We start from the raw sequence: 55,858 nt of genomic DNA, 5'->3' as shown, positions 1-55,858 counted from the left end.
GTGCACGCTGGCCTGCACCGGGCCTGCGTCTATCTCCAGCGGCTGATTGCGCCCGCTGGCGATCTCGAAAAACGCCTCGCCCTGAAACAAACGGGCCACGCGCTGCTGATCATTGATAGTGCTGGAGAATGCCGAATTGGTGTTGAGCAGAACCTTCGAGCCGTCTTCCAGTTGCAAGCGCTGACGCTCGCCGACCACGGTGAGGTGATCCGCTTGAATGCGCATCGGCAGGTTGCTGAAACTGAACAGCCCGAGGATCAGCACCGCAGCGGTAGCCAGCGGTTTCCAGTGCGGGCGCAAGCGTTTGAGAAAAGTGATTTTTACCGGTTTTGCTGCCAGAGCCTCGGCGCACAGTGCGACTTGCGGGCCGTCCCAGATCGCCTGGGCCTTGGCGAATGCTTCGGCATTTAACGGATCAGCCGCCAGCCAGGCATGAAATTGCCGGGTCTGTTCCTCATCCGGGCTGCCGAGCACGATGAGCCAGTCCAGCGCCTGGTCCATTGCAGCTGCAGCGTCCCGCGCCGAATCGGGCGAAGGCGAGCGGTGGGTGTCCGTCACGGTGGTTCCTCAGGGCTTCTGGCGAAGCAGTTTCTAGCTTCAAGCTGCAAGCTGCAAGCCGGATGCAATACTGCTTTTTGTTTTTGCTTGTAGCTTGCAGCTCAAAACTTGCCGCTGCCGTTATGTCGTTCGGCAACGCCGATGCAGATCGACATGATCAGTTTCAGTTCCTTCTGCACGGTGCTCAGCGAAACATCAAGTTCATCAGCGATTTCCTGATAGCTGTGGCCGTGCAAACGGCTGAGGATGAAGATCTGCTGCTGACGCGGGCTGAGTTGGCTGAGGCTCACGTTCAAACGCTCCAGCAATTGTTCGGCGTGGGCGGCGTCTTCGGCGCTGCTGGCTGGCGCGGCGATGCTCTGCACCACATCTTGCGGCACGTCGTCGACCATGGTCCGCGCATGAATCTTGCGCGCACGCAAATGATCCAGCGCCAGATTGCGCGCGGTCTGGAAGACAAAGGGTTCAAGGTGATCGATGGCCCGTTCGCTCAACGCCCGGGTCACGCGCAGGTAGGTCTCCTGCAACAGGTCTTCAGCGGTGCTGTGATTGTTGACCATCCGTTCCAGCGTGCGCAGCAGGGAAGTGCGCTGGGCGAGGAAGACGTGGTTGAAGCGCGATTGACTCACGGGAGGACCTGATCCATTTCGAGCGAATGATAATGCTTATCATCCAGCTGAATGGTCAAGCGTTGATTTCAATTTGAAATCAGAAACCCCTGTGGGAGCGAGCTTGCTCGCGAAGACGGAGTGTCAGGCGCTTGAATGTCGACTGAGGAACCGCTTTCGCGAGCAAGTTCGCTCCCACAGGGTTTGGGGCCGGCTGGGATTATTCGGCGTTACACAATGCCAGGCAGTTATCCAGCATGCGGTTGGAGAAGCCCCATTCGTTGTCGTACCAGGCCAGCACTTTCAGCAACTTGCCGCTGACCTTGGTGTGGTTGGCGTCGAAGATCGACGACAGCGGGTTGTGGTTGAAGTCGCTGGAAACCAGCGGCAAGGTGTTGTAACCGAGAATCTTCGAATGCTGGCTCGCCGCTTTCAGCAGGGCGTTGACTTCGTCGGCACTGGCTTCTTTCTTCAGTTGCACGGTGAGGTCGACCAGCGACACATTGATCACCGGTACGCGCACAGCCATGCCGGTCAGTTTGCCGGCCAGTTCCGGCAGCACCAGGCCTACCGCTTCGGCTGCGCCGGTCTTGCTCGGGATCATGTTCTGCGTGGCCGAGCGGGCACGGTACGGGTCGCTGTGATAGACGTCGGTGAGGTTCTGGTCGTTGGTGTAGGCGTGGATGGTGGTCATCAGGCCGCTTTCGATGCCCAACTCGCGATGCAGCACCTGCGCCACTGGCGCGAGGCAGTTGGTGGTGCACGAAGCGTTGGAAATGATCTGGTGCGACTGACGCAGAATGTCGTGGTTGACGCCATAAACCACAGTGGCGTCGGCGCCTTTGGCCGGGGCCGAGATGATCACCTTGCGGGCGCCGGCGCTGATGTGCGCGGCGGCTTTGGCGCGGTCGGTGAACAGACCGGTGCATTCGAACACTACGTCGATTTTTTCTGCAGCCCATGGCAGGTCGGCCGGGTTGCGAATGGCGCTGACCGCGATGCGGTCGCCATTGACCGTCAGGCTTTCGTTATCGTGCGCCACTTCGGCGTCGAACGTGCCGTGGACGGTGTCGTATTTGAGCAGATGGGCATTGATCGAACTGTCACCCAGATCGTTGATCGCGACGATCTGCAGGTCTTGACGATAGCCTTGGGTATACAGTGCGCGCAGGACATTACGGCCGATGCGGCCGAAACCATTGATTGCAATTCGAAGAGTCATGGAACAGCGCCGCCGTCGTTTTGTTGTTGGAATTACAAGATTATTCGCATAAAAATAGAAAACAAGCCTTTTTAGTGGCAATATTTTGTTTTATCTACAACGAGTGACCTGAATCAACTGGTCCGAATGGTCAAGAAAGCCGTCTGTCATTCCAACAACAACGGCGTTTGACCAGCATAGACAATCAGGTCGCCACATCCGTTAGCCTGGAGTTCTACACATGCATCCCCGCGTTCTTGAGGTCACCGAACGGCTTATCGCCCGCAGCCGCGCCACGCGTCAGGCTTACCTTGCATTGATTCGCGGCGCCGCCACCGACGGCCCGATGCGCGGCAAGCTGCAATGCGCCAACTTCGCCCACGGCGTGGCCGGTTGCGGCTCTGAAGACAAGCACAGCCTGCGGATGATGAACTCGGCGAACATCGCCATTGTGTCCTCGTATAACGACATGCTTTCGGCGCACCAGCCGTACGAAGTTTTCCCCCAACAGATCAAGAATGCCCTGCGCGAGATCGGCTCGGTCGGCCAGTTCGCCGGCGGCACTCCGGCCATGTGCGACGGCGTGACCCAGGGCGAGCCGGGCATGGAACTGAGCCTGCCGAGCCGCGAAGTGATCGCCATGTCGACCGCCGTGGCGCTGTCGCACAACATGTTCGACGGCGCGCTGATGCTCGGCATCTGCGACAAGATCGTGCCGGGCCTGATGATGGGCTCCTTGCGCTTCGGCCATCTGCCAACGATCTTCGTCCCGGGCGGGCCGATGGTTTCGGGGATTTCCAACAAGGAAAAAGCCGACGTCCGCCAGAAGTACGCCGAAGGCAAGGCGACCCGCGAAGAGCTGCTGGAATCGGAGATGAAGTCCTACCACAGCCCGGGCACCTGCACGTTCTACGGCACCGCCAACACCAACCAGTTGCTGATGGAAGTCATGGGCCTGCACCTGCCGGGCGCGTCTTTCGTCAACCCGAACACGCCGCTGCGCGACGCCCTGACCCGCGAAGCCGCGCATCAGGTCACGCGCCTGACCAAGCAGAACGGCAGCTTCATGCCGATCGGCGAAATCGTCGACGAAAAGGCGCTGGTCAACTCCATCGTTGCCCTGCACGCCACCGGCGGTTCGACCAACCATACCCTGCACATGCCGGCCATCGCCATGGCCGCAGGCATCCAACTGACCTGGCAGGACATGGCCGACCTCTCCGAAGTCGTGCCGACGCTGAGCCACGTCTACCCGAACGGCAAAGCCGACATCAATCACTTCCAGGCCGCTGGCGGCATGTCGTTCCTGATTCGCGAACTGCTCGGCGCCGGCCTGCTCCATGAAGACGTCAACACCGTGCTCGGCCACGGCCTGAGCCAGTACACCAAAGAGCCGTTCCTCGATAACGGCGAACTGGTCTGGCGCGAAGGCCCGACCAACAGCCTCGACGAAAACATTTTGCGTCCGGTGTCCCGTGCGTTCTCGCAAGAAGGCGGACTGCGGGTGATGGAAGGCAACCTCGGTCGCGGCGTGATGAAGGTGTCTGCGGTGGCGCTGGAGAACCAGATTGTCGAAGCACCGGCGATGGTGTTCCAGGATCAACAGGATCTGGCGGATGCATTCAAGGCCGGTCTGCTGGAGAAGGATTTTGTCGCCGTGATGCGCTTCCAGGGTCCGCGTTCCAACGGCATGCCGGAGCTGCACAAGATGACGCCGTTCCTCGGCGTGCTGCAGGATCGCGGCTTCAAGGTGGCGCTGGTGACTGACGGGCGCATGTCCGGCGCGTCGGGGAAAATCCCGGCGGCGATTCACGTCAGCCCGGAAGCTTATGTCGGTGGTGCTTTGGCGCGGGTGCAAGAGGGCGATATCATCCGCGTCGATGGCGTCAAAGGTACCTTGGAACTGAAGGTCGACGCCGCCGAATTTGCAGCGCGCGAACCTGCCAAGGGCCTGTTGGGCAACAACATTGGCAGCGGACGCGAGCTGTTTGGCTTCATGCGCATGGCCTTCAGCTCGGCGGAGCAGGGCGCCAGCGCCTTCACTTCTGCCCTGGAGACGCTTAATTGAAACTGGCTTTGGTCGGTGACATCGGAGGCACCAACGCGCGATTCGCGTTGTGGCAAAACCAGCAACTGCAATCGGTTCAGGTGCTGGCCACGGCCGACTTTGCCAGCCCGGAAAAGGCGATCGGCCTGTACCTGAGCGGGCTCGGCCTGGCACCGGGTTCGATCGGCTCGGTGTGCCTGTCGGTGGCAGGTCCGGTAAGCGGCGATGAATTCAAGTTCACCAACAATCACTGGCGGCTCAGCCGCAGCGCGTTCTGCAAGACCTTGCAGGTCGAGCAGTTGTTGCTGACCAATGATTTCTCGGCGATGGCGCTGGGCATGACCCGTTTGCAGCCGGACGAATTCCGCGTGGTCTGCGAAGGCACGCCGGAGCCGTTGCGCCCGGCGGTGGTGATCGGCCCGGGCACTGGCCTCGGTGTCGGCACTTTGCTCGATCTCGGCGAAGGGCGCTTTGCCGCGTTGCCGGGCGAGGGCGGCCACGTCGACCTGCCGCTGAGCAGCCCGCGGGAAACGCAGCTGTGGCAGCACATCTACAACGAGATCGGCCATGTCAGCGCCGAAACTGCGTTGAGTGGCGGCGGCCTGCCGCGCCTTTACCGGGCAATCTGCGCGGTGGATGGTCATGAGCCGAAGCTTGAGACGCCGGAAGCGATCACCGCCGCCGGCCTTGCCGGTGATCCGATTGCTTTGGAAGTGCTCGAGCAATTCTGCTGCTGGCTCGGTCGCGTCGCCGGCAACAACGTGCTCACCACCGGCGCGCGCGGCGGCGTGTTTATCGTTGGCGGGGTGATTCCTCGGTTCGCCGATTTCTTCCTCGAAAGCGGCTTCGCCCGCTGCTTCGCCGACAAGGGTTGCATGAGCGATTACTTCAAAGGCATCCCGGTCTGGCTGGTCACGGCGCCGTATTCCGGCCTTGTCGGCGCTGGCGTGGCCCTGGATCAAGCACTACCTGCATAGAGATCGTTCCCACGCTCCGCGTGGGAATGCAGCCTGTGACGCTCCGAGTCACTGGACGCGGAGCGTCCCTTGAGGCATTCCCACGCGGAGCGTGGGAACGATCGACAACAAAATTCGAGGCTTCATCAGGCATAATCCGCCCCAACTCCAACAACAAGGATGCCTTCGAAGTGAGCTCAGTCAACAAGTCGATATTGTTGGTCGATGACGACCAGGAAATACGCGAGTTGCTGGAAACCTACCTGACCCGCGCCGGGTTTCAGGTGCGTGCCACCGCCGATGGTGCCGGTTTTCGTCAGGCCCTCAACGAGGCGCCGAGCGATCTGGTGATCCTCGATGTGATGCTGCCCGACGAAGACGGTTTCAGCCTGTGCCGCTGGGTGCGCCAGCATCCGCGTCAGGCGCAGGTGCCGATCATCATGCTGACCGCCAGTTCCGACGAAGCCGACCGGGTGATCGGTCTGGAGCTTGGCGCCGATGACTATCTCGGCAAGCCGTTCAGCCCGCGCGAACTGCAAGCGCGGATCAAGGCCCTGCTGCGCCGGGCACAGTTCGCCCACGAACGCAGCGGCAGTGAAGTGTTGGCTTTCGACGACTGGCGCCTGGACACGGTCAGTCATCGGCTGTTCCACACCGACGGCGAGGAAGTGATTCTTTCCGGCGCCGATTTTGCTTTGCTGAAACTGTTCCTCGACCACCCGCAGCAAATCCTCGACCGCGACACCATCGGCAACGCCACCCGTGGCCGCGATCTGATGCCGCTCGATCGCATCGTCGACATGGCCGTCAGCCGTTTGCGCCAACGCCTGCGCGACACCGAGAAACCGCCACGGCTGATCCGCACCGTGCGCGGCAGCGGTTATCAGTTGGCAGCCAATGTGGTTGCCGGCAATGCTCACTGAAGCGCTGCGCAAGTTCGCCAGCCGCGTGCCGGTGCCGCGCTCACTGCTCGGGCGAATGTTGCTGCTGACCCTGCTGGCGGTGCTGTTCGCGCAGACGCTGTCGAGCGTGATCTGGGTCTCGCAACTGCGCGCCACCCAGCTCGAAGGCCTGGTCACCAGTGCCCGCAGCCTGGCGCATTCGATGACCGCCAGCGTCAGCTATTTCCGTTCCTTGCCGGTGGCCTATCGGCCGCTGGTGCTCGATCAATTGCGCAGCATGGGCGGTACCCGATTTGTCGTGACGCTCAATGACAAGCCGCTGGGCATGGACGTGCTGCCGGTGACGCCGCGCAAGGCTGCGGTGATGCAAGCAGTGGACGAAGTGCTGCGCCAGTCCCTCGGTCATGACACGGACATTTCGGTGACCTTCGTCAGTCCCGAAGACCTGCGGATTTTCAACGCCGGGCTGAAACTTGATGAGCTGCCGCGCTCCTGGGCGCATTACGCGCTGACCCTGGAGCCGGTGAATCCGCCGGTGCTGGTCACGCAAATTCAGATGGCGCCGGGCGAGTGGCTGTACATCGCCTCGTTGCTGCCCGAGCCCTACACCAGTCTCGAAGAGCAAGGCCTGCCAGCGCAGCAGGTGTGGTTTATCGTCCTCACCAGTGGCTTCTTGCTGTTGTTCATCGGCCTGCTGGTGCACTGGCAGAGCCGGCCGCTCAAGCGCCTGGCGCGGGCGGCGCGGGATCTGTCGCTGGGCGCCGACGTCGAGCCGGTGGCGGAGGGCGGCGGCAGTGAAGTGGTGGAGGTAGGCCGAGCGTTCAATACCATGCGCGAACGCATCAGCCGCTACCTGACCGAACGCAGCCAGTTGTTCAGCGCGATTTCCCACGACCTGCGCACGCCGATCACGCGCCTGCGCTTGCGCGTCGAACTGCTCGAAGATGAACAGCTGCAAGCCAAGTTCGGCCGCGATCTGGATGAGCTGGAGCTGCTGGTCAAAGGCGCGCTGCAATGCGTCAAGGACACCGACATCCATGAGAACATCGAGCCGGTGGATCTCAATCATGTGCTCGATTGTCTGGTCGAGCCTTACCTGGCGCCGAACGGCAATGGCCGCGTCACTCAACATGGCCGCGCGCTGTCGGCGTACCCGGGCAAACCGCTGGCGCTCAAGCGCTGCATCGGCAACCTGATCGACAACGCCTTGAAGTACGGGCAGAACGCGCATCTGCACATCGATGACGATGACAGCGCCTTTGTTCTGCACGTCGACGATGAAGGGCCGGGCGTACCGCAGCAGCGGTTGGAGCAAGTGTTCGAACCGCATTTCCGTTTGGCGGGGCAACAGCAGGGCTACGGACTGGGTCTGGGTATCGCGCGCAATATTGCCCACAGCCATGGCGGCGAGGTGACGCTGCAGAATCTGCGTGAGGGTGGGTTGCGGGTGACGTTGCAGTTGCCGCGCAGTGTTGATTAGTCAGACCGCGTTATCGTTCTTCGCGAGCAGGTCGAATCGTCGCACCGTCGCTCCCACAGTGACTGCATTCCACCTGCAGAAACATAGTTGAATGTGGGAGCGAGCCTGCTCGCGAAGCCGCATCAATCCAAATGTCACAGGCCAGTGACAAACCCCGTCCCCTTCGTTACAAGCCCGCCCCGGCCCGTTGTTTAGACTGCCCGCAGTCCTAACAACAAAAAAGGGTCACGCCATGGACACCTTTCACCCAGACTTCAGCACTTGGCTGAATGCCCCTGCCCACCAGCAATGGCTCGCCGCCGAAGGCCTGCGTCTGCTGGATTTCGCCAAGGCGGCGAAGTTGCCCGAAGGTTTCGGCAATCTCGACGAGCGCGGCCGTTTGCCGGCGCACGCGCAAGCCGAAACCATGAACACCGCGCGCATGACCCACAGCTTCGCCATGGCCCACATTCAGGGCCTGCCGGGGTTTGCCGAGCTGGTCGACCACGGTATCGCCGCGTTGCGCGGGCCACTGCGTGATGCGTTGCACGGCGGCTGGTTTGCGGTGGCCGAACACCGCGACGACAACACCGGCAAGAACGCCTACCTGCACGCCTTTGTCGCGCTCGCCGCCAGCTCCGCCGTGGTCGCACAACGGCCCGGCGCTCAAGCCCTGCTCGATGACGCAATCGACATCATCGACACTTATTTCTGGAGCGAAGAAGAGGGCGCCATGCGCGAATTCTTCAATCGCGACTGGAGCGAAGAGGAAGCCTATCGCGGCGCCAACAGCAACATGCACGCGACCGAAGCGTTCCTTGCGCTGGCTGATGTCACTGAAGACCCGCGCTGGCTGGTGCGCGCCCAGCGCATCGTCGAGCGAGTGATTCATGGTCACGCTGCGGCCAACGATTACATGGTCATCGAACACTTCGATCGCGACTGGCAGCCGCTGCGCGAATACAACCACGACAACCCCGCTGACGGTTTCCGTCCTTACGGCACCACGCCGGGCCACGGTTTCGAATGGGCGCGCTTGCTCCTGCACCTTGAGGCCGCACGGGTGCAAGCCGGCATGCTCACGCCCGGCTGGCTGGCCGTGGATGCGCAAAAACTCTTCGAAAACAATTGCCGCCACGGATGGGATGTCGATGGCGCGCCGGGCATCGTCTACACCCTCGACTGGAATAACCAAGCCGTGGTTCGCCATCGCCTGCACTGGACGCATGCCGAAGCCAGCGCCGCCGCCAGCGCTTTGCTCAAGCGCACCGGCGACGCGCAATACGAAACCTGGTACCGACTGTTCTGGGAATTCTGCGAGACGAATTTCATCGACCGCTGCAACGGCAGCTGGCATCACGAACTCAATCCGCAGAATGTGCCGAGTGCCGATATCTGGCCGGGCAAGCCCGATCTGTATCACGCCTGGCAGGCTGTGCTGATTCCACGATTACCGCTGGCGCCAAGCATGGCCACGGCTTTGGCGCAGTTGTCGCGGCCTGTTCCTGTGTAACCATGTCGTGACATTTACGCGTCCCTTCGTTACCTGCGAAGCGAAACGCTCTGTTTAAACTCCGTGCAGCGCAAGCACCAGACTTGCAATGCATAACAACAAGAAAGGTACATTTCGAATGAATGCGATTTCTCGCCTCGCTACTGTCATTTCTGTCGCCTCCCTGTTCCCGCTCGCAATCCTGCCGCTCAGTGTCTCCGCTGCCGACTCCAAAGGTTCGGTCGAAGTCGTGCACTGGTGGACTTCCGGTGGCGAAAAAGCCGCTGTTGATGTGCTCAAGGCCCAAGTCGAAAAAGACGGTTTCACCTGGAAAGACGGCGCTGTCGCCGGGGGTGGCGGTGCGACTGCCATGACCGTACTGAAGAGCCGCGCCGTTGCCGGCAACCCGCCTGGCGTCGCGCAGATCAAAGGCCCGGACATCCAGGAATGGGCATCGACCGGTCTGCTCGACACCGACGTTTTGAAAGATGTCGCCAAGTCGGAAAAATGGGACAGCCTGCTCGACAAGAAAGTCTCCGACACCGTGAAGTACGACGGTGATTACGTGGCCGTGCCGGTGAACATTCACCGTGTGAACTGGCTGTGGATCAACCCGGAAGTCTTCAAGAAAGCCGGCATCACCAAGAATCCAACCACCCTCGAAGAGTTCTACGCCGCCGGCGACAAGCTGAAAGCCGCGGGCTTCATTCCGCTGGCCCACGGCGGTCAGCCTTGGCAGGACAGCACCGTGTTCGAAGCGGTGGTGCTCTCGGTCATGGGCGTGGACGGCTACAAGAAAGCCCTGGTCGACCTCGACAACAAAGCGCTGACCGGCCCGGAAATGGTCAAGGCGCTCACTGAGCTGAAGAAAGTCGCGACCTACATGGACGCTGACGGCAAAGGCCAGGATTGGAACCTCGAAGCGGCCAAGGTCATCAACGGCAAGGCCGGCATGCAAATCATGGGTGACTGGGCCAAGTCCGAATGGACCGCCGCCAAGAAAGTCGCCGGCAAGGACTACGAGTGCGTAGCGTTCCCGGGCACTGACAAGGCGTTCACCTACAACATCGACTCGCTGGCCGTGTTCAAGCAGAAGGACGCCGGCACGGCGGCCGGTCAGCAGGACATCGCCAAAGTCGTGCTGGGTGAGAACTTCCAGAAAGTCTTCAGCATCAACAAAGGCTCGATCCCGGTGCGCAACGACATGTTGAACAACATGGACAAGCTCGGCTTCGACTCCTGCGCACAGACCGCTGCCAAGGACTTCCTCGCGGACGCCAAGTCCGGCGGCCTGCAACCAAGCATGGCGCACAACATGGCGACCACGCTGGCCGTGCAAGGCGCGTTCTTTGACGTAGTCACCAACTACATCAACGACCCGAAAGCCGACCCGGCCGATGCGGCGAAGAAACTCGGCGCGGCGGTTCAGTCGGCCAAATAGGCGCCTTGACGGCGAGCTGCAAGCTTCAAGCTTCAAGCTGCAAGTTAAAGGCTTGCGCGCTGCTGGTCTTGTAGCTTGCAGCTTGCAGCTGTTCTTCTCTTTCTTTTCTGGATTTGCTCATGAGTTCTGTTGCTGTGTTCAGCAAGGCCTCGCCGTTCGATGCATTGCAACGCTGGCTGCCAAAACTGGTGCTGGCGCCGAGCATGTTCATCGTGCTGGTGGGCTTCTATGGCTACATCCTGTGGACGTTCATTCTGTCGTTCACCACCTCGACCTTCCTGCCCAACTACAAGTGGGCCGGCCTGGCGCAATACGCGCGGTTGTTCGACAACGATCGCTGGTGGGTGGCGAGCAAGAACCTCGCCGTGTTCGGCGGCATGTTCATCGGCATCACCCTGGTGATCGGCGTGTTGCTGGCGGTCTTCCTCGACCAGCGCATCCGTCGCGAAGGCTTCATCCGCACCATTTATCTGTACCCGATGGCGCTCTCGATGATCGTCACCGGTACCGCGTGGAAATGGCTGCTCAACCCGGGCATGGGCCTGGACAAATTGTTGCGTGACTGGGGCTGGGAAGGCTTCCGTCTGGACTGGCTGATCGACCCCGATCGCGTGGTCTACTGCCTGGTGATCGCCGCTGTGTGGCAAGCCTCGGGCTTCATCATGGCGATGTTCCTCGCCGGCCTGCGTGGCGTCGATCAATCGATCATCCGCGCGGCGCAGATCGACGGCGCGAGCATGCCGCGCATCTACTGGAAAGTCGTGCTGCCAAGCCTGCGTCCGGTGTTCTTCAGTGCGGTGATGATCCTGGCGCACATCGCGATCAAGAGCTTCGACCTCGTTGCGGCAATGACCGCCGGCGGCCCGGGTTATTCCTCCGACCTGCCAGCGATGTTCATGTATTCCTTCACCTTCAGTCGCGGCCAGATGGGCATGGGCTCGGCCAGTGCGATTCTGATGCTCGGTGCGATCCTCGCGATCATCGTGCCTTACCTGTACTCCGAGCTGAGGACCAAGCGTAATGACTAGTCTCGCTGCCAAACCCGCCATCAGCTTGAGCCGCATCGCGATCTACGCGGTGCTGATCCTCGCGGTGTTCCTCTATCTGGTGCCGCTGGTGGTCATGTTGCTGACCAGCTTCAAGACCCCGGAAGACATCAGCACCGGCAACCTGTTGAGCTGGCCGACCGTGGTCAGCGGCATCGGCTGGGTCAAGGCCTGGGCCACGGTTGACGGCTACTTCTGGAACTCGATCAAGATCACCGTTCCGGCGGTAATCATTTCCACCGCCATCGGTGCGTTGAACGGTTACGTGCTGTCGATGTGGCGCTTCCGTGGTTCGCAGTTGTTCTTCGGTCTGCTGCTGTTCGGCTGCTTCCTGCCGTTCCAGACCGTGCTGCTGCCGGCCTCGTTCACCCTCGGCAAGATGGGCCTGGCGAGCACCACCACCGGCCTGGTGTTCGTGCACGTGGTCTACGGTCTGGCGTTCACCACGCTGTTCTTCCGCAACTACTACGTGAGCATTCCCGATGCGCTGGTCAAGGCTGCGCGTCTGGATGGCGCGGGGTTCTTCACGATTTTCCGCCGCATCATTCTGCCGATGTCGACGCCGATCATCATGGTCTGCCTGATCTGGCAGTTCACCCAGATCTGGAATGACTTTCTCTTCGGGGTGGTGTTCTCCAGCGGTGATTCGCAACCGATCACCGTGGCGCTCAATAACCTGGTCAACACCAGCACCGGCGCCAAGGAATACAACGTGGATATGGCAGCGGCGATGATCGCCGGCCTGCCGACCCTGCTGGTCTATGTGGTCGCAGGCAAGTATTTCGTGCGCGGGCTGACGGCCGGCGCGGTCAAGGGGTAATCATGGCTACGCTTGAACTTCGCAACGTAAACAAGACCTACGGGGCCGGCCTGCCGGACACCCTGAAGAACATCGAACTGTCGATCAAGGACGGTGAATTCCTGATCCTCGTCGGCCCGTCGGGCTGCGGCAAATCGACCTTGATGAACTGCATCGCCGGGCTGGAAACCATCACCGGCGGCGCGATCATGATCGGTGACCAGGACGTCAGCGGCATGAGCCCCAAGGATCGCGACATCGCCATGGTGTTCCAGTCCTACGCGCTGTATCCGACCATGAGCGTGCGCGAGAACATCGAGTTCGGCCTGAAGATCCGCAAGATGCCGCAGGCAGCGATCGACGAAGAAGTCGCCCGCGTGGCCAAGCTGTTGCAGATCGAACACCTGCTCAATCGCAAGCCGGGCCAGCTCTCCGGTGGTCAGCAACAGCGCGTGGCGATGGGCCGTGCTCTGGCGCGGCGGCCGAAGATCTACCTGTTCGACGAACCGCTGTCCAACCTCGACGCCAAGCTGCGCGTCGAGATGCGCACCGAAATGAAACTGATGCACCAGCGCCTGAAAACCACCACGGTCTACGTGACCCACGACCAGATCGAAGCGATGACCCTGGGCGATAAAGTCGCGGTGATGAAGGACGGCATCATTCAGCAGTTCGGTACGCCGAAAGACATCTATAACGATCCGGCGAACCTGTTCGTGGCGAGCTTCATCGGTTCGCCGCCGATGAACTTCATCCCCCTGCGTTTGCAGCGCAAGGACGGTCGTCTGCTGGCGCTGCTCGACAGCGGCCAGGCGCGTTGCGAATTGCCGATGAGCATGCAGGACGCCGGGCTTGAAGATCGCGAAGTGATCCTCGGCCTGCGCCCGGAGCAGATCTGTCTGGCGAACGGCGAGGGCAATGGTCTGCCGAGCATCCGCGCTGAAGTGCAGGTCACTGAGCCGACCGGTCCGGACACGCTGGTCTTCGTCAACCTGAATGACACCAAGGTCTGCTGCCGACTGGCGCCGGACGTGGCACCGCAGGTGGGCGAAAGCCTGACGCTGCAGTTCGATCCGTCGAAAGTGTTGTTGTTTGATGCCAACACCGGTGAGCGTCTGGGCGTTGCGGGCCAGGTGCAGAGCGAAACCCGGTCGGCAAATGTGGCGCAGTTCAAAGGCCGCTGAAGTACAAAATGTGGGAGCGGGCTTGCTCGCGAATGCGGAGTGTCAGGCAACACATGTATTGACTGACACTCCGCATTCGCGAGCAAGCCCGCTCCCACAAGGGCAAACGCGGTGAATGGCCTGTCATTCGTCGCACTTTATGTAAACCGCGTTAGATAAAAACAGTTAATAACAATAAAGACGAGGATGTAGGGATGAAAAAGAAACACGTCAATGCCCGGTTGATCTGCCAGGTTTCTGCGGCAGCTGCACTGGTGCTGGCCGGTAATGCGATGGCGGCGGATGCGTTCAGCTCCGACTCCAAATGGATGACCGGCGACTGGGGCGGCGAGCGCACCAAGCTGATCGAGCAGGGTATCGACATCAAGGCCGACTACGTTGGCGAGATGGGCGCCAACCTGCACGGTGGTTATGACGACGACAAGACCGGCCGCTACAGCGACCAGTTTGGCCTCGGCGTGGCCCTCGATCTGCAGAAACTGTGGGGCTGGGACAACACGCAAGCGAAGATCCAGCTGACCAACCGTAACGGCTACAACATCTCCAACGACCGCGTTGGTGATCCACGTGCCGGCACCCTCAGCTCCTCGCAGGAAGTCTACGGCCGTGGCCATATGGTGCGTTTGACCCAGTTGTGGATCCAGCACCAGTTCTTCGACAACAAGCTCGACGTCAAGGCCGGTTATTTCGGCGAAGGCGAAGACTTCAACACCTTCCCGTGCGATTTCCAGAACCTCGCGTTCTGCGGTTCGCAAGTGGGTAACTGGGCAACCAACATCTGGTACAACTGGCCAGTCAGCCAGGCCGCGATCCGCGTGAAGTACAACATCAACGACGAGCTCTACGCGCAGATCGGTGCGTACAACCAGAACCCGTCGCAGCTGGAACACGGCAACGGCTTCAAGCTCAGCGGCAGTGGCACCAAGGGTACCGTTCTGCCGGTTGAATTGGTCTGGTCGCCGAAGGTCAACAGCCTGCCGGGCGAATACCGCGTCGGTTACTACAAGAGCACGGCCGATGCCGACGACGTTCGCGAAGACGTCAACGGTTTCGACGCGGCGACCACCGGTGACGCCTACAAATCGCACAACAGCAAAAGCGGTTACTGGTTCGTCGCGCAGCAGCAACTCACCAGCCACAACGGTGATGCGACTCGCGGTCTGAACATCGCCGCCAACGCGACCTTCCACGACAAGGACACCAACTTCATCGACAACTACCAGTCGGTGATGTTTGTCTACAAAGGCCCGTTCGATGCGCGTCCGAAGGATGACATCGGGATCGGCGCAGCGCGTATCCACGTCAACAAGGACGTCAAGCGCAACGCTGAACTGCTGAACGCTGCCAACGGTGTGTCCGATTACGACAACGCCGCGTTCTCGCCGATTCGTGAAACCGAATACAACTACGAGCTCAACTACGGCTTCCACGTCACCAACTGGCTGACCGTGCGTCCCAACCTGCAATACATCACCCATCCGGGCGGTGTGGATGAAGTCGATAACGCTTTGGTCGCTGGCCTGAAAATTCAGTCAACGTTCTGACGCGTCTGCGATAAGCTCCTCTCTATGTGCGCATATTTGCGGACAGCCCAGGCTGTCCGCTTTTTTTGGAGGGTCTGCGCAGCCCATGAAAGTTGAATTCGGAATCGTGGCCAATGCATGAGCATCCGCTGCAACGCTTCTTCAAATCCCTGCGCGAGCGACCGGTGTTCGCCTGGGAGCGCTGTCAGATGCGCGACGTGTTGGTGATCGATCATCCGTTGTGTCAGGCGGTGTTCAGTCGGCAGGGGGCGCAATTGCTGCACTTTCAGCCGCGTGGGCAAAAACCGTGGTTGTGGTGCGCGGCGAAGTGGCCGCATGTCGGCGCGATTCGTGGTGGGGTGCCGGTGTGCTGGCCTTGGTATGGCCGTCATCCAAGCGAAAATGCGTGGCCGTCGCACGGTTGGGCGCGATTGCTCGACTGGAAGTTGCTCGACAGCAGCAGCGCCGAAGACGGCGTGCGCCTGCACTGGCAATTGCAGCTGTGCGATTGGCAGGTCGACCTGCACGCGCATTTGGGCGAACGCATGGAATTACGCCTGAGTACCGAGCATCAAGACGACATGCCGTGCCAGTTGAGCCAGGCTTTGCACGCTTACTGGCGTATTGGCGATGTCGGCGAGATAGCGCTGTCTGGCCTCGAAGGTGCGCAGGGTTATGATCAGTTGAATCGTCAGGTTTGCCAGCAGGAAGGCGAGTTGCGCGTCGATGGTGGTTGTCAGCGAGTGTTCCAGCATGACGGCGAATTGCAGCTCAAGGATCACGCTTGGCAACGCGAGTTGTGCATCGATACTGGTGACAGCGGCGACACCGTCGTCTGGCATCCCGGCGCGCGGCCGTTGCTGGGGGTGAGCTGGGACGAGATTTCCGAATTTGTCTGCGTGGAAGCGGCGGCGGGTGGCACCGACAGTCTGCACCTGGCGCCGGGGGAGAAGGCGCATTTGAGTTTGCAGGCGTGGGCGGCGGCTTGATCGTTCCCACGCTCTGCGTGGGAATGCAGCCCGGGACGCTCTGCGTCCCTTTCGGAGCCGGAACGCGGAGCGTCCCTTGAGGCATTCCCACGCAGAGCGTGGGAACGATCAGCCGACAGAGATCAGTTGAACTCATCCCCAACCGGATACCGGCTGGCATTCAGGCTCTCTTTGATCTTGCGCAGATGCGGCTGGAAATCCACGCCACGGCGCAGGGTCATTCCCGTCGCCAACACATCCAGCACCGTCAACTGAATGATCCGCGAGGTCATCGGCATATAAATGTCGGTGTCTTCCGGCAACGGAATATTCAGGCTCAAGGTACTCGCCTTGGCCAGCGGCGAATTCTCCGCCGTCAGGCCCAGCACTGAAGCACCGTTCTCCCGAGCGATCCGTGCCACTTCCACCAGCTCGCGGGTGCGGCCGGTGTAGGAAATGATCACGAACAGCTCACCGGTGTGCGCCACCGAAGCAATCATCCGCTGCATCAGCACATCGGCATGCGCGGTGACCGCAAGGTTGAAGCGGAAGAACTTGTGCTGCGCATCGAGCGCCACCGGGGCTGAAGCGCCGAGGCCGAAGAAATGGATCTGCCGTGCCTGGATCAGCAGGTCGACGGCGCGGCTGATCAGGTTCGGGTCGAGTGCCTGACACGCGCTGTCCAGCGAGGCGATGGCGCTGCCGAAAATCTTCTGCGTGTAGGCCTCGGGATTGTCATCGGCTTCAACCGCACGGCTGACATACGCCGCGCCACTGGCCAGGCTCTGCGCCAATTGCAGCTTGAGCTCGGGGTAACCGCTGACACCGAACGAACGGCAGAAACGGTTGACCGTCGGCTCGCTCACCGAAGCGGCCTGGGCGAGGGCGGCGATGCTGAAGCGGGTGGCCTGCTGCGGGTTGAGCAGGATCACCTCGGCGACCTTACGTTCGGCCTTGTTCAGCTCTTCAAGGCGACTCTGGATCTGTTCCAGTAAATTTCGCACGCGGTCCATATGGAATTCCTGATTCACCGACGCAAAGGTGCGCCGGGCTATGCAAATTGGGCCTTTGATATGGCCCGTAACGGTGGCCTATCCTACTGATGCGTCCGAGGGTCCACCACTCGGAATCTGTATTTTGCGAAAATGTTGTAGTTATTACTACATTTTCCCTTGAGTGATGCCTTGAAAAAAGGTATTTGTAGCTTAACTTGATAAAAGAACAAACATCATGCCTTCGATTACGGTTGAACCGTGCACCTTTGCCTTGTTCGGCGCCCTTGGCGATCTCGCCCTGCGCAAGCTGTTTCCTGCCCTTTATCACCTCGATGGCGCTGACCTGTTGCACGAGGACACGCGCATTATCGCGCTGGCCCGTGAAGCCGGCAGCGAGCAGCAACACATGGCGTTCATCGCCGCCGAACTGCGCCGCTACGTCGGCAAAGAGCTGAACGAAACCGTGGCCGAGCGTTTTCTCGCGCGCCTGACTTACCTGCACGTCGACTTCCTCAAGGCTGAAGATTATGTAGCGCTGGCAGAAATGGCCGGCAGCAGCCAGCGCATGATTGCCTACTTCGCCACGCCGGCAGCGGTGTACGGCGCAATCTGCGAAAACCTTGAGAAAGTCGGTCTGGCCGAGAACACCCGCGTGGTGCTGGAAAAACCGATCGGCTCTGACCTGGAGTCGTCGCGCAAGGTCAACGACGCCGTCGCGCAGTTCTTCCCGGAAGACCGCACCTACCGCATCGACCACTATCTGGGCAAAGAGACCGTTCAGAACCTGATCGCCCTGCGTTTCGCCAACAGCCTGTTCGAAACCCAGTGGAACCAGAACTACATTTCCCACGTGGAAATCACCGTCGCCGAGAAGGTCGGCATCGAAGGCCGCTGGGGCTATTTCGACAAGGCCGGCCAACTGCGCGACATGATCCAGAATCACCTGCTGCAGCTGCTCTGCCTGATTGCCATGGATCCGCCGGCCGACCTGTCCGCCGACAGCATCCGTGACGAAAAGGTAAAAGTGCTCAAGGCACTCGCGCCGATCAGCCCGGAAGGCCTGACCACGCAAGTCGTGCGCGGCCAGTACATCGCCGGCCACAGCGAAGGTAAATCCGTCCCCGGTTACCTCGAAGAACCGAATTCCAATACCCAGAGCGACACCGAAACCTTCGTTGCTTTGCGTGCCGACATCCGCAACTGGCGCTGGGCCGGCGTGCCGTTCTACCTGCGTACCGGCAAGCGCATGCCGCAGAAGCTGTCGCAGATCGTCATCCACTTCAAGGAACCGTCGCACTACATCTTCGCTCCGGAGCAGCGCCTGCAGATAAGCAACAAACTGATCATCCGGCTGCAGCCGGACGAAGGCATTTCCTTGCGCGTGATGACCAAAGAGCAGGGCCTGGATAAAGGCATGCAACTGCGCAGCGGGCCGCTGCAACTGAATTTCTCCGACACCTGGCGTAGCGCGCGGATTCCCGATGCCTACGAGCGGTTGTTGCTGGAAGTGATGAACGGCAATCAGAACCTGTTTGTCCGTAAAGATGAAATCGAAGCCGCGTGGAAGTGGTGTGACCAGCTGATCGCCGGGTGGAAGAAATCCGGTGACGCGCCCAAGCCGTATGCGGCCGGGTCGTGGGGGCCGATGAGCTCCATTGCTTTGATCACGCGGGACGGGAGGTCGTGGTATGGCGATATCTGATGTGCAACTGCCGGCGGGCGTGACTGCCCGCGAATTCAACAGCCCGGTGCTGCTCGCCGAAGGCCTGGCGCTGAACGTTGCCAAGCAACTGAGCGACGCCATTGCGGCGCGCGGCAACGCGGTACTGGTGGTGTCCGGCGGGCGCAGCCCGGTAGCGTTTTTCCAGCACCTGGCCAAGCAGGAGCTGGACTGGTCGAAAGTCGTCGTGACCCTTGCCGACGAGCGCTGGGTGCCGGTCGAGCACGCCGACAGCAATGCCGGCCTGCTCAAGCAATACCTGCTTAAGGGCCCGGCAGCCAAGGCGCAATTTCTCAGTCTCTACAGCGCGGCAGCCAACGTTGAGCAGGCCGCCGAGCAGGCTGACCGTTTGCTCGCCGAGTTGCCGCCGATCGACGTACTGGTGCTGGGCATGGGCGATGACGGCCACACCGCGTCGCTGTTCCCCGACAGCCCGAACCTCACCGAAGCCCTGCAAGCCGATGGCACGCGCCGTTGCTGGCCGATGCTGGCGCCCAGCGTGCCGCGGCAGCGCCTGACCATGAGCCGCGCGCTGCTGGCCTCGGCCCGGCACAAGATCCTGTCGATTTCCGGTCAATCGAAACTGACCACCCTGAATGCCGCGCTGGCATCCGATGACGTCGCGGCCATGCCGGTGCGCGCGTTTCTGCAACCTACGTTAGAGATTTACTGGTGCCCATGAGCCAAGGAACAGCCGCTATGACAACCCCATCCCCGACCGTTTCCATGGCGGACAAAGTTGCCCTGATCGACAGCCTCTGCGCCAAGGCGCGGATCCTGCCGGTGATCACCATCGCCCGTGAACAGGATGTGCTGCCGCTGGCCGACGCGCTCGCCGCCGGTGGCCTGACCGCGCTGGAAGTGACCCTGCGTTCGCAGTTCGGCCTCAAGGCCATTCAGATCCTGCGCGAACAGCGCCCGGAACTGATGACCGGTGCCGGCACCGTACTCGATCGCAACATGCTCGCAGCGGCGGAAGCGGCAGGCTCGCAATTCATCGTCACCCCGGGTATCACCCGCGACCTGCTCGAAGCCAGCGTCGACAGCCCGATTCCGCTGTTGCCGGGCATCAGCAACGCCTCGGGGATCATGGAGGGCTACGGCCTGGGCTATCGCCGCTTCAAGCTGTTCCCGGCGGAAGTCAGCGGTGGCGTGGCGGCAATCAAGGCCCTTGGAGGCCCGTTCGGTGAAGTGAAATTCTGCCCGACTGGTGGCGTCGGCCCGGCCAATATCAAGAGCTACATGGCGCTGAAAAACGTCATGTGCGTGGGCGGTAGCTGGATGCTTGATCCGGAGTGGATCAAGAACGGCGACTGGGCGCGCATTCAGGAATGCACCGCCGAGGCCCTGGCGCTGCTGGACTGATTGTTACCTGACACTTCGTTGTGTGCTTTACGGCTTTATGGTGCGCTTGGTCGGCGCACCTTTTTTGCGCTGAAAAAAGTGCCTGTACACGCCGCGATACATAGTTACCGCACGCTGGCTTTATCACGGGGTTAACCTGCGTTCATCTTATGGAAGAGAGAACGCTTCATGGACGACCTTCAGTCTCTGACCCCTACGCCACAATTTCCTTATCAACCGAAGCCGCCATTCCCTGGTCGCGCCGATCGGCCTGCAGCCCAGCCCGAGGTGCGCAATATCAGTCAGGGTGTCGAAGGTCTGCCGCTGATCCTGCGTCTGTCGCTGGTCGATGCGATGACCAGCGAGCCGGTCATCGGCGCGCTGGTGCGCATCCAACAGCGTGTCGATGGCGACATCAGCCTGGGCGGCAGTCAATCGACCGACAGCCACGGCATCGTCCGTTTCACCAGTGTCTATCCGGATCAACCGGCGCCCGGCAGTTCTTGCCTGAACCTGAACGTATTCATTCCCGGCGACGAAGCAGGTGCGCAGTCTCACCATGAGGCCTGGGCCGGTACTTTGCACTTGCCCGGCCGCTGCGGCTGTGTAGCTCCCGCCAAAGACGCTTTGCGACTGATGTTGCAGCCAATTGCCGGCGGAGAACTCGAAGACGGTGCCTTCGCCTGCCAGACCCTCGGCATCGATACCTTCGCCGTGTCGTCGCAGCTGGGTCTCGAAGGCTACGAAAAACTCCGGTGCGCCGTTCTAGCGCAGTTGGTCCAGCGCCCGCACCAACTGTTCCATCTCGCCAGCCGTGGTGGTCAGCCCGGGGGTGATGCGAATGCACGGTCCGCACGCGGCGCCGGTGCGCACCACGGTGAACAGGTTGAATTCGCTGAGCAAGCGTTCGGCCATGACCTGTTGATCGGCATGCCGGGTGAAACGCAGCGCGGTGATCGCGCAATACAGTTGCGGGTCGTCAGGCGTCAGCACCTCGATGCCCGGCAGGTACCGCACGGCGCTGACCCACAGGTTGCGCAGGTAATTCAGGCGTGCGCTTTTGGCGGCCGCACCGCCGAGGGCGTCGTGTTCTTCGAACACCAGCGGCAAGGTCATCAGCGCCGGGATGTTCGGCGTGCTGTACGAGGTGCGCGCGCGAATGTCGGTGACCGGATAATGCATCTCGCCCATGTCCGGATCGATGTCGGCCAGGCGCTGCGGGGCGATGTAAATGAAGCCAAGCGTCAGAGGCGCGCCTATCCACTTATGCAGGTTGTAACCGGCGAACGCGATGCCCAAGGCTTGCAGATCGAATTCGATCTGGCCGAGGGCGTGAGCGCCATCGAGGATGATGTCGATGCCATGCTCTTTGGCCAATGCGGCGATCGCCTGCACTGGCATGACCAGGCCAGTGCGGTGAGTGACGTGGGTCAGGGCCATCAGTTTGAGTTTCGGATGGCTGACAAAAGCCTCGCGGTAGGTTTCCAGCAGGCTGTCGAAACTGGCCGGATGGTGGTGGGTAATCTCGATGACCTCAACGCCACGGTGTTTCGCCAGCCAGCGCATGGCGCCTTTGACCGTGTCGTACTCGAGGTCGCAGATCAGCACCTGATCGCCCGGTTGCAGGCGATTGTAATTGCGGATCAGCGATTGCAGGCCGTCGGTGGCGTTGCGCGTCAGGGCTACGCTTTGCGCGCGCACTCCAATCAGCTCGGCCAGTTGCGCGCGGATCTCAAGGTTGTCGTGCTGTTCGAAGCGCTGGCGCGCATAAACCGAGTTGCTGGTATTGATCAGCTCAATGTTGCGCTGGTACTCCTCGATCACCGTGCGCGACATGCGTCCGAAGTAACCGTTCTCCAGATTGACCGGGCCGGGCTGAACATCGTATCGGTCGGCGAATGTCTGCCAGAAGGCTTCGTCACGGGCGCGGCGGGTGTTGTCAGGCATGGTCGGCAAGGCTCAAGAAAGGAGGGCGCGTCAGTGGCGCGGGGCGGGTTTGCCGTGTTTGGCGCGTAACGGCTCGAGCAGGTCGGACAGGCCGTTGTGGTCGATCTCCTGCATCAGCGCCAGCAGGCCACCGAGTTCGCCGTGGGGAAAGCCTTCACGGGCGAACCAGTTCAGATAGGGGCCAGGCAGGTCGGCAATGATCCGCCCTTTGTACTTGCCGAAAGGCATCTCCCGGGTGATCAGCAGTTCGAGTTTTTCCGGATTCATCAGCACGCTTCATTCATTCACATAACAGCCTGGAAAATACAGGCATTCTGCATGCAGGCCAAATGACAGATCATGCAAAAAACCAGCATACAGATGGTTCAATCTTTTATAACATATTGAAATTAAAGGACTTATTGCTTGAAGCGAAGCTGGCACGCACGCTGCAATATTCCTTGCATCTTCAACCCATCGCAAGGAATTGAAAAATGACCGACATGAATAAAGAAGCCATCTCTGTACTCAACGACCTGATTGAAACCTGCAAGGACGGTCAGGAAGGGTTCAAGACTTGCGCCGAAGACATCAAGCACCCAGAACTGAAAACCCTGTTCGTGCAGCGTTCCGCCGATTGCGCTACCGCAGCAGCCGAGCTGCAGGCCCAAGTGCGTTCGCTGGGCGGTGATCCGGAAACTTCGACCAGCGTTGCCGGTGATCTGCACCGTCGTTGGGTAGACGTGAAATCCATGTTCACCGGTAAAGACGAAGAGGCTGTGCTGAACGAAGCCGAGCGCGGTGAAGACCATGCGCTGAAGGCTTATCGTGAAGCGATCGAGAAGATCAACAAGCACAATCTGGTGGGCATCAAGGATCTGGTTGAGCGTCAGTACCACGGCGTACAACGCAACCACGACCAGGTGAAAGCCCTGCGTAACCAGGCTCGTGCGAACTCGTAAGAGTTAGCCGGCTGAAAAAAAACGCCAGCATGTCTGGCGTTTTTTTATGCTCGTCTGGAAAGCAAAAGATCGCAGCCTGCGGCAGCTACAGGGATGCATTGCAAAGTAGGAGCTGCCGAAGGCTGCGATCTTTTCGATCAACCGATACTGATCGCCGGCAATGTCGGCAACGTCACCGTCTGCTGTTTGCGCGGCGCGAGAATTTCCGCCTCGCCATCCACTACCAACTCATCACGCTGATTGAATACGCGCGTGGCAATGCGCACGCGGAATTTCGGCAGTTTCTCCAGAATCTCCAGGCGCACGGTCAGCGTGTCGCCGATCTTCACTGGCTTCTGAAAGCTCATCTGCTGACCGATATAAATGGTGCCCGGCCCAGGCAGCTCGCAGGCAACGGCGGCGCTGATCAGCGCACCGCTGAACATACCGTGAGCAATGCGCTCCTTGAACATGCTGGCGGCGGCGAATTCGGCGTCCAGGTGCACCGGGTTGTGGTCGCCCGACATCGCGGCGAACAGCTGAATGTCGCGCTCTTCGACAGTCTTGCTGTAGCTGGCGGTCTGGCCGACTTCAAGGGCTTCGTAAGGGATGTTGGTAACCTGAGTCATCGGTTTCGTTTCCTGTGACGGATTTCAGTGAATCCACAAAAAATTATTCGCTGCGCTGTGGGCGCCGGTGGCTCAGGGCCTGGTCGATCCAGGCGAGCACATCGGCGGTCACTTCGTCGCGATTGCTTTCATTGAACAATTCGTGCCGGGCCTGTGGGTAGATCTTCAGTTGCAGGTGCTGGCTGCCGGCCCTGCGCAAGGCATTGGCCAGATCAGTCAGACGCTTGCCCTCGCTCACCGGATCACATTCGCCGCCGATTACCAGCAGCGGCAGGCCCGGATCGATCTGCGCGAGATTGGACGCTTTGCTGATTTGCTGCAAGCCGCCGAGCAGGTCGATCCACAGCTGATTGGTGCAGCGAAAGCCGCACAACGGGTCGGCGGCGTACTTGTCGACCTCGACCGGATCGCGGCTCAGCCAGTCAAAACGGGTGCGCACGGGTTTGAATTTATTGTTGAACGAGCCGAACGACAGCCACTCGATCAATGCACTGCGGCCCTTGCCGCCCTGCCGCAGTTTTTCCAGGCGGGCAATCTGCCGGGCGGCGCGATACAGCGCCACTGGCTGGAAATTCGAACCGCTGAGAATCGCCCCGTGCAGACTGGCGCTGTGGTGCAGCAGATAGGCCTGGGCGATGTAGCTGCCCATGCTGTGGCCGAGCAGGATGATCGGCACGCCGGGATGTTGCTGGCCGATGTGCTGGTTGAGGCTGGCCAGATCGCCAACCACCTTGCACCAGCCATCGTCATCGGCGAAATGGCCGAGGGTGCCGTTGTCGGCGGTGTGGCCATGGCCGCGCAGATCCGGGGCGTACACGCCATAGTCTTTGTCGCAAAACGTGTCGGCGAGGCGGGCGTATCGAGCGCTGTGTTCGGCCATACCGTGGGCCAGCAGAATCACCGCTTTCAATGGCGTGGCCGGCAGCCAGCGGTTGACGTACAGGCGGCTGCGGTCACTCGCGTCCAGCCAGAAGGTGTCGTGGGTCATGGCGATTCCTTTGCTCAGCATCGCCACAGTGTATAGCGCGTCTGATCAGCTCACGCCACGGCAGGAAGATTCACGGGATCAATGAGGGCTTGCCTCATATTTGCCTCAATGGCCATAGCTGCTAGTGTCCGTGAAGCTCCGCTTTGTGCTTTTCGCCTTCAATGGACGAAGCAGAAACGACAGAAAGCGGCTCCCGGATCGGCTCAGGTAAAGAGGACAAGAACAATGCAACCTGATTTCTGGAATGACAAACGCCCGGCCGGCGTACCGCTGGACATCGACATGGGCGAGTTCAAGTCGGTCATTGAAGTGTTTGAGCGTTCCTGCAAGAAATTCGCTGACCGCCCGGCGTTCAGCAGCATGGGCATAACCCTGACCTACGCCGAACTTGAGCGCCAGAGCGCGGCGTTCGCCGGTTATCTGCAGGCCCATACCGATCTGGTGCCGGGCGATCGCATTGCGGTACAGATGCCCAACGTTCTGCATTATCCGATTGCCGTGTTCGGCGCCCTGCGCGCCGGGCTGATCGTGGTCAACACCAACCCGCTGTACACGCCGCGGGAGATGCGCCACCAGTTCAAGGATTCCGGCGCGCGGGCGCTGGTCTACCTGAACCTGTTCGGGCAGAAAGTCCAGGAAGTGCTGCCCGACACCGACATTCAATACCTGATCGAAGCGAAGATGGGCGACCTGATGCCCGCTGCCAAGGGCTGGCTGGTCAACACCGTGGTCAGCAAAGTGAAGAAACTGGTCCCCGAGTATTCGTTGCCTCAAGCGACCTCGTTCAAAAGCGCGCTGCGCATGGGCCGCGGCCTGGGTATCAAGCCGCTGAACGTCGGCCTCGATGACATCGCCGTGCTGCAATACACCGGCGGCACCACTGGCCTGGCGAAGGGCGCGATGCTCACTCACGGCAATCTTGTCGCGAACATGCAGCAGGTGCGCGCCTGCCTGGCTCAACTCGGCCCGGACGGTCAGCCGCTGTTGCGCGAAGGCCAGGAGGTGATGATCGCGCCGCTGCCGCTGTACCACATCTATGCCTTCACCGCGAATTGCATGTGCATGATGGTCTCGGGCAACCACAACGTGTTGATCTCCAATCCGCGTGACATCGCCGGCTTCATCAAGGAACTGAAAAACTGGCGCTTCTCGGCACTGCTGGGTTTGAACACTTTGTTCGTCGCGTTGATGGACCATCCCGATTTCAAGACTCTGGACTTCTCCAGTCTGAAGCTGACCAACTCCGGCGGCACTGCGCTGGTCAAGGCCACCGCCGAGCGCTGGGAACAGATGACCGGTTGCCGCATCACCGAAGGCTACGGCCTGACCGAAACCTCGCCAGTGGCGTGCACCAATCCTTACGGCGACCAGTCGCGCCTGGGCACCGTCGGCCTGCCGGTACCAGGCACGCTGGTGAAAATCATCAACGATGACGGCGTCGAGCAGCCGCTGGGCGAGCGCGGCGAGCTGTGCATCAAAGGCCCACAGATCATGAAGGGCTACTGGAACAAGCCCGAAGCCACCGCCGAAGTGCTGGATGCCGAGGGCTGGTTCAAGTCCGGCGATATCGCCGTGATCGACCCGGACGGTTTCGTGCGCATCGTCGATCGCAAGAAGGACATGATCATCGTCTCGGGCTTCAACGTGTACCCCAACGAAATCGAAGACGTGGTCATGGCCCACCCGAAAGTCGCCAACTGCGCGGTGATCGGTGTGCCGGACGAGCGTTCGGGGGAGGCGGTAAAGCTGTTTGTCGTGGCGCGGGAAACCGGCGTCAGCCTGGAAGAGCTGAAGGCGTACTGCAAAGAGAATTTCACCGCCTACAAGGTGCCGAAGCACATCGTGTTGCGTGAGTCGTTGCCAATGACGCCGGTAGGGAAAATTCTGCGGCGCGAATTGCGGGATATCGCCTAGGCCTGAACCGCTGCGCTTGTGACATTCGCGAGCAGGCTCGCTCCCACAGGTATCGATGCTTTCTGTGGGGGCGAGCCTGCTCGCGAATCTTTGTGCCCGCTGAATTCGGGGGTTTTGGGGAGTTATAGGATTTTTGCTCTAAAATGACCGCTGGCAAGTCTTAAGTCATCAATATGACTGTAGGGCCCACGTTTGGCTCTGGTCGACCCTTGGCAAAGCTGCTACTCTCGGCGCGCTTTGTGACTTCTCGGCCTGTAAAACGCCGGATTCACCAATACAAAACACACACCAATAATAATCGCATCAAATGCGGTGAAGAATTCGCGTTGCTGAGGAGTGGGCTTCCATGATCGAAGACTTTTGGAAGGATAAGTACCCGGCTGGAATCGCAGCCGAGATCAATCCAGACGAGTATCCGAACATTCAGGCAGTGTTGAAGCAATCCTGCCAACGCTTCGCCAACAAACCGGCTTTCAGCAACCTCGGCAAGACAATCACCTACGGTGAGCTGTACGAGCTGTCCGGGGCCTTTGCCGCGTATCTGCAACAGCATACCGACTTGCAGCCCGGTGATCGAATCGCCGTGCAACTGCCCAACGTCCTGCAGTACCCGGTCGCGGTCTTCGGTGCCATTCGCGCCGGGCTGATCGTGGTCAACACCAACCCGCTGTACACCGCGCGGGAAATGGAACACCAATTCAACGACTCCGGCGCCAAAGCCCTGGTGTGCCTGGCCAACATGGCGCACCTGGCCGAAGCCGTGGTGCCGAAGACCGGCGTCAAGCACGTTATCGTCACCGAAGTCGCCGACCTGCTGCCGCCGATCAAGCGCCTGCTGATCAACAGCGTCATCAAGTACGTGAAGAAAATGGTTCCGGCCTATCACCTGCCCAAGGCCATCAAGTTCAACGACGTCCTGAGCAAGGGCCACGGCCAGCCTGTGGCCGAAGCCAACCCGGACAGCGGCGATGTCGCCGTGCTGCAATACACCGGCGGCACCACCGGCGTGGCCAAGGGCGCGATGCTTACCCACCGCAACCTGGTCGCCAACATGCTGCAATGCAAGGCGCTGATGGGCTCCAACCTCAACGAAGGCTGCGAGATCCTGATCACGCCGCTGCCGCTGTATCACATCTATGCGTTCACCTTTCACTGCATGGCGATGATGCTGATCGGCAACCACAACATCCTGATCAGCAACCCGCGCGACCTGCCGGCGATGGTCAAGGAGCTGTCGAAGTGGAAGTTCAGCGGTTTCGTCGGCCTGAACACGCTGTTCGTGGCGCTGTGCAATAACGAAGGTTTCCGCAAGCTGGATTTCTCCGCGCTGAAAGTTACCCTGTCGGGCGGCATGGCCCTGCAACTGGCAGCGGCGGAGCGCTGGAAAGCCGTGACCGGTTGCGCCATCTGCGAAGGTTACGGCATGACCGAAACCAGCCCGGTGGCCACGGTCAACCCGATCCAACACATCCAGATCGGCACCATTGGTATTCCGGTGCCATCGACCCTGTGCAAAGTCATCGACGATGCCGGTGTCGAGCAGCCGCTGGGCGAAATCGGCGAGCTGTGCGTCAAAGGACCGCAAGTGATGAAGGGTTACTGGCAGCGTCAGGAAGCCACCGATGAAATGCTCGACAGCGACGGCTGGCTGAAAACCGGTGACATCGCGCTGATCCAGCCGGACGGCTACATGCGCATTGTCGATCGCAAGAAAGACATGATTCTGGTGTCTGGCTTCAACGTTTATCCGAACGAGCTGGAAGACGTGCTGGCGACGTTGCCGGGCGTGTTGCAGTGCGCGGCGATTGGCGTGCCGGACGAGAAGTCGGGTGAGGCGATCAAGATTTTCATCGTTGCCAAACCGGGCGTGACCCTGACCAAAGAGCAGGTCATGGACCACATGCGCGCCAACGTCACCGGCTACAAAGTGCCGCGTTCGGTGGAGTTCCGCGATGCGCTGCCGACCACCAACGTCGGCAAGATCCTGCGCCGCGAATTGCGGGATGAAGAGCTGAAGAAGATCAAGGCCAAGAGCGCCGCTTAAACAAAAAGCCCCGCAGATGCGGGGCTTTTTGTTGGTGAACTGATCGTTCCCACGCTCCGCGTGGGAATGCCGCCCGGACGCTCCGCGTCCAGCACCGCAGGGACGCAGAGCGTCCCGAGATGCATTCCCACGCAGAGCGTGGGAACGATCAAGTGCAAATCCTACTGACGAAACGGCGCAAAATTCACATTGGTCCCCGCCGGTCGCATGTCCTGCAGGTACGAATCCTTGTCCGCACTCAATTCCAGGCTCAGCGCCGCCTTGCGTTTGCCTTCGTTGCGAATCACCAGGCCTTCGAGCTTTTCGCGCAGGAACACCGTGGGCACTTTCATGTGCAGCAACTCATCGGTGGCCGGGGTGTGCAGCAGCAAGTGAATCCACTCGTACTGACCGATGGCCAGACGCGACACCGGCAGGTCGAACCACCAGATGTTGCGGTTACGGTTCAGTTCGGCGAAGTGGCAGTTGTTGGTGCCGAGCACGGCGCCGCCCAGTTCCTGGTTGCGACGGGCGATGGCCTGGGTTTTATTGAGCTTCATGACATTCCTGCGAATCGGTGTGCCGGGCGCGACGCCCGTAGGCTGAGCATTCTCGGGGCTACGCCGGCAAACATAAAGCGCAACCTGCGTGCCACGACGAAATGCCGGCAAAATAAATGAAACTTGGCGCAAAGCGAACCGGTCAATCGTTACGTAATGACTTTTCTTCCCTTTATGCTTCACGGAGAAACACCATGAGTAGCACAGGCGATAAAGTAAAAGGCATGGCCAACGAAGCCGTCGGCAATATCAAGCAAGGCGTCGGCAAAGCTACTGACAACGACAAGATGCGTGCGGAAGGCAAGGTTCAAGAGAAAAAAGGCGAAGCCCAGCAAGCGGTCGGCAACGCCAAGGACGCTGTGAAAAAGGGCGTCGACAAGGCGTAAGCGAGCCTTGAACGAATCACACGAGCGGCCATCCAAGGATGGCCGTTTCTGTATCAGAACCCTGCGGTCATCCGCCAAAGGCTCGTCAAACAGGCTACCTTGAGGTAAACAACGGCCCCTGAGTCGCCACGACTTCAACCTTTTGCGGCGCAAGGAGACGCGAATGATATTTCCGGACATGAAAGGTCTGCCCCTGCACCGGGTGATGGTGCGCACGGTCACTGAGTTCGTCGATGACGAAATGTCGACCTACGCCTCGGCACTGGCCTACCAGATGCTGTTCTCGCTGTTTCCGTTCATTCTCTTCCTGATCGCCCTGATCGGTTTCCTGCACCTGCCGGACTTTTTCTCCTGGCTGCGCCTGCAATCCGAACTGGTCCTGCCGCCGCAGGCGCTGGAACAGGTCAACCCGGTGATCGACCAGTTACAGCAATCCAAGGGTGGCCTGCTGTCCATCGGTATCGTGATCGCCCTGTACACCGCATCCGCCGGCGTGCGCCTGATGATGAGCGCAATGAACGCCGCTTACGACGTGGTCGAAGGCCGGCCGATCTGGAAGCGTTTCCCTTTGTCGATCGTCTATACAGTCGGCATCGCCGGCATGCTGCTGATTGCCGCCGCGCTGATGGTGCTCGGGCCGCAGGTGATGGGCTGGATTGCCGCACAAGTGGGGCTGGAAGACTTCATCGTCACGGTGTGGACGATTGCGCGCTGGCCGGTGATCGTGATTCTGATGATGGTCGCGGTGGCGCTGATCTATTACGTGATGCCCGACGTCAAACAGGACTTCCGCTTCATCACTCCAGGTTCGGTGCTGGCGGTAGTGGTGTGGATCCTCGCTTCACTGGGGTTTGCCTTCTACGTGAAAACCTTCGCCAACTACAATGCGATGTATGGCAGCATCGGGGCGATCATCGTGCTCTTGCTGTATTTCTATATCTCCGCCGCGGTGCTGTTGCTCGGCGCGGAAATGAATGCGGTGATCGAGCACATGTCCGCCGAAGGCAAGGACAAGGGCGAAAAAGCCCCTGGCGAGCCCGACGAATCCACCAAACAACACGTCTCGGGCCTGGGCCGCGATCATTCGCTCAAGCCGGACACTGATGAAGCGCGACCATGATTCGTGAAATTCTGAAAATGGGTGATGAGCGCCTGCTGCGCATCGCCCCGCCGGTACCACCGGAAATGTTCAACAGCGCCGAGCTTTGGCAACTGATCGACGACATGTTCCAGACCATGGAAAGTGTCGGCGGCGTTGGCCTTGCGGCGCCGCAGATCGGCGTCGACCTGCAACTGGTGATCTTCGGCTTCGAGCACAGCGAGCGTTACCCGGACGCTGAAGCAGTGCCGCAGACGATCCTGATCAATCCGCTGATCACACCATTGAATCCGTTGATGGAAGAGGGCTTCGAAGGCTGCCTGTCGGTGCCGGGCCTGCGCGGCGCGGTGGATCGCTATCAGCAGATTCGCTACGAAGGCTTCGATCCGAAGGGCGAGCCGATCGTGCGCGTGGCCTCGGGGTTTCATGCGCGAGTGGTGCAGCATGAATGCGATCACCTGATCGGTCGGCTGTACCCGTCGCGGATTACCGATTTCAGCAAGTTCGGCTTTACCGAAGTGCTGTTCCCGGACCTTGATCCCAACGCTGACGACTGATTGTCAGAACACCATCAATCCCTGTGGGAGCGAGCCTGCTCGCGAATGCGGAGTATCAGAACCAGATTCGGCGCTGACACACCGCATTCGCGAGCAGGCTCGCTCCTACAGGAATTGCGTCAGGCTGCAGGACTGAGCCCCATCGCAATCATCGGCTTGCTCCGCGCATACCGGCTCAACCGCTCGGCCATTGCCTGCGGCAACGCGGGGTCGAAGCTGAAGCCGCGCCGCTCATAAAACCCGCGCAGATCCGGATGGCAGAACAGCCACACCGGCTCGTTCACCTGAGCAACCGCCGCGGCCATCAACTGCGCAGCGACGCCCTGCTCACGACACTGCGGATCGACAAACAACCCCGTCAGCCAATGTCCGCCCGATACCGGACGCAGGCACAGCGCCGCTACAATCTCGCCGCGCCTTGCGACCCACAGCTGCGCCTCGCGCACGGCTTTCATCGACGATTGGTGGCTGCGGTAGAACTTGTTCATCAGCGGCCACAACGATTCGTCGAGCTGGCTGTAGTGGATGTCTGACATGGTTCGGACTGTCGGTTCGAAAAGCGCCGATTATAAAAGAACGCGCGGCTCGGGATAGGTGTATACCTGATCTCACATCCCTGTGAGTGGAGTACCGATCATGTCCAAAGGTATGGATTCAAAGAAAGCCGCGAAGAAGAAACCGGCCAAGACTGCGATTGAAAAACGCGCCGAGAAGAAAGCCAGGAAAGTCGACATTTTCGGCCATTGATCAACCCTTCGGAAGCCCGTCCCTCGGGCTTCCACGCCATCAAGAAAATAATCTGCAAGATTCCACCGCCTCGTTGCACAGAAGGGGACGATTCCCGTTCCGAGCAACGCCATGGCTTTTACTTCGATGCCGAGCATCGCCAGCAGATCGAGACCCTGCGCCAGCGCTTCACCGCCCGCAGCGAATGGCCGACCTGGCTGTTGCTGATCGGTGTGTACGCCGGCTGGTTCGCCATCCTCCTCAACAGCGCCTGGCTGGGACGCGGCTTGAGCACGTTGCTGCTGATTCCGCTGCTGGTGTTGTGGTTGTCGCTGCAGCATGAACTGCTCCACGGCCATCCAACCCGCTCAACCCTCGTCAATAAAATCCTCGGCTACGCGCCTTTTGCCGTGTGGTATCCGTACACGCTGTATCGCGACAGCCACTTGCGCCATCACCGTGACGACGATCTGACGGTGCCCGGTGTCGATCCGGAAAGTCGCTACCTGACCTCTGCGAACTGGCAGGGCGGTTCGATGTTCGAGCGCAGCCTGCACCGGCTGAACAAGACGTTGCTGGGCCGCTTTGTGATCGGTGCGCCACTGGCGTTGACGGCGTTAGCTCTGGAAGAGCTGCAGCGCTTGAGAAACGCTGATCCACAAGCCTGGCGGATGTGGCTGACCCACGGTTGCGTCACTCTGCCGATGCTGGGTTTCGTTGCTCGCTTCAGCGTTCTGCCGGTGTGGCATTACCTGTTTCTGATCAGCGTGCCGGCGCTGTCGATCGCGATGATTCGTTCGTTTCACGAGCATCGACCGCATGTACATCCCGAGCAGCGCACCGTGCTCAACGAAGCCGGCTGGCCATGGCGCTGGCTGTTTCTCAATTTGAATTTTCATCTGGTGCATCACGACTTGCCGGGGCTGGCGTGGTACGACTTGCCCAAGGTTTACCGGATGCACCGGGAACGCTGGATCGCGCGCAGCGGCGGGTTTGTCGTGCGCGGTTATGGGCAGTTTTGGCGGCGCAATGGCTTAAGAGCGATCGACAGCCCAGAGCATCCATTTCATTAATCCTGACACGCCACAAAACCCTGTGGGAGCGAGCCTGCTCGCGAAAGCGGTGTATCAGTCCAAAATGATTCTTAATGGGACAAAGCCTTCGCGAGCAGGCTCGCTCCCACAGGGTATTTCACTGGAAAAGCTTCGATGACCCAACACCACGCCGAACTACTGATGTACCCAGCTCCCGAGCCCGTCCGCGTGGCCAACGAGCAGTGGCTGGCGCGCATCGTTGAACACCTGGGCCACAGCCGTCTCGATGCGACAAACCTGACACTGCCCGAACTGTGGTTATCACCCGATCTGCTGCTCACCCAGACCTGCGGCTATCCGCTGATGACCGCGTTGCGTGGCCGGGTGCGCGTCATCGGCCGGCCGCGCTATGAACTGCCTGACGCCAGTGGCGGCGAGCATTGCAGCCTGATCCTTGGCCGCGCCGCTGACCCGCGCTACGCGCTTGGCGACTTTCGTCACAGCCGGGGCGTGATCAACAGCGAAGATTCCAACAGCGGCATGAACCTGTTGCGCCAGCGTCTGGCGCCCCTGCAGGAAAACGGCCGGTTTTTCGCCCGTGTCGGCATCAGTGGCGGTCACCGCGAGAGCCTGCGCTGGCTGCGCGAAAACCTCGCCGACTTGGCCGCGATCGATAGCGTCACATTTGCTTATATCGCCCGCCACGCGCCGGACGAAGTCTGCGATTTGCGCGTGGTTGCGCGCAGTGCGTTGAGTCCGACACTGCCGTTCATTACCGCTGCCGGAGCCAGCGACGCGCAGGTCGAACGGCTGCTCCAAGTGATGAATGAATCTTTGCATGAATTGCCTGGTGTGGTGCAGATCTTGGGTTTGCCTGAAATTCTGCCGGCAACGGAAAGCGACTTTGACGTGCTGCTCGATTACCAGCGAGACGCTGAAGCTCAAGGCTACGGTCTGCTGCGCTAATTCACTAATCGAATATAAAAATAAGATTTAAATATTATTAACGCATAAGGCGCCTTGCTACGATCGCGCCACCGGAACACCGGACATTCAGCGACCCTAGCCCAGGAGCCCTTATGTCAGGGACCGATCATGCCCATCGTGACACCGTGGAACGCCTGTTCCGTGCACACCATCGCTGGCTCTGTCATTACCTGCGTCGACACCTGCGTGACGTGTCCGGCGCTGAAGACATCGCCGGCGAAACCTTCGCCCGTTTGCTCGAAGCCCCGTCGCTGACGGCCATTCGCGAACCTCGCGCCCTGCTGACGACGATTGCGCAGCGTCTGCTCTATCAGCACTGGCGCCGTGCGGATCTGCAGCGTCGCCATCTCGAGCAGTCCGACCCTGACGTCGCCGCTTCGCCTGAAGACCTCGCACAGCTCTCGCAGTCCCTCGAACGCCTTGACCGCAGCTTGCATCGCTTGCCGAGCAAGGTTCGTTCGACCTTCCTGCTGGCGCGTATCGATGGCCTGACCTACCCGCAAATCGCTGCCGAACTGGACATCTCGCAACGTTCAGTCAGCGTGTACATGGCGCGTTCCCAAGCGCTGTGCGATCGCCACAGCGCCAATCAATTCCTGGAAGAAAAGAGGTCCGCATGAAATCGATCAAAACCCTGCTCGGCCGCACGCTGCTGGCGCTGAGCCTGAGCGTCGGCGCTGTTTCTGCGGCGGAGAAAACCGCACCCATCCACTTCGGCGATATCACGTGGGAGAGCGGCAGCTTCATCACCGAAGTGCTTCGCCTGATCGTTGAAAAAGGCTACGGCTATCCGACCGATACGATGCCCGGTAGCACCGTCAGCCTGGAGGCGGCGTTGGCAAAAAACGATATTCAGGTGATCGGCGAAGAGTGGGCGGGGCGCAGTCCGGCGTGGGTCAAGGCTGCCGCCGAGGGCAAGGTATTCGGCCTCGGCGACACGGTCAAAGGTGCTACCGAAGGCTGGTGGGTGCCGGAATATGTGATCAAGGGTGACCCCGAGCGCGGGATCCAGGCGCTGGCGCCGGAGCTGAAATCGGTCGCCGACCTGCCGCGCTACAAGGATGTCTTCCGCGATCCGGAAGACCCGGGCCGTGGACGCTTTCTCAACAGCCCGACCGGCTGGACTTCGGAAATCGTCAACAGCCAGAAGCTCAAGGCATATGGCTTGACTGACAGCTTCGTCAACTTCCGCACCGGTTCTGGCGCGGCGCTGGATGCCGAGGTGGCGTCGTCGATCAAACGCGGCAAACCGGTGCTGTTCTATTACTGGTCGCCGACGCCGCTGCTCGGGCGTTTCAAACTGGTGAAACTCGAAGAGCCGCCGTTTGACGCCGAGGCGTGGAAGACCCTGGCCGACGCCAATAATCCGAATCCGAAGGGCACGCGTTCGATGCCGGCGAGCCTGGCGATCGGCGTGTCGGCACCGTTCAAGGCGCAGTACCCGGAGTTGGTCGCGTTCTTTGAAAAAGTCGATCTGCCGATTGATCTGCTTAACCAGACATTGGCGGGGATGAGTGAGAAACGTCTGCGGCCGAGGGCGGTGGCCGAGGCGTTTTTGCGTGATCAGCCGCAGGTGTGGACGGCTTGGGTGCCGGGGAGGTGGCTAAAAAGGTGAACGGGAGTTTGTAGCTTTTTAATGTTTTGTAGCGCTTCTCATGGCGCCTTCGCGAGCAAGCTCGCTCCCACATTTGGAATGCGTTCGAAGCGTGGGAGCGAGCCTGCTCGCGAAAGCGTCTGCCTTGGTCACCAATCTCCTCGCACTGAACCGTTTCTTGTGCAAAAAATGCCAGATACTGGCCGACTAATGGCCTTGCGCCCGACGTCGGGCTGGCTATAGTTGCAGGTAACTAACCATGTCGACCGTCATGCCAAAACCTGGACGGCACAGGCTGGTCCGTGATTCATGCTGCCAGAGTGCGCCATTCAAGGCACCGACACTGAACCAACAAGGAGCGTCACCTAAATGGAAGTTCTTCTACGCGTTAGGGCTGGCCCGCATGCGGGCTATCAAGAAAAGGATGTCTTGATCAGAGCGTCGCTGCACGAACCCTCCGATTGATCATCATTTATCACCTGACAACTTCCTCCTGTGGAGGAAGGCGTGTGCCTGTTCTGTGGAACGTAGTGATGGATCTTGCAAGACCTGAACTTTCATCAAATCAAAAGAACGCGCGGAAGGTGATACGACCATGTTCAACCTACATCACAAGGCTGACCTGCGGGAAATCGAGCGTTTCAGCTGTGCGCTGACCGAGGCCAACGCGAAAATCGAAGCGATCAGCCGCTCGATGGCGATGATCGAGTTCACTCCGGACGGCATCGTTCTCGACGCCAACGAGAACTTCTGCAAGACCATGGGCTACAGCGCCGATGAAGTGCGCGGCAAACACCATCGAATCTTCTGCGAAGAAAGCTTTTATCGCAGCGAGGACTACGCGAAGTTGTGGCGCGACCTGGCCCGTGGCGAACCGCTGAGCGGCACGTTCCTGCGCTTGAACAAGAGCGGCCGCGAGATCTGGCTCGAAGCCAGTTACATGCCGGTGTTCGGTCCCGACAAACAAGTCCGTAGTGTCATCAAGGTTGCGGCGGACATCACCGCGCGCATCAACAAGGAACATGAAGAAGAAGCCATGCTGGCGGCGATTGGCCGTTCCATGGCGGTGATCGAGTTCACCCCCGAAGGCAATGTCATCCGCGCCAACGACAACTTCCTGCAGACCATGCAGTACGCGCACAATGAAATTGTCGGCCAGCACCACAGCCTGCTCTGTCACCGCGCAGAAGCCGAATCCGCGCAATACAAGGCGTTCTGGGCTTCGCTCAATCGCGGCGAATATCACTCGCACCGTTTCGAGCGCAAGAACAAGTCCGGGCAGATGGTTTATCTGGAGGCTTCGTATAACCCGCTGTTCGACGCCAAGGGCCGCTTGTACAAAGTGGTCAAGTTCGCCAGTGACATCACCAAACAGATGACCACCCTGCAAAACGCTGCGGAATCGGCCCACAGCACCTCGGTACAAAACGACGCCTGCGCGCAGAAAGGCTCACAAGTGGTGCAGCAAACCGTGCAGATCATCCAAGACATTTCCCGCGACCTGAACGAAGCGGCGGTGAGCATCGATGCGGTAAGCAAACAGTCGGATATCATCGGCAGCATCGTCCAGACCATTCGCGGCATCGCCGATCAGACTAATTTGCTGGCGCTCAACGCGGCGATTGAAGCCGCGCGCGCGGGTGAGCATGGGCGGGGATTTGCGGTAGTCGCCGATGAAGTGCGCAGCCTCGCCGCGCGGACCAGTCAGGCGACGGTTGAAATTGTTGATGTGGTGCGCAAGAACCATGACCTGTCCCTGAGCGCGGTATCGAGCATGCAGTCGAGCCTCAGCCGAACCGGGCTCGGCGTAGAACTGGCGAACGAGGCGGGTGAGGTGATTCTGGAGATTCAGCAGGGCTCGCGGCATGTGGTGGATGCGATCAGCCAGTTCAATGAGACGTTGCAGTTGAATTGATCTATCCGGGCAACGCTCATTTCTAGCGACTAACGTCGCAAACAAATGAGCGTTGTTAAATCAACGTCAAAACGTTTTATCGCCCATTCGTTGTTTATTTTTGGGGGATAACTTTAATGTCAAAGCTGCTGTCGACGGTCCATTCCCTGCCATGCCTATCTGTCCACGTCGCCTTAAAGTTACCTTTATAAGTCCCCGCCAAGCTGTCGATGTCAATATTTCCGGATAAGATCCCGGGAAAAGCGGTCTCCGAATTGGTTGAATAAATGACAATTGTGTTATCTACAGTCAGGTCATGCGAGCCGCTGTCTAGCCCACCGTTTTTGAAACTAAGGCTCAAGTGTCTGTTTTCGTCATCATTGGATTGAACATTTTGGGTGGGAATAGGAGGTGCGTTGGGTGCGACACTTATCTTGGTGGCGGTATAGTCTGGTACAACTGGGGCGCCAGGCGAGGTGATTTTAGCGTTGAAGGTGCCGGTCATGGGATATCTCCATATATCTGAATGAAAGCGGCAACCAATCGTTGCCGCTTGCTCATCATTCGCGCGGCGTCCTTTTGCGTCTACTGTCAGAAATTACAGGTCGGCGCTGAAATGGACGTGATTCAGACGGACGGTCTGACCATGGATCTCCGCCTGCAATATCAAGTTCATCTCATGAGCCGTTCTGCCCACATGTCGCCGGCCTTGATTCAGCTAATGTTGCCTCTCAGCGATGGGCAATATTTTCCAGCGCCAGATTACGCGTTCGTGGGCCGAACCAGCCGATGGTCAGCATCACGATCAGCATGCTGCTGACGATAAAAGCCAGTACCCCCGGCGTGCCGAAATTATCCAGGAACATGCCGATCAGCAGACTGCTGAACACCGTCGACAAACGACTGAACGAATAGCAGAGCCCGACCGCACGAGCGCGGATGTTGGTCGGGAACAGTTCGCTCTGGTAGGAGTGATAACTGAAGCTCAGCCAGGCGTTGCAGAAGGTGATCATCACCCCGCAGAAGATCAGCCCGAACGCGCTGGTCTGCAGGGCGAACAGGGTGCCGAAGGTCATCGCGCCAAGGGCCGAGCCGACAATCTGCCATTTGTTTTCGAAGCGGTTGGCGAACTTCACAAACAACAACGGCCCGAGCGGGTAGGCGAGGGTGATGATGAACGCGTACATCAGACTGTGGGTGACGCTCACGCCTTGCCCCGAAAGCAGCGCCGGCAACCAGTTGCCGAAACCGAAGAAACCGATCGCCTGAAAGATGTGGAAGACGATCAACATCAATGCGCGGCGGCGGTACGGCGGTTGCCAGATGTCGGCGAAACGGCCCTTGCCTTCGACATCCACCGGCACCGGTTCCGGCGCATCCAGCGCCTGGCCGTGATCCTTGGCGCAGCGCGCTTCGAGGTTATCGAGAATGCGGTTGGCCTCATCGAAGCGACCGTGTTGCGCCAGCCAGCGCGGTGATTCCGGCAAGCGCTTGCGCAGCCACCAGATGAACAGCGCAAACACTGCGCTGGCCAATACCACCCAACGCCAGCCAGACACGCCGAATGGCGCTTGCGGCACCAGCCACCATGACATCAAAGCCACCGCCGGCACCGAGAGGAACTGCACGAAAAACGCAAAGGCAAACGCCGAGCTGCGCATGCGTTTGGGCACCAGTTCCGAGAGATAAGCGTCGATGGTCACCAGCTCGATACCGAGGCCGATGCCGACCAGAAAACGCATACCGATGATGCCCAGCGCCGAGCTCTGGATGCCCATCAGCACTGTCGCCGCCGTGTACCAGATCAGCGCGAAGGTGAAGATCGCCCGGCGACCGAACCGATCCGCCAGCGGACTGAGCAGGCTGGCGCCGAGGAACAGGCCGAGGAAGGTCGCCGAGGCAAACGCCGCCTGATCGGAGAAACCGAACACCCCCTGATTGCCCGTGGCGAACAGGCCGTCGCGAATCAGCCCGGGGCTGATGTAGGCGGTCTGGAACAGGTCGTAGAGTTCGAAAAATCCGCCGATCGACAGCAGCGCAACCAGACGCCAGATGGTGGCGACGGCGGGCAGCCGATCGATGCGGGCGGAAATCTCGGCGGCGCGTACCGGGTCGATGCCATCACCAGGCGCGGCGGCGGTAGCGTGAGCAGTCATAAGCTGATCCATTTTTTATTGATGGAAAAGCTTAGCCTGCTATCGGTGTTTGCGGATTGTGAATGTCGGTGGTTTAACAGGTTGAACCGCTAATTTCTCGCAGTATCTGCTTACGAATTAGCGATTTATGCCGCAGCGGCAGAATCCGGCAGCGCCGAGTTCGGCAGGCCGAAGATCCGGTCGAACAGCCAGTTGAACATGAATGTGTAGCACGGGATGAAGACGATCAGGGCCAGATCAAGCAGGAATGCCTGCACCAGACTGATGTTCATCCACCAGGCGATCAGCGGAATCAGAAACACGATCAGCGTCAGTTGAAAGCCGACCGCATGGGCGATGCGCCGTTTCACCGTGCGGGTGCGCGAGACCTGGCGACTTTCCCAGCGTTCGAACAGCGAGGCGTAGATGAAATTCCAGGTCACGGCGATGCTGGTGATGATCACCGCCAGCGGCCCGGTGCTGCCCGGCGATGTACCCGACAACAACGCCAGACCGAGGGCCGAGAAGGTCATACCGATCACCTCGTAGAGCGACACGTAGACCAGTTTGCGTTTCACGCCTTGCATGCAGATTTGCCTCTTTCTTGCCGAATGTTGACCAGCAGGGCTGGCGAAGGCGGCGAAAGATAGCTTCAATAGACCTGACAGAAAAAGTTGGAAGCTTTCAGTTTTATTGATGGGTGGGGCAATTGAATTTCAGTAGCGACAGCATTGAGTTGTTTCTCGCGGTGATCGAACGCGGCTCGTTCTCCGCTGCCGCGCGGCAGTTGGGCAAGGTGCCGTCGGCGGTGAGCATGGGCATCGCCAATCTTGAAGCGGAACTTGGTTACCCGTTGTTCGACCGTAGCCATCGCGAGCCGCAACCCACGGCAATCGCACAGTCGCTGGTGCCGCACGCGCGTCTGATCGCCGAGCAGCTCAAGCAACTGCAAGTGCACGCGGTGGAGTTGTCGCTGGGGCTGGAAAGCCGATTGTCGGTCGGCGTGGTTGCGGACATTGATCGACGCCGCTTGCTGGCAGCGATCAAGGTGATTGCCGAGCGGCATCCGTTGCTTGACATCGAAGTGCTGACCGCGCCACAGGATGATGTGCTGGCGATGTTGCACAGTGGCCGGGTCAGCGTGTGCCTGGCCTTCGCTGGCTTGAGCGTGAACGCGTTGGAGCGTTTTCAGTTCGTCGGCAGCGAACGCATGATCGCCACGCTGGCGGCGGACAGTCCGTTGCTGCAGGGGCGGGATGTGTTTCTCGAAGACCTGGTGCAGGTGCGCCAGATCATCGTCGCCAGCCGCGACTTGCCGATCAGCGAGACGCGCCCGTTGGTGGCTGAATCCTACTGGCGCACGGACAATCTTGAGACGGCAATGGAAATGGTCGAAGCGGGATTGGGCTGGGGTAATTTCCCGCTGTCGGTGGTGCAGCCGTGGCTCGAGGCCGGGCGCTTGAAACGGCTGAATTTTCGCAACATCGAAAATGGCCTGGTGCTGCCGGTGCACGCGGTGTGGCTCAAGAGCCAGCCCTTGCAGAAGGGCGCGCAGGCCCTGGTTGACCTGCTCAGCCATTGAACTGGGTAGAGATCCCCTGTGGGAGCGAGCCTGCTCGCGAAGGCGTCGTGTCAGCTGCATCAAAGCTGACTGACCCACCGCTTTCGCGAGCAGGCTCGCTCCCACAAGGGTTGTGTTGCAACTCAGCATTTGTGAAGGGTCAGGTACTCTCGCGCACCTTCAGCTCAAACCCCATATCCTCCACCGGCCGCGCCACTTTGTTGCCCGCCATCAACGTCAGCATCTGCTCCGCCGCGCGCCGGCCGATCGCCTCACGCGGGGTGTTGATGCTGCTCAGGCGCGGGACCATGTGCTCGGACATCGGCAGATCGTTGAAACCGAGGATCGCCACCTGCTCGGGAATTTTGATGCCATTGCGCAACGCTTCCAGCAGCGCGCCTTGGGCCAGGTCATCGTTGCCAAAGAAGATTGCATCGACGTCCGGATGCGCCGCCAGCAACTGCAAAAACAACTCTCCGCCCAAGCCCACCGATGAAGCACGTGGCGTCAGCACTTCCAGATCCGGGTCGTAGCGGCCCGCCTTCTGCAATGCTTTGCGGAAGCCCTCTCCGCGCAACAAGGTGCGCTGATCCAGCTGCGCGCCAATGTAGGCCAAGCGCTTGCGCCCGCGAGATAGCAGGTGTTCGGCGGCAGTTTCACCCGCGCTCAATTGCGAAAAGCCCACGCAATTGACCCCGGCGGCGCTGTCCAGCTCCATCATGTACACGCAGGGAATGTTGCTGACTTCAATCATTCGTCGCGAACTTTCCGTGCGATCAAAACCGGTCAGCAGAAACCCGCGTGGCTGATAGGCCATGTAGTTGCGCAGGAGGTTTTCTTCTTCATCGCGCGAGTAGTGGAAATTGCCGATCAGTACTTCGAAGCCCTTGGGCGTCAGCACCCGATGAATGGCTTCCAGCGTGTCGATGAACAGCAGGTTGGACAACGACGGCACCAGCACGACAACCGAATGGCTCTGCGCCGAGGCCAGCGCGCGGGCGGCCGGGTTGACGACGTAGTTGAGTTCGAGCGCGGCTTTCTGCACTTTTTCCACCAGTTCGGTGGCCACTGTGCTCACCCCGCGCAGGGCGCGGGAGGCGGTAATCGGGCTGACGCCGGCCAAGCGGGCTACTTCATTGAGGGTCGGACGGCCGGTGGTGCGGGTATTTTTATCGTTCTTGGGGGAGGTCATCGGGCGGCTTGCCAAACAAAAATCAAGGCACTAAGGTAGCGCTGTCCTGATGCAGCTGCAAATGCGTGAGCGCGGTCCTGCCTGATCTGCGCGCTTTGGCGTCGGGAACGAACCTGCTGCAACCCAAAAAAACGACAAGAAGGCGTCGGCAACTTCTGCCTGTGCACTAGAGTCATAGCTAGCAAAGGTAGCGCTGTCTGCGCGCTGAGGTGTTATATGAGTCATCCCATCACCGCCCTGGTCATCATGGGCGTTGCCGGTTGCGGCAAGACGTGCGTCAGCCAGGCCCTGTGCCATTTGAGCGGCGCCACTGCCATTGAAGGCGATACTTTTCATCCGGCCGCGAACATCGAAAAGATGAGCGCGGGGATCCCCCTGAACGACGAAGACCGCGCCGGCTGGCTCGACAGCCTGTGCGATGAACTGCGTCGCGTCGACGCCCAAGGCCAGCGCCCGGTGTTGACGTGCTCGGCCCTTAAACACAGTTACCGCGAACGCCTGCGCAGCGCCTTGCCGGGCCTCGGTTTCGTGTTTCTTGAACTGACCCCGGAAGTCGCCGCCGAGCGTGTATCGCACCGCCCGGGCCACTTCATGCCGGCGACGTTGATCGAAAGCCAGTTCGCCACCCTCGAATCGCCCAAGGGCGAGCCGCTGACCCTGCCGCTCAATGCCTCGATTCACAGCGTCGAAGAGCTGGCCCTGCAGGCTCACGTCTGGTGGCAGGCCAACGGTCTGAAACAGGCGGTATGAGTATGTTGAAAAAGACAGCGCTGTCCTCCCGACTTCTGTTCAACCCGCTTTAATAACAACAACAATCCAGGAGACACCCCCATGTTTGGCATGTCCCACGAGACGTTCCTGCTGCTCGATGCGGTGGTCACGGTAATCGGCCTGATTATCCTGATCACCAAATTCAAGATTCACCCGTTCATCGCCCTGACCATCGCCGCCGCCTTCCTCGGCCTGACTTCCGGCATGCCGATCAACACCATCATCAAGGCGTTTCAGGACGGCTTTGGTGGCGTGCTCGGTTTCGTCGGCATCATCCTCGCCCTGGGCACCATGCTCGGCAAGATGATGGCCGAATCCGGCGGCGCCGATCAGATCGCCCAGACGCTGATTCGCGCCTTCGGCAAGGACAAAGTCCAGTGGGCAATGATGTTCGCCGCGTTCCTGGTGGGCATTCCGCTGTTCTTCGAAATCGGCTTCGTGCTCCTGATTCCGCTGGTGTTCATCGTTGCCCGTCGTACCGGTGTGTCGATCATCAAGATCGGTATCCCGCTGCTCGCCGGCCTCTCTGCGGTGCACGGTCTGGTGCCGCCGCACCCGGGGCCGCTGCTGGCGATTGGCGTATTCGGCGCTGATATCGGCAAGACCATTCTCTACGGTCTGATCGTCGCACTGCCTACGGCAATCATTGCCGGTCCGATCTTCGGTACCTTCATTGCCAAGCACATTCCCGGTCACCCGAATCAGGAACTGGTCGATCAACTGGCCCGTGAAAACGATTCGGCCAACCTGCCGAGCTTCAGCATCACCCTGGTCACCGTGCTGCTGCCGGTGTTCCTGATGTTGCTGAAAACCTTTGCTGACGTGGCACTGCCGGACGGTCATTTCTTCCGTATCTGGATGGACATGATCGGTCACCCGATCTCCGCACTGCTGCTGGCGTTGCTGCTGTCGCTGTACACCTTCGGTTACAAGCAGGGCATCGGTTCGCAACAGATGCTCAAATGGCTCGACGCAAGCCTGGCGCCTACCGCTGCGATCATTCTGATCATCGGTGCCGGCGGCGGCTTCAAGCAGATGCTGGTGACCAGCGGAGTGGGTGACGTGATCGGCCACATGGCGGTCAGCGCGCAGATCTCGCCGATCCTGCTGGCCTGGCTGGTGGCGGCGGTGATCCGCATTGCAACCGGTTCGGCGACTGTGGCGACCATCACTGGCGCTGGCATTGTGGTGCCGGTTGTCGGGATGATTCCGGGCGTCAACCGTGAGCTGCTGGTGCTGGCCACCGGCGCCGGCTCGCTGATTCTGTCCCACGTCAACGACGCCGGTTTCTGGCTGGTCAAGCAGTACTTCAACATGACCGTGGCCGAAACCTTCAAGACCTGGACCGCGATGGAAACCATTCTGTCGGTAGTGGGCCTGGGCTTTATCCTGCTGTTGTCGCTGTTCGTTTAAACGGCGTTTTGCAGGCACAAAAAAACCGCAGCGATGCGGTTTTTTTGTGCGTGGAGATATCAAGTCTGAGCACAAAACCCTTGTGGGAGCGAGCTTGCTCGCGAAAGCGGTGGTTCAGTCAGTATTGAGGTGGCTGACACGACGCCTTCGCGAGCAAGCTCGCTCCACGGGGATTAGTGTTAGCCGCCAGTTTTTGCGACTAACCCATCCGCGCGGAACATCCCGCGAATCCCGCGTACAGCCTGACGAATCCGATCCTGGTTTTCGATCAACGCGAAGCGCACGTGGTCATCACCGTACTCACCGAAGCCAACACCCGGCGAGACGCAGACCTTGGCCTCGGCCAGCAGTTTCTTGGCGAACTCCAGCGAACCCAGATGCGCATATGCCTGGGAATCTTCGCCCAGACGTACATCGACGCTTTCGGGTTCTCGACCATCCAGCCAAGCTCATGCAGGCCCTTGACCAGCACGTTGCGCCGCTGGCGATACTGCTCGGCGATGTCGCGCACGCATTGCTGATCGCCTTCCAGCGCGGCAATCGCCGCCACTTGCAGCGGAGTGAAGGTGCCGTAGTCGTGGTAGCTCTTGATCCGCGCCAGGGCGCTGACCAATTCCGGGTTGCCGACCATGAACCCGATGCGCCAGCCGGCCATGTTGTAGCTCTTGGACAGGGTGAAAAACTCCACCGCAATGTCCTTGGCCCCCGGCACCTGCATGATCGACGGGGCTTTCCAGCCGTCGTAAACGATGTCGGCGTAAGCCAGATCGTGGATGACCAAGACGTCGTACTGCTTGGCGAGGGCGATCACCCGCTCGAAGAAATCCAGCTCCACGCACTGCGCGGTCGGGTTCGACGGGAAGCCGAGAATCATCATTTTCGGTTTGGGGATCGAGCCGCGAATGGCTCGCTCCAGTTCGTCGAAGAAATCCACCCCCGGCACCAGCGGCACCGAACGCACCTGAGCGCCGGCAATCACCGCGCCGTAGATGTGAATCGGGTAGCTCGGGTTCGGCACCAGCACCGTGTCGCCCTGATCCAGGGTGGCCAGCATCAAATGCGCCAGGCCTTCCTTGGAACCGATGGTGACAATGGCTTCGCTTTCCGGGTCGATATCGACTTCGTAGCGCTGCTTGTACCAGTTGGAAATCGCCCGGCGCAGGCGTGGAATGCCCTTGGAGGTCGAGTAACCGTGGGTGTCCTCACGTTGGGCGACCTGCACCAGTTTTTCGACAATGTGCGGCGGCGTGGCGCCGTCGGGATTGCCCATGCTCAGGTCGATGATGTCTTCTCCACGGCGGCGAGCGGCCATTTTCAGCTCGGCGGTGATGTTGAAAACGTAAGGGGGAGTCGATCTATGCGCGCAAAGCGGCGCGGCGAACCTTGTTCGGCCATTGTTGCCTCGGATAACGTAAGCGCCCGGAACCGTCCGAGCGACGCTGGTCACTGCGGTGACCTGTGGCGGAAGATAAGGGCAGTGATGGCATACTGTCCAGCGCGGTTGTAAACATTTTTTTCAAGGAAAATCGGTCAATGGAATTCACCAGCGGCTTCTTGCTGAGCCTTTCGCTGTGCCTGGATATCGGCGTAGCCAATATCGCGATGATCACCCTGGCCATGCAGCGCGGCTATTTTCAGGGCTTCGCACTGGGCCTGGGCACCTGCGTCGGCGATCTGATCTATGCGGTGCTGGCCTTGGCCGGCATGACCGTCCTGCTGCAGTACGAAACCGTGCGATGGGTGCTATGGATTGGCGGTTCGGCGCTGTTGATCTACTTCGCGGCGAAGATGATTTACTCGGCGATTCACCACGAAGCGCTGCTGGCGGAAACCGCGGAAGTGGGCCAGAACTCGCATCGCAAGGAATTCTTTCGCGGCATCTTCCTCGCCATGTCGTCGCCCAGTGCGATTCTCTGGTTTGCTGCGGTTGGCGGCACGTTGATTGCCCGGTCCGGTGGTGGCGGCCCGTTAAGTTCGGCACTGTTTCTCGGCGGTTTCCTCTGCGCCGGGCTGGTGTGGTCGGCCGGTCTGTGCTTCGCGGCGAGCCATGGCGGCAAGCTGCTGGGCGACAAGCTTTTGCGCTACTCTTATCTGGCATCGGCGGCGATCTTCTGCTATTTCGCGGTGTACGTGATCGTTTCCGGCTACAACGAGTTTGTCGGCTCGGGCGCCGTCGAGCAGTTGCATTCGCTGTAAACGTGCGAAACGGGTCGGGCTTTCTATACTCCCAGCCGAACCCACTTTTCCGTTCTGAGGAGTCGCGTCATGGATGAACAGAAACGCGTCGAAATAGCCGAACCTCGCTTCGAACATGGGCAATTTCTGCTGATTGCCGGTTTCGGCGGGCGATTCACTCAGCAAACCACCGAAAACATTCCCGCGTTGTGGGAAAAACTGATCCCGCACTTGGGAAAAATCCCCGCGCAAGTCAACGAAGTGACCTACGGCGTTTGCTGCAACGCGGACGGTGAGGGCGGTTTCGAATACATTGCCGGTGTGCAGATCGACAAGCTCGATGAGCTGCCGGAAAAGTACCGCTGGGTTGAAATCCAGCCGCAGCAATATGCGGTGTTCGAGCACAAAGGGCCACTGACGCAACTCCCCGACACCTTCCAGTACATCTGGAACACCTGGCTGCCGCAGTCCGCTTACGAAGCGGCGGACGCCCCGGAATTCGAGCGCTACAGCGAGGATTACAACCCGAAACTCAATACCGGCACCCTGGAAATCTGGCTGCCGATCAAGGCCTGAGCGGCGTAACAATCGAGGCGGAGCATGTCCGCCCCGGTGGTTCTGCATTATGCTGGCGGGCCTTGTTTCCACAGATTTTTGAGCTGCCATGAACACCGTGATCCGCAACGTCAGCGCTGCCGACCTGGACCGCTGCTACGCCATCGAAACCGTCGCCTACGAAGGCGACGAAGCCGCCACTCGCGAGAAGATCGCCACGCGCATCGCCACTTGGCCGGACGGCTTCATCGTCGCCGAGGTCGACGGCGTAGTCGCCGGTTTCATCAATTCCGGCGCGGCGTTCGACGTGCAGATGTCCGACGAGGCCTTCAAGGAACTGATCGGCCACGACCCGAAAGGCCCGAACGTGGTGATCATGTCGGTGGTGGTACACCCGGATTACCAAGGGCAGGGCCTGGCCAAGCGCCTGCTCGCCGAATTCATCGAGCGCATGCGCGGGATGCAGAAAGCGACGATTCACTTGATGTGCAAAGAGCAACACATTGCGCTGTATGCCGGGTTCGGTTTTGCCTACATCAAACCGTCCGAGTCCGACCACGGCGGCATGGCGTGGCACGAGATGATCCTGACCCTCTGAAGCCAACACCTATCGAAACTGCCTGATCGTTCCCACGCGGAGCGTAGGAACGATCAGGGATACTCAGAAGAACAGGCCCATCCGCCGCTCGTACCCAATCCGGCCCTTGTACGCTTCGCCGCTGTCGACATAGCCATGCCTGGCATACAGCGCAATCGCCGCCTCGTTATCAGCGTCCACCGACAATTCCAGCCCCTTGATCTCCGGCCACGCCTCGCGGGCGACAGCGGGCAGCGCTTGCAGGCACGCCTTGCCGTAACCCTTGCCCTGCGCGCGCCGATCGACCTGCAGAGCATGCAATGTGGCGCTGTGTTCGTCGGCCCAGTCGGGCAATACCGGCGGGCGCTTGAGCAGCAGAAACGCCACCGGTGCGTCGTCCGCCAGCAGGGCAAAACCCTTTACGCCGGGGCCGGGTTTCGACAGCAGGGTGTGCAGGGCACCGTGGATGTCTCCGGAGAACTTGATCTGCTCGGGGTGAATTTCAATCGACTCGACTTGCTCACGCTGCAAAGGGCTGAGGCTGTCGTAAGGCACGAGTTGGGATGACAAGGGAATTTCCTTTTTCCTACAAGGAGTGAGCCTCGGATTCTAGCGAGATTGTCGTCGGTGAATTTTTTGTTTCGCCTGTCGATCCGCGCATTGGGCAAACGACTAAGGGTGTCTTCACAACAAAAAAACCGGAGAACACCATGAGCGCACACAGCGAAATCCAGACCCTGATCAACACCTACCGCGAAGCGGTGATGGCCAAGGACGTCGAGAAAGTCATGGCCCTGTACGCCGACGACATCGTCTCGTTCGATGCGATCAAGGCGCTGCAATTCAAAGGCAAAGCGGCCTACCGCGCGCACTGGGTCGAGTGCATGGAAATGTGCCCCGGCCCGCACGTTTTCGAGTTCCACGAAATCGCCATCGAGAGCGCCGACAACATCGCCTTCGCCCACTGGGTAGCCAATTGTGGCGGCACCAACGACAAGGGCGAAACCCAGAGCTGCTGGATGCGCGCCACCGCGTGCTATCGGCAGATCGGCGGGGCGTGGAAGATCGCGCACGAGCATTGGTCGGCACCGTTCGATCCGATGAGCGGCGCGACGCTGTTCGATGTGACTCCCTGATCTTCAGCCATAGTTGATCCGTTCGAATCAGGAGATCGCCATGAAATACCTATGCCTGGTCTACAGCGATGAACGTCTGCTGCACACCTCGCCGGACAGCCCGGAGGACGCCGAATGCTGGGCCTACGCCGAGTCGATTCAGGGCAGCGGGCGGATGATCGCTGCCGAAGCGCTGGAATCGGTGGAGACCGCCACCACGGTACGGATGCGCAACGGCAAGGTGTCGATCACCGACGGGCCTTTCGCTGAAACCAAGGAGCAACTGGCCGGTTTCTACCTGATCGATGCCAAGGATCTCAACGAAGCGATTCAGGTCGCCGGCAACATTCCGGCAGCCCGGGTTGGCAGCGTTGAGGTACGTCCGGTGCGGCAGTTGAATGTCTGACGTCAGGGCGCGGGTCGAGCAGGTCTACCGCGAGGATTCGCGGCGGATTCTGGCCACGCTGATCCGCCTGCTCGGTGATTTCGACCTCGCCGAAGAAGCCTTGCACGAGGCCTTCTTCGTCGCGGTCGAACGCTGGCAGCGCGACGGCGTGCCGGACAACCCGCGCACCTGGCTGGTCTCGACCGGACGCTTCAAAGCCATCGATGTGTTGCGTCGGCGCGCGCGGTTCAAGGCGTCGCAACCGTTGCTGCTGGCGCAACTCGATGAGCTGGAACAGGCTGACTGGAGCGGCGAAGACGTGGAAGACGATCGCTTGCGGCTGATCTTTACCTGCTGCCACCCGGCGCTGGCCGCAGATGCGCAGGTGCCGCTGACCTTGCGCGAAGTCTGCGACCTCACCACCGAGGAAATCGCCCGCGCTTTTCTCTCGGCGCCGGCGGCGATTGCCCAGCGCATCGTCCGCGCCAAAGCCAAGATCCGCGACGCGAAAATCCCTTACCAAGTGCCCACGCTGAATGAATTACCCGAGCGCCTCGACAGCGTGTTGCGGGTGATTTATCTGGTGTTCAACGAAGGCTATTCGGCTTCGGTCGGCGCTGAGCTGACCCGCGAGGATCTGACGCGCGAAGCGATTCGGCTGGGGCGCTTGTTGATGGAGTTGCTGCCGGAGCCGGAAGTCATGGGTCTGCTGGCGCTGATGCTGCTGCATGAATCACGCCGGCCGGCACGCACCTCACCGAGCGGTGAACTGGTGTTGCTCGACGATCAGGATCGCTCGTTGTGGGGCGCCGGGTTGATGGCCGAAGGCTGCGCACTGGTGGAGCGCGCGCTGACTACCCGGCGGTTCGGGCCATATTGTCTGCAAGCGGCGATTGCAGCGGTGCATGCCGAAGCGCCATCGGCAGCTGAAACCGACTGGGAGCAGATAGTCGGCCTGTATGACGTGTTGCTGCGCGCGGTGCCGTCGCCGGTGATCGAGCTGAACCGGGCGGTGGCGCTGGCCAAACGGGATGGAGCGTTGGCCGGGTTGTTGTTGGTTGAAGGGATTTTGGCGCGTGGCGAGTTGCAGGATTACCACTTGGCCCATTCGGCGCGGGCGGAGTTTTGTCGGCAGTTGGGCCGGGTGGAGCAGGCGCGGGCGGCGTATCAGCGGGCGCTGGAGCTGACGCGGCAGGCGCCGGAGCGGCGGTTTATCGAGGGGCGACTGAGGGACCTGGGTTGATCTGGAAGCTGCGTCGGTGCGGCTGGCCCTTTCGCGAGCAGGCTCGCTCCCACAGGTGGTTGCATTCCTCTTTTGGAAGGCTCGCTCCCACAGGTGAGCGCGTTTCAATTGTGGGAGCGAGCCTGCTCGCGAATGGCAGCACCGCTTATTCCAGCATCTTGCTGAGCAACCAGCTCCCCGCCGGCCCCGGCGGATACAGGCGTGACCACAAGGCATCGACAAACACCGGTTTCGGCCAGCCCCTCACGTCCAGCTCCATCAGCAAATCAGCGGCATAACGCTGCACCAGCCACCTCGGCAACGGTGCCCAGCCAAAGCCTTTTTCAGCCATCTCCAGCAGCATCAGATAACTCGGCGCCGACCACACCCGGCCTTTGCCGCGACTGTCATACGGATTGACGATGGTCGCCAGACGCAACTCACGATGTTGCTCGAGGATCTGCTGATCGACATGCTCAAGCTTGGCCAACGGATGCTCGCGGCTGACGAACAGGGCAATCTCCGTGCGCTCGGCCACAGTCGAGGTCACCAGATCCGGCGGGTAGTTGTCCTGCATTTCCGCGAAGGCCAAATGCGCTCGGCCACGCTGGACCAGTTCGATCAGGTCATCGCATTCGGCAATCAGGCATTCCAGCTCAAGCTCCGGATAACGCTGCTCGAAACCCACCAGCGCCGCCTCGAAACGATACGACTGATAGGTATCGGAAATAGCCACGGTCAGCTTCGGTTCCACGCCCTGAGCCAATTGCCGCGCGCTCATCTCCAGACGACTGGTGGCAGCCAGAATCGCCTCGGCTTTTTGCAGCATGACGTGGCCGGCGGGGGTGAGCGTGGGCTTGCGGCTGCTGCGGTCGAACAGCTGCAGGTCCAGATCGATCTCCAGGCTTGCCACTGCCGCGCTAATGGTCGACTGACTGCGGCCCAATTTACGCGCCGCTGCGGAAAACGAACCTTGCGTCGCTGCCTGGACAAACGCCAACAGCACTTCCTGCGAAGCCATGAACTATCGCCTCGATCGATGGTTATTGGTTATGAAGTATCGGGATTCGGTCGGATCATGGCAACCATCGTCAAACAAGGAGTCGGCCATGACTGCCCACAAGTCCATCACCGAACGTGTTTTCCAGGCTATCGGTTTCGAATTTCTCGCCATCCTCATCTGTACGCCGCTGCTTGCATGGATCATGCAAAAGCCGCTGCTCGACATGGGCGCCGTGACCGTACTGATTGCGCTATTGGCGCTGGCGTGGAACGTGGTGTTCAACCGTTTTTTCGACCGTGCGTTGGCGCGGATGAATATGACGCATAACGCCTGGGTGCGAGTTGTGCATGCGTTGTTGTTCGAAGGTGGGCTGATCGTGATGGGCGTGCCGCTGATTGCCTGGTGGCTGTCGGTCAGCCTGTGGCAGGCGTTGTTGCTCGACATTGGCGTGCTGCTGTTTTTCCTGCCGTACACCTATGTCTACCACTGGGGTTATGACGTGCTGCGCGAGCGCTTCATGGCCCGCCGCGCATATGAAAGCTGAGATAAACCTGTGGCGAGGGGATTTATCCCCGTTGGGCTGCGTAGCAGACCCGATTTTGGGGCCGCTCCGCAGCCCAGCGGGGATAAATCCCCTCGCCACAAACAGTCTGTTGGTTGAGGTCAGAGGAACATGCCGCCAGACGCCTCGACCCGCTGGCCATTGATCCACTGTCCCCCCTCTGACAGCAGCAGCGCCAATGCACCGCCAATGTCATCCGGCTGCCCGACGCGACCCAGCGCGGTGTTGCTGGCGACCATCGCGTTGACAGCGTTGTTGTCGCGCACTGTGCCGCCGCCGAAATCGGTTTCAATCGCACCCGGCGCCAGAATGTTCACACCAATCTGCCGCGCGCCCAGCTCCTTCGCCTGATAACGGGTCAGCACTTCCATCGCACCTTTCATTGCCGCATAAGCGCCGTACCCCGGCAGGCTGAAGCGGGTGAGGCCGCTGGAGACATTGACGATGCGCCCACCGTCGTTGATCAGCGGCAGCAGTTGCTGAGTCAGGAAGAACGGTCCTTTGAACTGCACGTTCATCAGCAGATCGAACTGCTCCGGCGTGGTTTCGCTGAATAGCGCGTGCACGCCAATTCCGGCATTGTTGATAAGGAAGTCAAAGCGCTGTCGCTGAAAAGTCTCCTCCAGTGCTTGTTCAACCTGTTCGGCAAACGTGGCGAAATTCTCGCTGCGGCCGACGTCCAGTTGCAACATCGCCGCTTTCGCGCCAAGTGCCTGCAACTCAGTGATCAGCACTTGGGCCTCGTCGGCGCGGCTGTTGTAGGTGCCGATAATGTCGATGCCTTGCGCGGCGAGGTGCAGGGCGGCGCTGCGGCCCAGGCCGCGACTGGCGCCAGTGATCAGTGCGATTTTGCGATTCATGCTGACTTCCTCGATTGCATTGAGTGGGGATAGAAGAAGTTTATTTATCCGCCCTGAGGTGATAAACACAGCAAAAGCGGAATCACTGATCGGTTCAGCCGAACAATCACGGGGCTTGCCATGAACAAACTGGAACTGCTGCGGACGTTCGTCCGGGTCAGCGAACTGTCGAGTTTCACCCTCGCCGGTGAAAGCCTCGGCCTGCCGCGCTCCACCGTGTCCGAGCAAGTGCAGGCACTCGAAGCCTTGCTCGGTACGCGGCTGTTGCAGCGCACCACGCGCAAGGTGCAGGCCACGCAGGATGGACTGGTGCTGTATGAGCGCAGCAAGGATCTGCTCTCGCACATGGATGAAATTGAAGGGCTGTTTCGTCAGGACGAGGCGTCGCTGACCGGGCGCATCCGGGTCGACATGCCGAACATTCTCGCGCGACGGCTGATCATGCCGCGTCTGCCGGAATTCATGGATCGCCATCCGAATCTGCAGATGGAAATCAGCAGCACCGATCGCCGCGTCGATCTGCTCGGCGAAGGCTTCGACTGCGTGTTGCGCATCGGCGCGCAGCCGGATCAGTCGGTGGTCGCCCGGCATCTCGGCGACTTCCCGATGGTCAACTGCGCCAGTCCCGCTTATCTGCAACGCTACGGCGTGCCGCAGACCCTGGAAGATCTGGCGCAGCATCGGCTGGTGCATTACGTCGGCGTGCTGGGCTCGCGTTCGGAAGGGTTCGTCTATGAGGACAGCGGCGAGGTGCGACGCGTGGCGATGGCCGGCAGTGTCACGGTCAACAGCACCGATGCCTATGAAGCGGCGTGCCTGGGTGGCTTCGGCCTGACGCAAGTACCGCGCACCGGCATGCAGCCGCATCTGGAAAATGGCGAACTGCTAACCGTACTGCCGCAATACACCGCACCGCCGATGGCGATTTCATTGTTGTATGCCCGACAACGGCATTTGCCGCTGCGGGTGCGGGTGTTCATGGACTGGCTCGGCGATGTGGTTCGTTCGACGCTCTGACTTCGGAATGCAACCCTGTGCAGGAGCTGCCGAAGGCTGCGATCTTTTGGCTTTGATTTGTAAAAACAAGAGCAAAAGATCGCAGCTTCGGCAGCTCAGGGGATCTGTGTAGGGTCAGAAGATTTGGGTGAACAGCCAATACAGGCTGCCCGACAGCAAAATGGCCGCTGGCAGGGTCAACACCCAGGCCATCAGCAGATTGCGGATCGTGCGCATCTGCAATCCTGCACCATTGGCCACCATGGTCCCGGCCACGCCCGATGACAACACATGGGTCGTCGACACCGGCAAACCGAACATGTCGGCTGCGCCGATGGTCAGCATCGCCACGGTTTCCGCCGAGGCACCCTGGGCGTAGGTCAGGTGCGTCTTGCCGATCTTTTCGCCGACGGTCACGACAATGCGCTTCCAGCCGACCATGGTGCCGAGCCCCAGTGCGATGGCCACGGCGATCTTCACCCACAGCGGAATGAACCGCGTAGCGTTGTCGATCTGTTGTTTGAACAGCTGCAATTTGCTGCTGGTGTCGGCATCGAAGTTACCGACCTTGTTCTTGTCCATCAGGCGAATGCTTTCGCTGGCCAGGTACATGTCGTTGCGCACGTTGCCCATGGCTTCGGCCGGGACTTTCGCCAGCGAACCGTAGCCTCTGACTTCCTCGCCGATGTGCCCGGTCAGGGCGGCGAGGGCGGGGATCAGTTGCGGCGTCGGTTCCTTGCTGCGCACGTAATCGGAAAGGACCGGACGCGGATCGGCAGGTGCCGGCATTGGCGCGCTTTTCACCAGCGCTTGCTGGGTAACTTGCGCCACGGCGGCGAATTGCAGCGATTGTTCTTCCGGCATGGTGCGGTTCAACGCGTAGGCCATCGGCAAGGTGCCGACCAGAATCAGCATGATCAGGCCCATACCTTTTTGGCCGTCGTTGGAGCCGTGAGCGAACGACACGCCGGTGCAGGTGGCGATGAGCAAACCGCGAATCCACCACGGCGGCGGGGCATTGCCTTCGGGCGCTTTGTACAGCGCGCGATTCTTGACGAAAGCGCGCAACGCCAGGAGCAACAACGCAGCGCAACCGAAACCCACCAGCGGCGACAGCAGCAGCGCATAACCGATTTTGGTTGCCTGTGCCCAGTCGACACCGCTGGTGCCATCGCGGCCGTGCATCAAGGCATTGGCCACGCCGACGCCGATGATCGAGCCGATCAACGTGTGCGAAGAGGAGGCCGGCAAACCCAGCCACCAGGTGCCGAGGTTCCACAGGATCGCCGCGATCAACAGGGCGAAGATCATCGCAAAACCGGCAGACGAGCCGACCTGCAGAATCAACTCCACCGGCAGTAGCGCGATGATGCCGAACGCCACCGCACCGCTCGACAGCAGCACGCCGAGAAAATTGAAGAAGCCCGACCAGACCACCGCGACATTCGGCGGCAGCGAGTGGGTATAGATCACCGTCGCGACGGCATTGGCGGTGTCATGGAAACCGTTGACGAACTCGAAACCCAGCGCAATCAGCAGCGCCACGCCGAGCAGCAGAAACGGCGTCCACGTGGTGACGACCGTGCCGAGTTCGTGCATGTCGTGCATCAGGCTGTAGGCGGTGAACAGCATGCCCATGGCCAGCACGGCGAAGAAGATCACGTAGGTGAACGGACCGGGTTTCTTGTCGAGCGCCGGCCTGCCGCTGGCGGCGGACGCAGGGCTGGCGGTCAGTGAAGGCGTAGCCATGGCGAACAATCCTGAGCGAGGGAAGGAATGTCGTCCATGATCGTTGCAGAATGTTACGGAGAGACTGCGGCAGGTCAGTGTTTGTC

54 protein-coding genes and 3 pseudogenes (1 of these 57 running past the window's edge) are annotated in these 55,858 nt (G+C 60.1%); 37 read left to right on the top strand and 20 right to left on the bottom strand.

Annotation, left to right across the window (positions count from 1 at the left end; all coding sequences use genetic code 11):
• From ACZZZ4_RS02425 to gap, 3 genes are all read right to left on the bottom strand, one after another.
• Positions 1–558, bottom strand: partial view of a FecR family protein gene (locus ACZZZ4_RS02425; protein WP_463547175.1) — the 5' portion only. The gene continues 408 nt to the left of window position 1, outside the view; the window shows 558 of its 966 coding nt (coding positions 1–558); the start codon lies at positions 556–558; its stop codon lies off the left edge, out of view.
• A gap of 101 nt (positions 559–659) precedes the next feature.
• Positions 660–1,187, bottom strand: coding sequence for an RNA polymerase sigma factor (locus ACZZZ4_RS02420; RefSeq protein WP_016773525.1), 528 nt, complete (start codon positions 1,185–1,187; stop codon positions 660–662).
• Positions 1,188–1,386: 199 nt separating this feature from the next.
• Complete coding sequence (gene gap / locus ACZZZ4_RS02415; protein ID WP_016773526.1) at positions 1,387–2,388, bottom strand: type I glyceraldehyde-3-phosphate dehydrogenase; 1,002 nt, start codon at positions 2,386–2,388, stop codon at positions 1,387–1,389.
• Positions 2,389–2,608: 220 nt separating this feature from the next.
• Between gap and edd the strand changes: the two genes are divergently transcribed.
• The 11 genes from edd (at position 2,609) to ACZZZ4_RS02360 (ending at position 16,205) form a co-directional block, all read left to right on the top strand.
• Entirely contained in the window at positions 2,609–4,435 is a 1,827-nt protein-coding gene (gene edd / locus ACZZZ4_RS02410; protein ID WP_463547174.1) for a phosphogluconate dehydratase, read from the top strand.
• Entirely contained in the window at positions 4,432–5,391 is a 960-nt protein-coding gene (locus tag ACZZZ4_RS02405) for a glucokinase (protein ID WP_415761711.1), read from the top strand. Before edd ends, ACZZZ4_RS02405 begins: the two co-directional genes overlap by 4 nt.
• 170 nt (positions 5,392–5,561) lie before the next feature.
• Entirely contained in the window at positions 5,562–6,293 is a 732-nt protein-coding gene (locus ACZZZ4_RS02400; RefSeq protein WP_039758123.1) for a response regulator, read from the top strand.
• Complete coding sequence (locus ACZZZ4_RS02395) at positions 6,283–7,752, top strand: ATP-binding protein (RefSeq protein ID WP_039758121.1); 1,470 nt, start codon at positions 6,283–6,285, stop codon at positions 7,750–7,752. Before ACZZZ4_RS02400 ends, ACZZZ4_RS02395 begins: the two co-directional genes overlap by 11 nt.
• Positions 7,753–7,984: 232 nt before the next feature.
• Positions 7,985–9,244, top strand: coding sequence for a D-mannose isomerase (locus ACZZZ4_RS02390; RefSeq protein ID WP_463547173.1), 1,260 nt, complete (start codon positions 7,985–7,987; stop codon positions 9,242–9,244).
• 118 nt (positions 9,245–9,362) lie between these two features.
• On the top strand, positions 9,363–10,664 hold the full coding sequence (locus ACZZZ4_RS02385) for an ABC transporter substrate-binding protein (RefSeq protein ID WP_024014061.1): 1,302 nt from the start codon (positions 9,363–9,365) through the stop codon (positions 10,662–10,664).
• A 119-nt stretch (positions 10,665–10,783) separates the two neighbouring features.
• A complete protein-coding gene (locus ACZZZ4_RS02380; RefSeq protein ID WP_042607263.1) occupies positions 10,784–11,692 on the top strand; it encodes a carbohydrate ABC transporter permease in 909 nt (302 codons plus the stop codon).
• A complete protein-coding gene (locus tag ACZZZ4_RS02375) occupies positions 11,685–12,530 on the top strand; it encodes a carbohydrate ABC transporter permease (RefSeq protein WP_039758116.1) in 846 nt (281 codons plus the stop codon). Before ACZZZ4_RS02380 ends, ACZZZ4_RS02375 begins: the two co-directional genes overlap by 8 nt.
• Before the next feature lie 2 nt (positions 12,531–12,532).
• Complete coding sequence (locus tag ACZZZ4_RS02370; RefSeq protein WP_039758113.1) at positions 12,533–13,693, top strand: ABC transporter ATP-binding protein; 1,161 nt, start codon at positions 12,533–12,535, stop codon at positions 13,691–13,693.
• Between the two features lie 194 nt (positions 13,694–13,887).
• Positions 13,888–15,237 carry a carbohydrate porin gene (locus ACZZZ4_RS02365; protein ID WP_463538641.1) on the top strand — a complete coding sequence of 450 codons (1,350 nt, stop codon included), beginning with the start codon at positions 13,888–13,890 and terminating at the stop codon, positions 15,235–15,237.
• A 113-nt stretch (positions 15,238–15,350) separates the two neighbouring features.
• Positions 15,351–16,205, top strand: a complete 855-nt coding sequence (locus ACZZZ4_RS02360) for a D-hexose-6-phosphate mutarotase (protein WP_463547172.1) — start codon at positions 15,351–15,353, stop codon at positions 16,203–16,205.
• 122 nt (positions 16,206–16,327) lie between these two features.
• Here the strand turns inward: ACZZZ4_RS02360 and ACZZZ4_RS02355 are convergent, their stop codons facing one another.
• Positions 16,328–17,188: a MurR/RpiR family transcriptional regulator gene (locus ACZZZ4_RS02355; RefSeq protein ID WP_169842436.1), complete on the bottom strand. Its 861-nt coding sequence runs from the start codon at positions 17,186–17,188 to the stop codon at positions 16,328–16,330.
• Between the two features lie 226 nt (positions 17,189–17,414).
• Here ACZZZ4_RS02355 and zwf point away from each other — a divergent pair, with 226 nt between their 5' ends.
• Genes zwf through ACZZZ4_RS02340 form a run of 3 tightly spaced genes read left to right on the top strand, consistent with a single transcriptional unit; the run spans position 17,415 to position 20,264 of the window.
• Positions 17,415–18,881 carry a glucose-6-phosphate dehydrogenase gene (zwf, locus tag ACZZZ4_RS02350; protein WP_093099054.1) on the top strand — a complete coding sequence of 489 codons (1,467 nt, stop codon included), beginning with the start codon at positions 17,415–17,417 and terminating at the stop codon, positions 18,879–18,881.
• The gene (gene pgl / locus ACZZZ4_RS02345) at positions 18,868–19,581 is read left to right on the top strand and encodes a 6-phosphogluconolactonase (protein ID WP_463547171.1); all 714 of its coding nucleotides are present in this window, start codon (positions 18,868–18,870) and stop codon (positions 19,579–19,581) included. The genes zwf and pgl overlap by 14 nt, the downstream gene beginning before the upstream one ends.
• Before the next feature lie 17 nt (positions 19,582–19,598).
• The gene (locus ACZZZ4_RS02340) at positions 19,599–20,264 is read left to right on the top strand and encodes a bifunctional 4-hydroxy-2-oxoglutarate aldolase/2-dehydro-3-deoxy-phosphogluconate aldolase (RefSeq protein ID WP_016773539.1); all 666 of its coding nucleotides are present in this window, start codon (positions 19,599–19,601) and stop codon (positions 20,262–20,264) included.
• Between the two features lie 147 nt (positions 20,265–20,411).
• Here the strand turns inward: ACZZZ4_RS02340 and ACZZZ4_RS02335 are convergent, their stop codons facing one another.
• From ACZZZ4_RS02335 to ACZZZ4_RS02325, 3 genes are all read right to left on the bottom strand, one after another.
• A complete protein-coding gene (locus ACZZZ4_RS02335; protein ID WP_463547170.1) occupies positions 20,412–20,801 on the bottom strand; it encodes a hypothetical protein in 390 nt (129 codons plus the stop codon).
• A 207-nt stretch (positions 20,802–21,008) separates the two neighbouring features.
• Positions 21,009–22,190: an aminotransferase class V-fold PLP-dependent enzyme gene (locus ACZZZ4_RS02330; RefSeq protein ID WP_463547169.1), complete on the bottom strand. Its 1,182-nt coding sequence runs from the start codon at positions 22,188–22,190 to the stop codon at positions 21,009–21,011.
• A 30-nt stretch (positions 22,191–22,220) separates the two neighbouring features.
• Positions 22,221–22,457 carry a DUF3820 family protein gene (locus tag ACZZZ4_RS02325; protein ID WP_003227425.1) on the bottom strand — a complete coding sequence of 79 codons (237 nt, stop codon included), beginning with the start codon at positions 22,455–22,457 and terminating at the stop codon, positions 22,221–22,223.
• A gap of 206 nt (positions 22,458–22,663) precedes the next feature.
• On the opposite strand from ACZZZ4_RS02325, the gene ACZZZ4_RS02320 reads away from it, so the two are divergent.
• A complete protein-coding gene (locus tag ACZZZ4_RS02320) occupies positions 22,664–23,131 on the top strand; it encodes a ferritin-like domain-containing protein (RefSeq protein WP_016773542.1) in 468 nt (155 codons plus the stop codon).
• A 137-nt stretch (positions 23,132–23,268) separates the two neighbouring features.
• Here the strand turns inward: ACZZZ4_RS02320 and ACZZZ4_RS02315 are convergent, their stop codons facing one another.
• Together ACZZZ4_RS02315 and ACZZZ4_RS02310 are read right to left on the bottom strand one after the other, a co-directional pair.
• Complete coding sequence (locus tag ACZZZ4_RS02315; RefSeq protein WP_003227420.1) at positions 23,269–23,739, bottom strand: MaoC family dehydratase; 471 nt, start codon at positions 23,737–23,739, stop codon at positions 23,269–23,271.
• Positions 23,740–23,782: 43 nt separating this feature from the next.
• Complete coding sequence (locus tag ACZZZ4_RS02310; protein ID WP_463547168.1) at positions 23,783–24,727, bottom strand: alpha/beta hydrolase; 945 nt, start codon at positions 24,725–24,727, stop codon at positions 23,783–23,785.
• 225 nt (positions 24,728–24,952) lie between these two features.
• Between ACZZZ4_RS02310 and fadD2 the strand changes: the two genes are divergently transcribed.
• Both fadD2 and fadD1 read left to right on the top strand, forming a co-directional pair.
• The gene (gene fadD2, locus ACZZZ4_RS02305; RefSeq protein WP_463547167.1) at positions 24,953–26,641 is read left to right on the top strand and encodes a long-chain-fatty-acid--CoA ligase FadD2; all 1,689 of its coding nucleotides are present in this window, start codon (positions 24,953–24,955) and stop codon (positions 26,639–26,641) included.
• A 346-nt stretch (positions 26,642–26,987) separates the two neighbouring features.
• Positions 26,988–28,685 (top strand): long-chain-fatty-acid--CoA ligase FadD1, encoded by a 1,698-nt coding sequence (fadD1, locus tag ACZZZ4_RS02300; protein ID WP_024014053.1) that lies wholly within the window; start codon positions 26,988–26,990, stop codon positions 28,683–28,685.
• Between the two features lie 161 nt (positions 28,686–28,846).
• Here the strand turns inward: fadD1 and ACZZZ4_RS02295 are convergent, their stop codons facing one another.
• Complete coding sequence (locus ACZZZ4_RS02295) at positions 28,847–29,224, bottom strand: hypothetical protein (protein ID WP_463547166.1); 378 nt, start codon at positions 29,222–29,224, stop codon at positions 28,847–28,849.
• A gap of 194 nt (positions 29,225–29,418) precedes the next feature.
• Between ACZZZ4_RS02295 and ACZZZ4_RS02290 the strand changes: the two genes are divergently transcribed.
• The 3 genes from ACZZZ4_RS02290 to def all read left to right on the top strand — a co-directional run bounded on the left by ACZZZ4_RS02290 (position 29,419) and on the right by def (position 31,266).
• Positions 29,419–29,610, top strand: a complete 192-nt coding sequence (locus tag ACZZZ4_RS02290) for a CsbD family protein (protein ID WP_016775518.1) — start codon at positions 29,419–29,421, stop codon at positions 29,608–29,610.
• 163 nt (positions 29,611–29,773) lie between these two features.
• A complete protein-coding gene (locus tag ACZZZ4_RS02285) occupies positions 29,774–30,730 on the top strand; it encodes a YihY/virulence factor BrkB family protein (RefSeq protein WP_123443670.1) in 957 nt (318 codons plus the stop codon).
• A complete protein-coding gene (def, locus tag ACZZZ4_RS02280) occupies positions 30,727–31,266 on the top strand; it encodes a peptide deformylase (RefSeq protein WP_039758091.1) in 540 nt (179 codons plus the stop codon). Before ACZZZ4_RS02285 ends, def begins: the two co-directional genes overlap by 4 nt.
• A gap of 119 nt (positions 31,267–31,385) precedes the next feature.
• Here the strand turns inward: def and ACZZZ4_RS02275 are convergent, their stop codons facing one another.
• Positions 31,386–31,802: a GNAT family N-acetyltransferase gene (locus ACZZZ4_RS02275; RefSeq protein WP_463547165.1), complete on the bottom strand. Its 417-nt coding sequence runs from the start codon at positions 31,800–31,802 to the stop codon at positions 31,386–31,388.
• Positions 31,803–32,072: 270 nt separating this feature from the next.
• Between ACZZZ4_RS02275 and ACZZZ4_RS02270 the strand changes: the two genes are divergently transcribed.
• The 6 genes and pseudogenes from ACZZZ4_RS02270 (at position 32,073) to ACZZZ4_RS02245 (ending at position 37,522) form a co-directional block, all read left to right on the top strand.
• A complete protein-coding gene (locus ACZZZ4_RS02270) occupies positions 32,073–33,065 on the top strand; it encodes a fatty acid desaturase (protein WP_463549244.1) in 993 nt (330 codons plus the stop codon).
• Positions 33,066–33,200: 135 nt separating this feature from the next.
• Complete coding sequence (locus tag ACZZZ4_RS02265) at positions 33,201–33,992, top strand: phosphate/phosphite/phosphonate ABC transporter substrate-binding protein (RefSeq protein ID WP_463547164.1); 792 nt, start codon at positions 33,201–33,203, stop codon at positions 33,990–33,992.
• A 113-nt stretch (positions 33,993–34,105) separates the two neighbouring features.
• Positions 34,106–34,633 (top strand): sigma-70 family RNA polymerase sigma factor, encoded by a 528-nt coding sequence (locus ACZZZ4_RS02260; RefSeq protein WP_463547163.1) that lies wholly within the window; start codon positions 34,106–34,108, stop codon positions 34,631–34,633.
• Positions 34,630–35,642: pseudogene (locus ACZZZ4_RS02255) on the top strand (ABC transporter substrate-binding protein). The gene ACZZZ4_RS02260 and the pseudogene ACZZZ4_RS02255 overlap by 4 nt, the downstream one beginning before the upstream one ends.
• 560 nt (positions 35,643–36,202) lie before the next feature.
• A pseudogene (locus ACZZZ4_RS02250) lies at positions 36,203–36,979 on the top strand (PAS domain-containing protein); the annotation flags it as partial.
• A gap of 3 nt (positions 36,980–36,982) precedes the next feature.
• A complete protein-coding gene (locus ACZZZ4_RS02245) occupies positions 36,983–37,522 on the top strand; it encodes a methyl-accepting chemotaxis protein (RefSeq protein WP_253505351.1) in 540 nt (179 codons plus the stop codon).
• A gap of 94 nt (positions 37,523–37,616) precedes the next feature.
• Here ACZZZ4_RS02245 and ACZZZ4_RS02240 read toward each other — a convergent pair whose 3' ends face one another.
• The 3 genes from ACZZZ4_RS02240 to ACZZZ4_RS02230 all read right to left on the bottom strand — a co-directional run bounded on the left by ACZZZ4_RS02240 (position 37,617) and on the right by ACZZZ4_RS02230 (position 40,223).
• Positions 37,617–38,006, bottom strand: coding sequence for a hypothetical protein (locus tag ACZZZ4_RS02240; protein ID WP_463547162.1), 390 nt, complete (start codon positions 38,004–38,006; stop codon positions 37,617–37,619).
• A 226-nt stretch (positions 38,007–38,232) separates the two neighbouring features.
• Positions 38,233–39,657: an MFS transporter gene (locus ACZZZ4_RS02235; protein ID WP_463547161.1), complete on the bottom strand. Its 1,425-nt coding sequence runs from the start codon at positions 39,655–39,657 to the stop codon at positions 38,233–38,235.
• A gap of 125 nt (positions 39,658–39,782) precedes the next feature.
• Positions 39,783–40,223 (bottom strand): PACE efflux transporter, encoded by a 441-nt coding sequence (locus ACZZZ4_RS02230; RefSeq protein ID WP_463547160.1) that lies wholly within the window; start codon positions 40,221–40,223, stop codon positions 39,783–39,785.
• 122 nt (positions 40,224–40,345) lie between these two features.
• Here ACZZZ4_RS02230 and ACZZZ4_RS02225 point away from each other — a divergent pair, with 122 nt between their 5' ends.
• Entirely contained in the window at positions 40,346–41,218 is an 873-nt protein-coding gene (locus tag ACZZZ4_RS02225) for a LysR family transcriptional regulator (protein WP_463547159.1), read from the top strand.
• A 139-nt stretch (positions 41,219–41,357) separates the two neighbouring features.
• Here the strand turns inward: ACZZZ4_RS02225 and gntR are convergent, their stop codons facing one another.
• Positions 41,358–42,389, bottom strand: a complete 1,032-nt coding sequence (gene gntR, locus ACZZZ4_RS02220) for an HTH-type transcriptional regulator GntR (RefSeq protein WP_415761727.1) — start codon at positions 42,387–42,389, stop codon at positions 41,358–41,360.
• A gap of 216 nt (positions 42,390–42,605) precedes the next feature.
• Here gntR and ACZZZ4_RS02215 point away from each other — a divergent pair, with 216 nt between their 5' ends.
• Both ACZZZ4_RS02215 and ACZZZ4_RS02210 read left to right on the top strand, forming a co-directional pair.
• Positions 42,606–43,139 (top strand): gluconokinase, encoded by a 534-nt coding sequence (locus ACZZZ4_RS02215; protein WP_039758072.1) that lies wholly within the window; start codon positions 42,606–42,608, stop codon positions 43,137–43,139.
• An 81-nt stretch (positions 43,140–43,220) separates the two neighbouring features.
• Positions 43,221–44,573, top strand: coding sequence for a GntP family permease (locus ACZZZ4_RS02210; protein ID WP_129997473.1), 1,353 nt, complete (start codon positions 43,221–43,223; stop codon positions 44,571–44,573).
• A gap of 179 nt (positions 44,574–44,752) precedes the next feature.
• On the opposite strand, the pseudogene alaC reads toward ACZZZ4_RS02210, so the two are convergent.
• A pseudogene (gene alaC, locus ACZZZ4_RS02205) lies at positions 44,753–45,968 on the bottom strand (alanine transaminase).
• 138 nt (positions 45,969–46,106) lie between these two features.
• On the opposite strand from alaC, the gene ACZZZ4_RS02200 reads away from it, so the two are divergent.
• From ACZZZ4_RS02200 to ACZZZ4_RS02190, 3 genes are all read left to right on the top strand, one after another.
• On the top strand, positions 46,107–46,769 hold the full coding sequence (locus ACZZZ4_RS02200) for a LysE family translocator (protein ID WP_415761729.1): 663 nt from the start codon (positions 46,107–46,109) through the stop codon (positions 46,767–46,769).
• A gap of 69 nt (positions 46,770–46,838) precedes the next feature.
• Positions 46,839–47,324, top strand: coding sequence for a GyrI-like domain-containing protein (locus tag ACZZZ4_RS02195; protein ID WP_415761730.1), 486 nt, complete (start codon positions 46,839–46,841; stop codon positions 47,322–47,324).
• 88 nt (positions 47,325–47,412) lie between these two features.
• Positions 47,413–47,901 carry a GNAT family N-acetyltransferase gene (locus ACZZZ4_RS02190; RefSeq protein ID WP_415761731.1) on the top strand — a complete coding sequence of 163 codons (489 nt, stop codon included), beginning with the start codon at positions 47,413–47,415 and terminating at the stop codon, positions 47,899–47,901.
• A 63-nt stretch (positions 47,902–47,964) separates the two neighbouring features.
• Here ACZZZ4_RS02190 and ACZZZ4_RS02185 read toward each other — a convergent pair whose 3' ends face one another.
• Positions 47,965–48,450, bottom strand: coding sequence for a GNAT family N-acetyltransferase (locus tag ACZZZ4_RS02185; RefSeq protein ID WP_463547158.1), 486 nt, complete (start codon positions 48,448–48,450; stop codon positions 47,965–47,967).
• A 140-nt stretch (positions 48,451–48,590) separates the two neighbouring features.
• Between ACZZZ4_RS02185 and ACZZZ4_RS02180 the strand changes: the two genes are divergently transcribed.
• The 3 genes from ACZZZ4_RS02180 to ACZZZ4_RS02170 are packed head-to-tail and all read left to right on the top strand — an operon-like array spanning position 48,591 to position 50,623.
• Positions 48,591–49,016 carry a YybH family protein gene (locus tag ACZZZ4_RS02180; RefSeq protein WP_463547157.1) on the top strand — a complete coding sequence of 142 codons (426 nt, stop codon included), beginning with the start codon at positions 48,591–48,593 and terminating at the stop codon, positions 49,014–49,016.
• 40 nt (positions 49,017–49,056) lie between these two features.
• Complete coding sequence (locus ACZZZ4_RS02175; RefSeq protein ID WP_039758054.1) at positions 49,057–49,401, top strand: YciI family protein; 345 nt, start codon at positions 49,057–49,059, stop codon at positions 49,399–49,401.
• Positions 49,394–50,623, top strand: coding sequence for an RNA polymerase sigma factor (locus ACZZZ4_RS02170; protein WP_463547156.1), 1,230 nt, complete (start codon positions 49,394–49,396; stop codon positions 50,621–50,623). Before ACZZZ4_RS02175 ends, ACZZZ4_RS02170 begins: the two co-directional genes overlap by 8 nt.
• 145 nt (positions 50,624–50,768) lie before the next feature.
• Here ACZZZ4_RS02170 and ACZZZ4_RS02165 read toward each other — a convergent pair whose 3' ends face one another.
• Positions 50,769–51,623, bottom strand: a complete 855-nt coding sequence (locus ACZZZ4_RS02165) for a LysR family transcriptional regulator (protein WP_463547155.1) — start codon at positions 51,621–51,623, stop codon at positions 50,769–50,771.
• Positions 51,624–51,711: 88 nt separating this feature from the next.
• Here ACZZZ4_RS02165 and ACZZZ4_RS02160 point away from each other — a divergent pair, with 88 nt between their 5' ends.
• Complete coding sequence (locus ACZZZ4_RS02160; RefSeq protein WP_463547154.1) at positions 51,712–52,149, top strand: multidrug/biocide efflux PACE transporter; 438 nt, start codon at positions 51,712–51,714, stop codon at positions 52,147–52,149.
• Positions 52,150–52,268: 119 nt separating this feature from the next.
• Here ACZZZ4_RS02160 and ACZZZ4_RS02155 read toward each other — a convergent pair whose 3' ends face one another.
• A complete protein-coding gene (locus tag ACZZZ4_RS02155; RefSeq protein WP_463547153.1) occupies positions 52,269–53,027 on the bottom strand; it encodes an SDR family NAD(P)-dependent oxidoreductase in 759 nt (252 codons plus the stop codon).
• A 120-nt stretch (positions 53,028–53,147) separates the two neighbouring features.
• Between ACZZZ4_RS02155 and ACZZZ4_RS02150 the strand changes: the two genes are divergently transcribed.
• A complete protein-coding gene (locus ACZZZ4_RS02150) occupies positions 53,148–54,044 on the top strand; it encodes a LysR family transcriptional regulator (RefSeq protein WP_463547152.1) in 897 nt (298 codons plus the stop codon).
• 114 nt (positions 54,045–54,158) lie between these two features.
• Here ACZZZ4_RS02150 and ACZZZ4_RS02145 read toward each other — a convergent pair whose 3' ends face one another.
• Positions 54,159–55,772: an inorganic phosphate transporter gene (locus tag ACZZZ4_RS02145; protein ID WP_415761739.1), complete on the bottom strand. Its 1,614-nt coding sequence runs from the start codon at positions 55,770–55,772 to the stop codon at positions 54,159–54,161.
• Positions 55,773–55,858 lie beyond the last annotated feature (86 nt).

The organism is Pseudomonas sp. AC252, from assembly GCF_979258105.1.
This window is presented reverse-complemented; position numbering and strand designations above follow the sequence as displayed.

Bases quoted from the DNA above. Each gene is read 5' to 3' on its own strand.
- gap (WP_016773526.1), bottom strand. From the start codon at position 2,388: ATGACTCTTCGAATTGCAATCAATGGTTTCGGCCGCATCGGCCGTAAT.
- edd (WP_463547174.1), top strand. From the start codon at position 2,609: ATGCATCCCCGCGTTCTTGAGGTCACCGAACGGCTTATCGCCCGCAGC.
- ACZZZ4_RS02395 (WP_039758121.1), top strand. From the start codon at position 6,283: ATGCTCACTGAAGCGCTGCGCAAGTTCGCCAGCCGCGTGCCGGTGCCG.
- ACZZZ4_RS02390 (WP_463547173.1), top strand. From the start codon at position 7,985: ATGGACACCTTTCACCCAGACTTCAGCACTTGGCTGAATGCCCCTGCC.
- ACZZZ4_RS02385 (WP_024014061.1), top strand. From the start codon at position 9,363: ATGAATGCGATTTCTCGCCTCGCTACTGTCATTTCTGTCGCCTCCCTG.
- ACZZZ4_RS02380 (WP_042607263.1), top strand. From the start codon at position 10,784: ATGAGTTCTGTTGCTGTGTTCAGCAAGGCCTCGCCGTTCGATGCATTG.
- ACZZZ4_RS02375 (WP_039758116.1), top strand. From the start codon at position 11,685: ATGACTAGTCTCGCTGCCAAACCCGCCATCAGCTTGAGCCGCATCGCG.
- ACZZZ4_RS02370 (WP_039758113.1), top strand. From the start codon at position 12,533: ATGGCTACGCTTGAACTTCGCAACGTAAACAAGACCTACGGGGCCGGC.
- ACZZZ4_RS02365 (WP_463538641.1), top strand. From the start codon at position 13,888: ATGAAAAAGAAACACGTCAATGCCCGGTTGATCTGCCAGGTTTCTGCG.
- ACZZZ4_RS02360 (WP_463547172.1), top strand. From the start codon at position 15,351: ATGCATGAGCATCCGCTGCAACGCTTCTTCAAATCCCTGCGCGAGCGA.
- zwf (WP_093099054.1), top strand. From the start codon at position 17,415: ATGCCTTCGATTACGGTTGAACCGTGCACCTTTGCCTTGTTCGGCGCC.
- pgl (WP_463547171.1), top strand. From the start codon at position 18,868: ATGGCGATATCTGATGTGCAACTGCCGGCGGGCGTGACTGCCCGCGAA.
- ACZZZ4_RS02340 (WP_016773539.1), top strand. From the start codon at position 19,599: ATGACAACCCCATCCCCGACCGTTTCCATGGCGGACAAAGTTGCCCTG.
- ACZZZ4_RS02330 (WP_463547169.1), bottom strand. From the start codon at position 22,190: ATGCCTGACAACACCCGCCGCGCCCGTGACGAAGCCTTCTGGCAGACA.
- ACZZZ4_RS02325 (WP_003227425.1), bottom strand. From the start codon at position 22,457: ATGAATCCGGAAAAACTCGAACTGCTGATCACCCGGGAGATGCCTTTC.
- ACZZZ4_RS02320 (WP_016773542.1), top strand. From the start codon at position 22,664: ATGACCGACATGAATAAAGAAGCCATCTCTGTACTCAACGACCTGATT.
- ACZZZ4_RS02315 (WP_003227420.1), bottom strand. From the start codon at position 23,739: ATGACTCAGGTTACCAACATCCCTTACGAAGCCCTTGAAGTCGGCCAG.
- ACZZZ4_RS02310 (WP_463547168.1), bottom strand. From the start codon at position 24,727: ATGACCCACGACACCTTCTGGCTGGACGCGAGTGACCGCAGCCGCCTG.
- fadD2 (WP_463547167.1), top strand. From the start codon at position 24,953: ATGCAACCTGATTTCTGGAATGACAAACGCCCGGCCGGCGTACCGCTG.
- fadD1 (WP_024014053.1), top strand. From the start codon at position 26,988: ATGATCGAAGACTTTTGGAAGGATAAGTACCCGGCTGGAATCGCAGCC.
- ACZZZ4_RS02295 (WP_463547166.1), bottom strand. From the start codon at position 29,224: ATGAAGCTCAATAAAACCCAGGCCATCGCCCGTCGCAACCAGGAACTG.
- ACZZZ4_RS02290 (WP_016775518.1), top strand. From the start codon at position 29,419: ATGAGTAGCACAGGCGATAAAGTAAAAGGCATGGCCAACGAAGCCGTC.
- ACZZZ4_RS02285 (WP_123443670.1), top strand. From the start codon at position 29,774: ATGATATTTCCGGACATGAAAGGTCTGCCCCTGCACCGGGTGATGGTG.
- def (WP_039758091.1), top strand. From the start codon at position 30,727: ATGATTCGTGAAATTCTGAAAATGGGTGATGAGCGCCTGCTGCGCATC.
- ACZZZ4_RS02275 (WP_463547165.1), bottom strand. From the start codon at position 31,802: ATGTCAGACATCCACTACAGCCAGCTCGACGAATCGTTGTGGCCGCTG.
- ACZZZ4_RS02265 (WP_463547164.1), top strand. From the start codon at position 33,201: ATGACCCAACACCACGCCGAACTACTGATGTACCCAGCTCCCGAGCCC.
- ACZZZ4_RS02260 (WP_463547163.1), top strand. From the start codon at position 34,106: ATGTCAGGGACCGATCATGCCCATCGTGACACCGTGGAACGCCTGTTC.
- ACZZZ4_RS02245 (WP_253505351.1), top strand. From the start codon at position 36,983: ATGACCACCCTGCAAAACGCTGCGGAATCGGCCCACAGCACCTCGGTA.
- ACZZZ4_RS02240 (WP_463547162.1), bottom strand. From the start codon at position 38,006: ATGACCGGCACCTTCAACGCTAAAATCACCTCGCCTGGCGCCCCAGTT.
- ACZZZ4_RS02235 (WP_463547161.1), bottom strand. From the start codon at position 39,657: ATGACTGCTCACGCTACCGCCGCCGCGCCTGGTGATGGCATCGACCCG.
- ACZZZ4_RS02230 (WP_463547160.1), bottom strand. From the start codon at position 40,223: ATGCAAGGCGTGAAACGCAAACTGGTCTACGTGTCGCTCTACGAGGTG.
- gntR (WP_415761727.1), bottom strand. From the start codon at position 42,389: ATGACCTCCCCCAAGAACGATAAAAATACCCGCACCACCGGCCGTCCG.
- ACZZZ4_RS02215 (WP_039758072.1), top strand. From the start codon at position 42,606: ATGAGTCATCCCATCACCGCCCTGGTCATCATGGGCGTTGCCGGTTGC.
- ACZZZ4_RS02210 (WP_129997473.1), top strand. From the start codon at position 43,221: ATGTTTGGCATGTCCCACGAGACGTTCCTGCTGCTCGATGCGGTGGTC.
- ACZZZ4_RS02200 (WP_415761729.1), top strand. From the start codon at position 46,107: ATGGAATTCACCAGCGGCTTCTTGCTGAGCCTTTCGCTGTGCCTGGAT.
- ACZZZ4_RS02195 (WP_415761730.1), top strand. From the start codon at position 46,839: ATGGATGAACAGAAACGCGTCGAAATAGCCGAACCTCGCTTCGAACAT.
- ACZZZ4_RS02190 (WP_415761731.1), top strand. From the start codon at position 47,413: ATGAACACCGTGATCCGCAACGTCAGCGCTGCCGACCTGGACCGCTGC.
- ACZZZ4_RS02180 (WP_463547157.1), top strand. From the start codon at position 48,591: ATGAGCGCACACAGCGAAATCCAGACCCTGATCAACACCTACCGCGAA.
- ACZZZ4_RS02175 (WP_039758054.1), top strand. From the start codon at position 49,057: ATGAAATACCTATGCCTGGTCTACAGCGATGAACGTCTGCTGCACACC.
- ACZZZ4_RS02170 (WP_463547156.1), top strand. From the start codon at position 49,394: ATGTCTGACGTCAGGGCGCGGGTCGAGCAGGTCTACCGCGAGGATTCG.
- ACZZZ4_RS02165 (WP_463547155.1), bottom strand. From the start codon at position 51,623: ATGGCTTCGCAGGAAGTGCTGTTGGCGTTTGTCCAGGCAGCGACGCAA.
- ACZZZ4_RS02160 (WP_463547154.1), top strand. From the start codon at position 51,712: ATGACTGCCCACAAGTCCATCACCGAACGTGTTTTCCAGGCTATCGGT.
- ACZZZ4_RS02155 (WP_463547153.1), bottom strand. From the start codon at position 53,027: ATGAATCGCAAAATCGCACTGATCACTGGCGCCAGTCGCGGCCTGGGC.
- ACZZZ4_RS02150 (WP_463547152.1), top strand. From the start codon at position 53,148: ATGAACAAACTGGAACTGCTGCGGACGTTCGTCCGGGTCAGCGAACTG.
- ACZZZ4_RS02145 (WP_415761739.1), bottom strand. From the start codon at position 55,772: ATGGCTACGCCTTCACTGACCGCCAGCCCTGCGTCCGCCGCCAGCGGC.